Raw genomic sequence first — 57,671 nt, forward strand, 5'->3', positions numbered from 1 at the left:
GCTGACCGGCGACAAGGTCAGCCGCGAACTGTGGGACACCCTGTGGGACGACCTCGTCGTGCTGATGAAGGACGGCGTGAAGGTCGGCCAGATCAACACCGTGCGTCCCGAACACCTGCCCAAGGCGATGGGTCGTGCTCCGCGCGTGGATCGGCACGGCGGTGAGGTGTACGTCTACCGCCGTGCCGGTCAGCCGTGCCTGGTCTGCGGAACCGAGGTCCTGACCACGGAACTGGCGGCGCGCAACCTCTTCTGGTGCCCTGCCTGCCAGCCCTAGAAAATTCTTGGTCGGTCGGGTTTTGGGTGCGGCCAGAAAGTGCTCAATCGATGAGCACTTTCAGAAGTCGAACCCGCCCATGTCACCGAAGTCGAAGCCACCGGCGTCGCCCGCATCAGCGGCACCACCCATGTCGCCCATGTCCCCCATGCCCATGTCGCCCATGCCGTAGTCACCGATGCCGTGCATGCCCGAGAACATGGCGTCCATCAGCAGGAACGTGCCCACACCCCACGCACCGGCCACGAGCGCGGGCTTCCACCACGGCTCGGAGTACCAGCCACGCGGCACCGGACGGCCGGCGACCATGCCACCGGGGTAGTAGTAGGGCGTGCCGGAACCGGAGTGCGGCGACGCGGCGTACTGGTGGCCCTCGAGGGTGACCTGGCGGTCCTCGCTGACGGCACCCGCCTGCTTCTGGCCGGCGATCTCGGGCAGCGCGGGACCGGGATCCATGCCCATGGCTTCACGCGCGGCGCGTACGTAGTGCAGACCCTCCATCGCGGTCTGCGTGACCAGCCGCGCCTGCGGGATCGTGCGGGCCTGCTCCATCTGCGACCCGGCCGCGGTGAAGCGCTCGGACGCGTCGGCCAGTGCCTGCGTGGACGCGGCGTTCGAGCCCGTGAGGCTCATCACCTGACCGCCCAGCCGCTCGACCCACCGGCGGGCCTCCGCCTTGGCGTCGTCGAGCTCACGCGCCTTGCGCGCGTTGCTCTGGCTGACCAGGTAGAACGCCCCTGCGACAAGCAGTACCAGCACTACAACCCACACGATGGTGCCCACGGCTTACCTCCCACACCAGGTAAACCGTCAACGCGTGAACGCCAGCCGTAGTTCCGTCAGAAGACCTCAGGGCAATGAGGCTCATCGGTGCCGAGGAACGCCATCGTCAACGCGTCCACATGACCAGGCGTGTGCTCAACCACGCGGTGTGCGCGCCTCAGCACGGAAAGCCGTACGCCGCCGAGGTACACGCTGCCGAGCGCGGCGACGTCGAGCGACACGTCCGCGGCGTCCTCGGTGCGCGTCACCACCGCTTCACCACGCTTGACGGTGAACCGCCACCGGCCGGAGTTCCACGGGCAGAGGGAGTCCTCGACCTCGAGCACACTGTCCACATCGGACTGGTAGCGCCGCAGCGGCAGCGCCCGGTCCACGTCGACGATCCGCAGCCACAGCGCGTCGCTCAGCTCGCGCCGCACCTTCCGCGGGTTGTCGACCATGTGCAAGATCGGGTCGTCCGTGGCCGTGTAGAAGGAGATTCCGCTCGCCAGATCGAGGTCGAGCAGGAACCGGTACAGGTCCACGTACGCCTGCTCGGTCTCGCACACCAGCTCACGCACGTGCAACTCGTTCTGCGGCCCGCTGTTGTTCGACTCGTGCTTCACGCGGAAGACCACGTATCCCTGCGGGTGCAGGCAGTAGCGGTAGGCGGAGAGGCCGTCGCGGTTGGACTCGGCGTCGCCGAGGTGGACGTCCCAGGTCTTCTCCACCCGGCTCAGCCAGCCGGTCCGCGTGCGGCGCACCCGGTCGTGCACCTCGCGCATGAACGGCATCGCTTCCTCGCGCGTCACCTGACGGATCCGCGCGTCGCTCACGGACACGCCGGGGTGGAACGGCATCCGCGTCGGCATCGTCATCATCGACAGGCTCGACGCGTGCTCTCCGTAGCCGAACCGCCGGTAGATCGACCCCTCCGACGCCCAGAGGATCGCGATCGGGTCGCCCGTCTCGTGCATGCCGTGCAGCTGCGTCTTCATCAGCAGCGACGCGACGCCGCGGCGGCGATGGCCCGGTTTCACACCCACGACGGTCACCGCGCCGGCGGGTGCGAGAACCCCACCGGGAACGGTGAGCTCACGGCTGAGCACACCACCGGTGCCCACCATCTCGTCGCCGTCGAACACGGCGTGCGTCCGGTCCAGCTCCAGCACCTTCATCCAGCGGTGCTCGCCGCCGGCCGGGGGTTCGTCGAGAAACGACCAGGCGAACACCCTCTGGAACTCGGGGAGGTCCGCGCTTCCGATGGTCCTGATGCTCAGCGCCGAGTCAGCCATAGCGGCAGTGATACGCCGCTACAGCCGCGCTCGCAGCTCAATTACCGCTGAATCGACTTGATCTCGCAGAACTCGTCCAGGCCGAACCTGCCGAACTCACGGCCGTTGCCCGACTGCCGATAGCCACCGAACGGCGCGCTGGTGTTGAACGCGGCACCGTTGATGTCGACCTGCCCGGTGCGCAGCCGCTTGGCGACCTTGAGCGCACGGTCGGTGTCCACGGAGAACACGGCACCCGCCAGGCCGTAGATGGTGGAGTTCGCGATGCGCACCGCGTCGTCCTCGTCCGCGTACGGCATGACCGACAGAACCGGCCCGAAGATCTCCTCCTGCGCGATCGTCATCTCCGGCGTCACACCACCGAACACCGTCGGCGCCACGTAGAAGCCTTGCGGCAACGGCGCTTCCGGCCCACCGGCGGCCAGCTGGGCGCCTTCCTCGACGCCCTTGCGGATGTAGCCCACCACCCGGTCGCGCTGCGCCTTCGACACCGCGGGCCCGATGCGCGTCGCCGGATCGGCCGGGTCGGCCGGGGCGTACTTCCGCGCAGCGGCAGCGGCCAGCTCGACGGCCTCGTCGTGCCGGTCCGCGGGCACCAGCAACCGCGTCCAGGCGCTGCACGCCTGGCCGTTGTTCATGAACGAGTTGGCGACCGCGATCTTCACCGCGCGCCCGAAGTCCGCGTCGTCGAGCACGATGCACGCCGACTTGCCGCCCAGCTCCAGCGCGACCCGCTTGACCGTCTCGGACGCCACCGCCGACACCCGCCGCCCAGCGCGCGTGGACCCGGTGAACGACACCATGTCCACGTCCGGGTGCGCCGCCAGCGCCTCACCGACGACGGACCCGGTGCCGTGCACCAGCCCGAACACGCCCTCCGGCACGACCGCCGTGATGATCTCGGCGAGCAGGTCCGCGGTCTTCGGCGCGAGCTCACTCGGCTTGAGCACAACGGTGTTGCCCGCGGCGAGGGCCGGCACGACCTTCGCGACCATCTGCTGCAGCGGGAAGTTCCACGGCGTGATGGCCGCCACGACCCCGATCGGCTCGCGGAAGATCAGCGAGTTGCCGATCTCCTCCGGTTCGAAGTAGCCGCGCTCCAGCACGTCCGCGACACCCTTCGCGATGGCGACGGGGTTCGCGACCTGGACCTTCTGGCTGAACGTGATGGGCGTGCCCATCTCGCGCGTCATGGTCTGCGCGAGCTCGGCGCCACGCTCCTCGAGGCCGTCGATGATCGCCCGGACCGCCTTCGCCCGCTCCTCCACGGAGGTCTCCGACCACGCCGGGAACGCGGCCTTCGCGGCGGCCACGGCCGTGTCGACGTCGGCCGGCGTGCCCTCGGCGAGCGTGCCGACGACTTCCTCGGTGGCGGGGTTGACGACCTCGATCACGAGAGCCCTCCAAGGCGGATGTGACACCAATGCGCTGACAACGGTTCAGCCTGTCACATCGCCCGCGCAGGAGCCATCGCACCTCCGATCCGCCGCTCGCGCAGCGCCCGGAGATGCACCGCCGCCCACGTCCGGTACGGCCGCCACGTCCCGGACACCTCCACTCCGGCTTGCGACCCGGCAGGTCCAGGTCGAGCCCACGCAACACCGCCGGCGCCGGGAACAACGCCATCCCCGGCCAGCGACGCCTTCAGCGCAGCCGCCTGCGAGACCCGGACCCGCTGCGACAGCACCGACCCCGCCGTGGCCTCGTACGGCGAGTAGAACCCGCACGGCCGTAAACCGGGCAACGACGCCTGCGCGGCGGCGATCACCGGATCCCGCGCACCGACGCCGGGCCACGCCCGCCCGTCGACGTCCAGCGCCAGGAGCCGGCACACCTGAGCCGCCGCCAGGTCGGGATCGCCCTCGCCGGCCAGCTCCAGCACGGCAGTGGCGCCGCGCTGGGTCACGGAGACCGAAGCACGGCGCCACTCACCCTCGACCAGGAACGCCGACTGCAGCGCCTCGCCCTTGCGCGCAGGCGGCGCGGACGGGGTGAAGCCCTCCCAGGAGGCCCGGGACGTAGCCAGTGACCAGGGCCCCTGAACTGCGACCTCGACGCAGTGGTGTGCCATGTCCGAGGACGTTGGCGAGCACCACCGACAAAAACTCAGCTGAAGTCGAGGTCGCCCGTGCGCGTCCGCTTCAGCTCGAAGAAGTACGGGAAGCCGGCGAGCATCCGGGCGCCGTCGAAGATCGTGCCCGCCTCCTCGCCCCGCGGGATCTTGGTCAGCACCGGGCCGAAGAACGCGACGCCGTCGATGTGGATCGTGGGCGTGCCGACGTCCATGCCGACCGGGTCCATGCCGCGGTGGTGACTCGCCTTCAGCTCCTCGTCGAACTCGGTCGAGGTCGCGGCCTCTGCGAGCTCCGCGGGGAGCCCGGCGTCGGCCAGTGACAGCTTGATGACCTCGTCGAAGTCCTTGTTGCCCTCGTTGTGGATCCGGGTGCCCATCGCGGTGTACAGCGCCGGCAGCGCCTCGTTGCCGAACTTCTGCTCAGCCGCGATGGCGACGCGGACCGGACCCCAGCCCTTGGTCATGAGCTCCTTGTACTGCTCCGGCAGGTCCCGCCCCTCGTTCAGCACGGAAAGACTCATCACGTGGAAGCTCAGGTCGATGTCGCGGACCTTCTCCACCTCGAGGATCCACCGGGAGGTGATCCAGGCGAACGGACAAAGAGGGTCGAAGTAGAAGTCGACCTTCGCCTTGTCGGCCATGCGTGCCCCTTCAGTGACGGTGAGTGGGGTTATCGCCCCATCAGCCCAACGAGATCACCCTGTCATCTCTTCCCGTACGCCGGTTCCGTGATTGGATGCGGGAGTCATAACCATTCCCGACGACGTCAGCGCGTAACCACACGCGCGGCAGACGAGGTGACCAGTGGCCGCGCCCAACCTCACCCGCGACCAGGCTCAGGAACGTGCTGAGCTGCTGGAAGTGGAGTCCTACCGGATCGAGCTGGACCTGACCGACGGCGGCGGAAAGCCGGGTTCGGACACGTTCCGCTCCACCACCACCGTGGTGTTCCGCAGCCGGACTCCGGGTGCTTCCTCGTGGATCGACATCGTGGCGGCGACCGTGCACCGCGCTGTGCTGAACGGCAGCGAGCTCGACGTCTCCGAGTACCGCGAGGAGGACGGCGTCAAGCTGCCGGACCTCGCGGAGACCAACGAGCTCACCATCGAGGCCGACTGCCGGTACATGAACACCGGAGAGGGCCTGCACCGGTTCGTCGACCCGGTCGACGGCGGCGTGTACCTGTACTCGCAGTTCGAGACCGCGGACGCCAAGCGCATGTTCGCGTGCTTCGACCAGCCGGACCTGAAGTCCGTCTACTCCATGAAGGTGACGGCGCCCGCGGACTGGAAGGTGATCTCGAACAGCGAGATCATCGCCACCGAGGACGGCGAGGGCGGCTCGGACGTGCACACGTTCGCCACCACCAAGCCGATGTCGACCTACATCGTGGCGCTGGTCGCCGGTCCGTACGCGGAGTGGCGCGACGAGTTCGTCGAGGGCGACTTCAGGATCCCGCTCGGCATCTACTGCCGTGCCTCGCTCGCTCCGCACATGGACCACGAGCGGCTCTTCACCGAGACCAAGCAGGGCTTCGGGTTCTTCCACAAGGCCTTCGGGGTGCAGTACCCGTTCGGCAAGTACGACCAGTGCTTCGTGCCGGAGTTCAACGCGGGCGCGATGGAGAACGCGGGCTGCGTCACGTTCCTGGAGGACTACGTCTTCCGCAGCCGGGTCACCCGCTACCTCTACGAGCGGCGCGCGGAGACCGTGCTGCACGAGATGGCTCACATGTGGTTCGGCGACCTCGTGACCATGCGCTGGTGGGACGACCTGTGGCTGAACGAGTCGTTCGCCACCTGGGCGTCCGTGCTCGCGCAGGCGGAGGCCACCGAGTACCGCCAGGCGTGGACGACGTTCGCGAAGATCGAGAAGTCGTGGGCGTACCGGCAAGACCAGCTGCCCTCGACGCACCCGGTCGCCGCGGACATCTCCGACGTGCAGGCGGTCGAGGTCAACTTCGACGGCATCACCTACGCCAAGGGCGCTTCCGTGCTGAAGCAGCTCGTCGCGTACGTCGGGCTGGAGAACTTCCTGGCGGGCCTGCGGGTCTACTTCGCCAAGCACGCCTGGGGCAACGCGACGCTCGCGGACCTGCTGGGCGCGCTGGAGGAGGCGTCCGGCCGCGACCTGTCGTGGTGGAGCGCGCAGTGGCTGGAGACGACCGGCCTGAACCTGTTGCGCCCCAAGTTCACCGTTGACGCACAGGGCCGGTTCACCGAGTTCGCCGTGCTGCAGGGCGGCGCGCGTCCGGGTGCCGGGGAACTGCGCACGCACCGCATCGCGATCGGTGTCTACGACGACGACGGCTCCGGCAAGCTGGTCCGCACGCACCGCCACGAGCTGGACGTGACGGGTGACCGCACCGAGGTGCCCGAGCTCGTCGGCGTCCACCGCGGCAAGATCGTGCTGGTCAACGACGACGACCTCACGTACTGCACCATGCGCCTCGACCCGGACTCGCTGGCCGCGCTGATCGACCACATCTCCGACATCGCCGAGCCGCTGCCGCGCACGCTGTGCTGGTCGGCCGCGTGGGAGATGACCCGCGAAGCCGAGCTGAAGGCCCGCGACTTCGTGAACCTGGTGCTCGGCGGTCTGCACGCCGAGTCCGAGGTCGGTGTGGTGCAACGGCTTCTGCTGCAGGCCCAGACGTCGCTGTCGTCCTACGCGGACGACTCGTGGCGCGGCGAGGGCTGGCGCCGGTTCGTGGCCAGGACGCTGGAGCTGGCCCAGGCCGCCGAGCCGGGTTCCGACCACCAGCTGGCGTTCGTGAACGCGCTGGCGTCGTCCGTGCTGGACGAGTCCACTTTGGACGTGCTGCGCGGCTGGTACGACGGAAGCGCCGTGCTCGAGGGCCTGGACGTCGACACCGACCTGCGCTGGCGCCTGCTGCAGGCCCTGGTGGCACACGGCAAGGCGGACCTGCCGGAGATCAACGCCGAGGAGGAGCGCGACCCGACCGCCACCGGCCACCGCCGCGCGCAGCAGGCCCGTGCGCTGCGCCCGACGATCGAGGCCAAGGACGAGGCCTGGGACCGCGCGGTGAACGACGACGACCTGCCCAACGCGGTCAGCGAGGCGATCATCGCCGGTATCTCCCACCCCGGCCAGAAGGAGCTGCTCGCGCCGTACGTCGAGCGTTACTTCGCCGACGTGAAGGGCGTGTGGGACCGCCGCACCTCCGAGCGCGCGCAGTCCATGGTGGTCGGCATGTTCCCGGCCTGGTCGATCGCGAAGTCCACTGTGGAGGCCGCGGACGCGTGGCTCGCGGGCGACCACCCGCCTGCCCTGCGCCGCCTGGTCTCCGAGGGCCGCGCGGGCATCGTGCGTGCCCTGGCGGCGCAGGAGTTCGACCGCTCCTGAAATTCGCTGTGCGACGAAGGCCCCGTGACGCTTTGATGGCGGCACGGGGTCTTCCCGTTTCTTGGGGGTGTTTTGTTCCGCTACGAGGTCGTGCACTGGTACGAGGACGACCACGACGAGATCGTGGAAGTGCTGGCCCGCGCCGTCGACACCGACGGGTTGTTCGCCAGGCCGCGACCGGGCGACCGGGAACGCGTGGTGCTGCGCGGCTGCCCGCCGAGCTTCGCCGGCCTCACGGGCAACTGCATGCTCGAAATCGGCACCGACGATGAATGGCAGTGGTGGAGCCTTGAGGACCTGGTGGTCCACGGCACCGTGCCGGACGGCGATCTGATCGACGTGGTGGCCAGCGCGGAGGTGCGCCTGGTCGACGACGGCCCTGGGCTCGGACCGTGCTGCAACCTCTCCACAGCTGGTGCCCGCGTGGGCGGATGCCGTGGGGTGGACGGGTTTCCGCGGCAGTGGGAAGGACTCGACTGGCCACCGGTGGCGTTGATCGGCGTCGACCACCCGGAACGCATCCGGCCACTGGACCGCCGCAAGCACAGCTGGGCGGGTGGCGAGCGACTGCACGCCCTGGACAGGCACGGCCACGTCATGGCGAAGGTGCCGATCGACCTGGACGTCGCTTCGGTGACGCCCTCCGCGCTGGGCGACGGGCTCTTCGACGTCGTGCTCGATCAGTCGGACTCGGAGGAACGGCCAGATCCGTCGCACGGGCGGTGTGGGACCTGTGGCGCGAAGGCGTTCCGGCGGAACGCAACCTGTGGGCGCCTTTCGACACGGCCGGCCGCCGGGCGTGGAGCAGGCTCACCCTCCAGAGGCTCGAGAAGTCCGCCGCAGACCAGGTCGGCGGCGTCTACCACCTCGACGGTCGCCACGTCACCGACGAACCGGGCCTGCACCTTGCGATGAGCGAGGCGTTGCTCGGCCCCGGCCACTACTTCGGCTGGGGCTACGACGCGCTCGCCGACTGCCTCTGCGGTGGCTTCGGCGTGCGACCGCCGTTCACGCTGGTCTGGAACGACGCGCAGGTGGCCCACGGCGCGATCCGCGACCACTTCCTGCTGGTCCTCGAGCTGATGCGACGCTCCGGCATCACGGTCGAGCTGAAGTCTCCCTCCACTTTGGACGGCGTGACCGGACTGGACCGGCGTCTGGCGTTCGGCGCACTCGTGACCAGCTGGGTCGCCGGTTACACCAAAGCCGCCGACCTGTCCGCGGAGCCGTTCGCCGACTCGTGGATCGTGCGCGGCGATCAACAGGACAGGCAGGTCGAGCGCGTTGTCACCGACGAGGCCGGCACCGACTGGCATGTCGGGAAGATGTGGAAGGGCGACTGGATCACCGTGCCGACGACCGCACCGGACGAGATGACCGCGCGCCTCATGGACGCGGGCCTGGAGATGCGTCCGCGTGAGACGTTCATGCGACGGTCTCTCACCGACCACCCGGCGCCGGAACCACCCGCCGGCTACACGATCGAGGTGAGTCGCGAGGACGTCGTCATCGACGTCCGGCTGCTCTTCGAGGGCACCGAAGCCGCGAGTGGACGAATGGCCGTGGTGGACTCGGATGCCGTACCGCACCGCGTTTTCACGACACCAGCGCACCGGCGTCAGGGGCTCGGTAGCGTCGTGATGGGTGTGCTCGCACGGGAAGCAGCGGCGGCTGGAGCGGTGGACGGGCTGCTGTTCGCGACCGCGGACGGGCTGCCGCTGTACCGGAAACTCGGCTGGGAAATCGTTTCCGACGTCGTGATCGCGTCGAACACCAAGGGGAAGCATGATCGGTGAACTGGTGGAGCGCTGGCACCACGGCTGGATCACGGCCGACGGCCTGACGTCCGAGTACCGCGACGGCTACCTGGTCGTCCACGTGAACCGGCCGCGCAGGAAGTACGAGTGGATTGCCACGGACGACGCGGAAACCGCGGCCATGGCCGCGATCGTCGCCGCGACAGCGGAGCCGAACTGGTTGAGCGTGCCGACGAACGCGCCGCAGAAGACGACCGCGGCGATCGAAGCCGCCGGGCTGGTCGTGGCCCGGCCGGACGAGACGTTCATGCGGTGCTCGCTCGCCGGACACCCGCGGTTCGACCCGCCGGCGGGCTATGCCGTGGAGGTGAGGAGGAATCCGGTCATCGGGGTGCGGGTGCTGACCCCGGACGGCGAGGAAGCGGCGAGCGGGCTGATGGCCGTCGTCGGGGAAGACGCTGTCGCGCACCGCATCGAGACCGCGGAGGCACACCGGCGGCGAGGGCTCGGCAGCGTCGTCATGGGCACGCTGGTGCGGGAAGCGCTGAAGGACGGGGCGGCGAACGGGTTGCTGTTCTCCTCGACCGACGGCGTGCACCTCTACCGCAGGCTCGGCTGGGAGAAGATCTCCGGCCTCGTGGTGGCGCGCAACGAGGTCAGCCCGTAGAAAGGCCCCCGGCGCGATCGCCGGGGGCCTTCTCGGTGCAGATCAGGAACGCGGTGCGTTGCCCGCCTGGTCGGTCAGCATGCGCAGGCCAGACACGAGGCCGCCCGCGAGGTCGCCCTCCTTGAAGGACGCCACCATGCTCATCACCGCGAGCTTGGCGCCGCGGTCGGCGATGCGGCGGTGCGACTCCTCGCCCGTCACGATCTCGACGACGCGCTCGCCCGGCGACACGGCCACGAGGACGTGGTGCGACGGACGGTCGGTGGAGGCGTGCAGCTCTTCGGCGCGCTCACGCGAGGACGAGCCGAGCTCGCCCAGGTAAACGCTGAAGTCCAGGCCCGTGGTGCGGCTGGAGAGCGTCAGCGCCTCGTCCAGCTGCGCGAGCTGGGCCGGCGTGAACGGCAGCTCCGGCGCGTGCGGCTCGTACATCTTCGCGACGGAGACACGGCCGCTGTTCGTCACGACCGCGCCGAGGGGCAGCGTCGACGGGTCGACGGCCTCGATCGCCTTACCAGTTGCCACGGGCGCCTCCCTTGGCGGTCGAGCCCGACGTGGCGGGCTCGGCGGTGCTGTGGTGGTGCACGCTCAGCCCCGCGGGGTTCGCGCTCCACCACACCGGGGCGTAGCCCCACTCCTGGCCGGGCCGGTACCGGGGAATCCGGGTGGCCTTTGGCCTCACCGTCAGCAGCGCGATCACGCCGTACAGAGCCAGCGGGATCAGCGCGAAGACGAGGACGGTCTCCACGATGGTCACGGCGGGTACGGTAGCCGAACTCAGCCGCGCGTGAGCGGCCGGGCCAGCGTGATCGCGGTCAATCCCACGATCGTGCCCGCCACGACGTAGACGGCCCCCAGCGACGTCCACGACGCCAGCGGTCCGGCGAGGCCCGCGCCCAGCGGCGACAGACCCCACGCCAGCACGCGGTACGCGCTCGTCACGCGGCCCATCATCGGGCCTGGTGTGAGCCGTTGGCGGCGGGTCGCGGACAGCACGTTCCAGCCCGCGGACGCGACGCCGAAGAGCACGCACGCGAGCACGGCCACCACCAGCCACGGCACGAGGCCGAACAACGCGAACGCGGCACCCAGCAGCGCCAGGAACCCGACCATCACCCGCCCGGCACCCCACCGGGACGCGAGCCGCGGGGAGACCCAGGCGCCTAGCAGAGCACCGGCCGCCATGCACACGACCAGGCCGGGAACCACCGGTTCGGCGAGGCGGAGCACCTGGATGGAGTAGAGCGCCAGCATGGCGTTGACAGCCGCTGCACAGAGAGCTGTGATTGCGACCGCAACTACCAGTGACCGCAGACCAGGGGTCCGCAGCAGGAACCGCGCGCCCTCCACCAGCTGCCCGCGAAGATCGCCCCCAGATCGCTCTGGAGCGACGTCTGGCACGCGGGACACCAGCAGGGCGGCGACGACGAAGGAGGCGGCGTCCAGCGCGAAACAGGCGGCCGGCGCCCACCAGAACAGGACCGCGGCGGCCAGCGGACCGGCGAGGTCCATGCCGACCGTCTCGACCGCGACGAACCTGCCGTTCGCCGCCTCCAGGTCGTCCGGCCCCGCCAGTTCGACGAGGAGGACCTGTGACGCCGAGTCCGCGAACGTCTCGGCGGAGGTCAGCACGAAAGCTGTGGCGCACAGGACGAGGACCGTCGCGTGTCCGGTGTGGACCGCCAGCGCGAGCAGTCCGGTCACCCCGGCGCGCAGCCAATGTGCCACCACGACAACGGTTCGGGGCCGCCAGCGGTCCACGAGCACCCCGGCGGGCAGCGCGATGAGCAACCACGGCAGCGTCGTGGCGACGGCCACCGCGGACACGGCGAGCGGGCTGCGGGTGCTCGCGGCGGTGAACAAGGGCAGCGCGACGATGCGCACGCCGTCCCCGACGAGCGACACCGCCCAGGCGCCCGTGAGCGCTCGGAAACCACGTCCGTGCAGGCCATTCGCGGTATGACGCACGTCACGTTCCATCAGTTTGAACGCTACAGAGCGTGTCCATACCGGCCAGTAGAGGCAATGAGTGCTCTCGTGCGGCGCAGCGGTTACACCCGGTCAGGCCTCACCCGGTCGGATGCGAACGGGTGCCGGTTTGGGGTCTTGTTCCCGGAACACCCACCTCTTAGCTTTTCACCTATACGGGTCTTGCGCACCCGCCCCGAGAGTCCTGGAGGACACAAAATGTTCACGATGACCCGCCCCCAGGCCCTGTCCATCACTCTTCCGAGCTACAAGGACGATTCAGTGCGTATCACGGCAAGTGACTCCGTTCGCATCACGGCGAGCGACTCCGTTCGGATCACTGCGGCCGATTCGGTGCGCATCACTGCCGCAGACTCGGTGCGGATCACGATGGCAGACTCGGTCCGCATCACGGCGAGCGATTCGGTCAGGATCACGATGTCCGATTCGGTGCGAATCACTGCGCGTGAGGACTCCGTTCGGATCACCGCGCGGCAGGACTCGGTCAGGATCACGGCGCGTGAGGACTCGGTTCGCATCACGGCGAGCGACTCCGTCCGGATCACGATGGACGACTCGGTCCGGATCACGGCCCAGGACTCGGTGCGCATCACCATGGACGACTCGGTCCGGATCACGGCTCAGGACTCGGTGCGCATCACCATGGACGACTCGGTCCGGATCACGGCCCAGGACTCGGTGCGCATCACCATGGACGACTCCGTGCGCATCACCGCGCACGACGACAGCGTCCGCATCACGGCCCAGGACAGCGTCCGCATCACGATGGACGACTCCGTGCGCATCACGGCACACGACGACAGCGTCCGCATCACGGCACTCGACGACTCGGTGCGCATCACGGCGCGCCAGGACGACTTCTCCCTCGCGGCCTGACCCGACCAGGCAGATCAGGCCGCGGGTTCACCCAGGTACGGCAACCACTGCGGATCAGCCTCGGCCACGCCGGCGAGCAACCGCCAGTGCGGGCCACGTGGCGCCGCGGGCACGACGCGCAGCCGCCACCCCAGTTCGGACAGCAGTTTGTCCGCCTTGCGGTGGTTGCACTTCGCGCAGCAGGCGACGCAGTTGGTCCAGGTGTGAGGTCCGCCACGCGAGCGCGGCACGACGTGGTCGATCGTCTCGGCCCGCCCGCCGCAGTAGGCGCAGCGATAACGGTCGCGGTGCATGAGCCCGGCACGGGTCATCGGCACGCGACCGCGATAGGGAACGCGAACGTACGTGCTCAGCCGGATCACGGACGGCACGAGCACCTCGGACTTCGACGAGTGCAGCACCAGCCCTGAGGCGTCTCCGTGCACGACCTCGGCTTTGCCGCACACCACCAGCACGACCGCCCGGCGCAGTGACAACGCCGTGAGCGGCTCGAACGTGGCGTTCAGCAGCAGGACCTTGCGTCTTCCCCAGGGGAAAACCGCCGGCGTCTGACCGGAACCTTCCCCGTCTCGATCCCCATCGGGCACTGCCCGCAGCTCGGCCTGTTTTCGGCATGGGGGGACCGTCGACGCCATCTCGCCTGGTGGCGAGGCGCCGATAGGGGTCGGTTGTCGGTCTGGCACGCGACCACCTCCACCGGTTCAGCCATAGGAGACCACACTTACCAGCAAAAAATCACGTGTGATAAGTGACGCGTCATGGATGTGTGATCGAACTGAAGGTGAACCAGCTCCCTATCGGAGATGGTTTTCATCACCCGCTACTCTTGACAAGGTGACAGAGGCACCCTCCACCCCCTTGCCTGCGACGGTCTCCTACCCGGTCGCGGAGCGGCTAAACCTCGTCGAGCAGATCCACGGTCGTGACGTGGCCGACCCGTACCGCTGGCTCGAGGACACGAGCGACCCGCGCACGGAGGCGTGGTCGCAGGCGCAGGACGTGCTCGCACGCTCCTGGTTGGACGCGATGCCCGGCCGTGCGCGCCTGGACGACCGGCTGAAGGAGCTGATGCGCACGGGGTCGGTGTCCATCCCGGCCTGGCGCGCGGGCAGGGCGTTCTTCACCCGCCGCGGCCCCGAGCAGGACCACCCCGTCGTCATGGTGCGCGAGACCGACGGCACCGAACGCGTGCTGGTCGACGTGAGCGCGCTCGACCCGTCCGGCAAGACCACGCTGGACGGTTGGTCGCCCAGCCTCGAGGGCACGCGCCTCGCGTACCAGGTGTCGATCGGCGGCAACGAGCACTCGCTGCTGCACGTCGTCGACGTCGAGTCCGGCGAGCTCATCGAGGGGCCGATCGACCGGTGCCGCTACTCCGCCATCGGCTGGCTGCCCGGTGGCGAGGAGTTCTACTACGTGCGCCAGCTCGACCCGGCGCTGCTGCCCGAGGACGAGAAGCTCTTCCACCGCCGCGTGTGGCGCCACCGCGTGGGCGCCGACCCCGCCACGGACCTCAACGTGCACGGTGACGGCCTCGGCCACACCTACTACTACGGCCTCAACCTGTCGCAGGACGGCCGCTGGCTCGTCGTCAACGGCGCCCCCACCACGATGCGGCACGACTCGGTGTGGATCGCCGACCTGCACGGCGACGGCGAGCTCAGGCCGATCATCCTGTCCGAGGCCGGTGAGCGCTGCGAGGCGTTCGTCGCGCGTGACGGCAAGCTCTACCTGCATACCTCGCTGAACGCACCGCGGCTGCGCCTGTGCGTGGCGGACCCGGCCAACCCCACCGAGTGGACCGAGCTCATCAGCGAGGAAAAGGACTCCGTGCTGGACGGTGTGCGCTGGCTGAACGGCGACCTCGTCGTCCTGCGCACCCGGCACGCGGTGTCCGAACTGCACCTGCACGACGCCGCGACCGGCGCGCACAAGCAGGTGATTCCGCTGCCCGGAACGGGTTCGGTGCACGGCATGTCCGTTGTGGACGCCGCCACCGGCCACGACCAGGACACGGTGTGGTTCGGGTGGACCGACTTCGTGACACCGCAGTCGGTGTACCGGTTCTCCGCGTCCACCGGCGAAACCGTGCTGCACGAGGCTGCTCCCGGCCGGGTCGAGCTGCCGTCCGTGACGACGCAGCAGATCGCGTACACGTCCAAGGACGGCACGACGGTCCGCATGTTCGTCGTGAGCGGTGAGCAGAAGCCCGACCTGCCCCGTCCCGCGCTGGTCACCGGCTACGGCGGCTTCGCGATCGGCCGCGGCCCCGGCTACGGCGCGACCACGCTGGCCTGGGTGGAAGCGGGCGGCGTGTGGGTGCACGTGTCGTTGCGCGGCGGCGACGAGGAAGGCGAGGAGTGGCACGTCGCCGGCATGCGTGCCAACAAGCAGAACGTGTTCGACGACTTCCACGCCGCCGCCGAGCGGTTGATCAGGGACGGCTGGACCACACCGCAGCAGCTCGCCATCATGGGCGGCTCCAACGGCGGTCTGCTCGTCGGCGCCGCCCTCACCCAGCGTCCCGAGCTCTACGCGGCCGTGGTGTGCTCAGCGCCACTGCTCGACATGGTGCGCTACGAGAAGTTCCTGCTCGGACGGTTGTGGGCCGAGGAATACGGCAGCGCGAGCGTTTCCGAGGAGCTCGACTGGCTGTTGTCCTACTCTCCGTACCACCGCGTGGAAGCCGATGTTGAGTACCCTTCGGTGCTGTTCACGGTGTTCGAGTCGGATTCTCGTGTGGACCCCAACCACGCCAGGAAGATGTGCGCGGCACTGCAGCACGCTTCGACAAGCGATCCGGCCAAGCACCCGGTGCTGATCCGCCGCGAGACCGAGGTCGGTCACGCGGGCAGGTCGGTCAGCCGGACCGTCGCTCTCGCCGTGGACCAGTTGACGTTCCTGGCCAATGCCACGGGCATGGAGTTGTAGGAGGCACGACCACGTGACGAGTCCAGTGGATGACGTCGCGAACAAGACCGCGCAGGCGGTCGGGTTCTTCGAGAAGTACGGCCCGATGATCCTGACGGGCGCGATCAAGATCGTCGTGATCCTGATCGTCGCCATGGTGCTCAGGGCCATGCTTCGCAAGGTCATCGACCGGATCACCACCCCCGGCAAGGAAGGCAAGAAGCCGGGGCTGCTCAAGCCGTTGCGCGAGAGGGCGCCCCAGGCGCTCGGAAACCTGATCTCCGAGCGCAGGGAGCAGCGCGCCAAGACGATCGGCTCGGTGCTGAAGTCCGTCGTCACGATCATGATCTTCGGAATAGCGTTCCTGGAGATCATGATCGTGGTCGGCATGGACATCACGCCGATCCTGACCTCGGCGGGCATCCTGGGCGTCGCGCTCGGCTTCGGCGCCCAGAACCTGGTCAAGGACTTCCTGTCCGGCATGTTCATGCTGTTGGAGGACCAGTACGGCGTCGGCGACGTCGTGGACCTGGGCCCTGCGACCGGCACCGTCGAGGCCGTCGCGCTGCGCACCACGACGATCCGGGACACGAGCGGCACCGTCTGGTACGTCCGCAACGGCGAGATCCTGCGCGTCGGCAACTCGTCGCAGGGCTTCGCGGTCGCCGTCGTCGACCTGCCGCTGAGCTACGGCGCGAACCTCGCGGAGGCCACCCAGGTGCTCGAGCGCAAGGTCGCCGAGGTGGCGGAGAAGGATCCGGTCAAGTCGGACATCACGGCCAAGCCCGACGTCCTCGGTGTCGAGAAGTTCACGCCGGACGGCATCACGTTGCGCGTGACCGTGAAGACGCGGCCCGGCCGGCAGTGGGCGGTCCAGCGTAACCTGCGCGCGCAGCTGATGCCCGCGCTGGAGGAGGCCGGCTTCACCGCCAAGTAAGACGCACGCGGCGCCGGGTGAGTTAGAACACCCATTCGAGACGATGATCACTCGGCGTCCTGCCAGCTCACGCCTGTGTGGCGGAACCAATAGCCGGGGCGGCCTGCGGGCGGTGGCTCGCGTGAGTCAGGATGGTTGTGTGGGCAACCCGGTGAGCTTCTTCGAACAGGTCGGTGGCGAGGAGACGTTCCACCGCATCGTGGCGCGCTTCTACAAAGAGGTGAAGGCCGACGACGTCCTGCTGCCCCTGTACCCGGAAGAGGACCTCGGACCTGCGGAGGAGCGCCTGCGGCTGTTCCTCATGCAGTACTGGGGCGGCCCCCACACCTACTCGGAGAACCGGGGCCACCCGAGGCTGCGGATGCGTCACGCGCCGTTCAAGATCGGACCGATCGAACGCGACGCGTGGCTGCGCTGCATGCGGATCGCCGTCGACGAGGCAGGGCTCGACGAGGCCCACCGCAAGCAGCTCTGGGACTACCTGGAGATGGCCGCGAACAGCCTGATGAACAGCTGGTCTTGATCGCCCGTCACCCGATCGGTCCCTTTCGCAGCGAGACGAATGGCAGGATGACTCCCCGTGCGACGATCCTCCGACCTCACTCCCGAGATCGCCGAAGAGTCCGCCTGGTGGCGTGACGCCGTCTTCTACCAGGTGTACGTGCGTTCCTTCGCCGACTCCAACGGCGACGGCGTGGGCGACCTCGACGGCATCCGGTCCCGCCTCGGCTACCTGGAACTGCTCGGTGTCGACGCCCTGTGGCTCACCCCGTTCTACCGCTCGCCCATGGCCGACCACGGCTACGACGTCGCGGACCCGCGCGACGTGGACCCGCTGTTCGGCGACCTGGCCGCGTTCGACCGGCTGGTCGCGGACGCGCACGAGCACAACATCCGCGTGACCGTCGACCTGGTCCCGAACCACACGAGCGACCTGCACGAGTGGTTCCAGGAGGCGCTGCAGGCCGGCCCCGGCAGCATGGAGCGTTCGCGCTACATCTTCCGCGAGGGCCGCGGCTTCGACGGCTCCCAGCCGCCGAACAACTGGGTCTCCGTCTTCGGCGGCCCCGCCTGGACCCGCGTGCCCGACGGCCAGTGGTACCTGCACCTCTTCGCGCCCGAGCAGCCCGACCTCAACTGGGACCACCCGGAGGTCCGCGCCGACCTGGAGCACACGCTGCGCTTCTGGCTGGACCGCGGCGTCGACGGCTTCCGCATCGACGTGGCGCACGGCATGGCCAAGCCGGAAGGCCTGCCGGACATGGAGATCCGGGTGCAGGTTCCCGGCGTGCTGTCCGACGACGTCCACGACCCGCGCTTCGACAACGACGGCGTGCACGAGATCCACCGCATGATCCGCAAGGTCATGGACGGCTATCCCGGCACCATGGCGGTCGGCGAGATCTGGGTGAAGGACGACGAGCGCTTCGCCGCCTACGTCCGTCCCGACGAGCTGCACCTGGGCTTCAACTTCCGCCTGGTCGAGGCGGGCTTCGACGCCGACGCGGTCCGTTCCGCGATCGAGCACTCGCTGGGCGCGGTGGCCCTCGCCGGTACGCCCGCCACGTGGACGCTGTCCAACCACGACGTCGTGCGCCACGTGACGCGCTACGGCGGTGGCGCCCTGGGCGAGCAGCGGGCCCGTGCGATGACGCTGGTCGAGCTCGCGCTGCCGGGCGTGATCTACCTCTACAACGGCGAAGAGCTCGGCCTGCCGAACGTGGAGCTGCCGGACTGGGCCCTGCAGGACCCGACCTGGGAGCGTTCCGGCCGCACCGAGCGCGGCCGTGACGGCTGCCGCGTGCCGATCCCGTGGGAGGGCACCACGCCGCCGTTCGGGTTCTCCACGGCCGTCAACACCTGGCTGCCCCAGCCGAACGAGTGGGACCACCTCACGGCGGAAGCTCAGCTGGAGGACCCCGGTTCGATGCTGTCGCTGTACCGCCAGGCGCTCGAGCACCGGAAGTCCAACGCGGCTTTCGCGGGCGACGAGCTGGAGTGGTACGGCGCCCCGGCGGGCTGCTTCGCGTTCCGGCGCAAGGGTGGCGGCCTGATCTGCGCGCTGAACACGTCCGGTGCGTCGGTGCCGCTGCCGCCCGGTCAGGTGCTGCTGTCGTCCGGTCCGATGGACGGCGACCAGCTGCCTCCGGACACGGCGGTCTGGCTGGTCTGAGGCTGACGCCTCGGGTGTGGTCTCACGCCCGAGGCTTGTCCTCCGCCGCCAGCAGGACGCCGAACACCAGCACGAGGGTCGCGACCTGCGCGATGGCCAGCCACAGCCCGACCGGCACGGTGGCGAGCGCGGCGATGGCAGCGATGATCCGGAAGCGGTTGGCTCCGATCTTCAGCCGCCACCGGAAGTAGATCTGCCCGGCGAGGAAGAGCGCGGCTCCACCGCCGAGCGCCAGGGCTCCGCTGAGGTGCTCGGTGGCGTGCCCGATGGTCTCTTCACCCCGACGCACACGACGACCATGCCGAGCAGGAGCGGCGCATGCGCCCAGCCGAACGCCGACAGGGCCGCGCGGGCCCGGTCGGACGGCGCCATCGCCGCGAGGCTGTGCTCGGCGCGCAGGTCCTGCTCGCCGCCGAAGTGGCACCACCACAGCTGGTAGGCCAGCGCGAGACCCAGCAACGCCGCCACCACGAGCTACAGGTTGAGCGGTAGCCCAGCCGCGCCGATGCCGATCGCGATGATCACCACCAGTCCGTGCCGCTCGACGAAGTGGGCCGGCCTGATCCGGAACTCCCCGTGCCGCCGGTTGACGTACGGCGACACGATCATGAGCACGACCGCCGCCGACCAGGCGACCGCTCGCCAGGTGCTGGGCAGGAACCCGCCAGCGAACACCAGGCCCGCGGACCCGAGGTTGAACGGCGCCAGCCGCGCCATGGCCGCTGCCGAGCCCGGCCCGCCCGCCGAGATGAACAACCCGGAGTGCACCAGGTTCACGATCAGGTAGCCGACGCCGAAAGCGATCCCGGCCGCACCGAAGGCGTTCGGAATCGCCAGCGCGATGACCAGGAACCCGCCCATACCCGCGATGAGCAGCAGCCGTCGCACCGTGGTGTTCGGCGTGACGGCGTTCGTGAGCCAGACGTAGCCGAAGTACATCCAGAGGATCACGAACAGCATGATCACGACCTGCGCGAAGCCGAGCGGCGACGTGTCGTCGGCCAGGTCTTGGTCAGCTGCGTGATCGTGAAGACGAAGACCAGGTCGAAGAAGAGCTCCAGCGTCGAGACCTTGTACTCGCGTGCGGTTCGGCGGACACGCGCGACATCGTGCCGCGATCATCCGCTCCGAATCAGACGATCAACGGCAGCATCGAGTGCCGGCGCCGGACCACCGCGCCGTACCTGGCGTCGATCCGCAGCCACGAGTCGGTCGCGGTGACCCGCACGTCGCCCTCCTCGCCGAGAAAACCCATGCCGGACAACGCGAACAGGCACCGCAGCGGAATCTTCACGTCCAACCCGGACCCGCTGACCGTCAGCACCGTCTGGTCCAGCAACGAGGCCGGCGGCGTGCCCTGCGGACCGGTGTTCTCCCGTGCCACGGCAACGCCCTCGTCCGCGAGCTTCGACACGACCTCGACCGGCAGCCGATCGACCATGAGCCAGCCCTCCGCGGGCGGCAGGGCCGAGCGCCACATCAGGTCCTTGGCGGGGCCGGGATCGATGCGCTCGTCGCGCATGACCGCGAGGCCCGTCAGCAGCTCCGATCCCGACACCGTGACGTCGGCCGGATTCGCCTGTCCCGCAACGGTTCGCGTGGCAAGCGTGTCGAACGGCGTGGCTACCCACGCGTCGAGCAGTTCTTCGTTGCGGTTGCGCAGCCGCACCACGGTCTGCCCGTCCAACCGCACGGCACGCGCCGCGAACGCTCCGAGATCGTCTCTCTCGGCCGCGTCGGCCAGCACCAGCTCAGGCACCATTACCCCCTGCTCGCCATCCGGCGAGGAAGTCGCGCTCGGCGTCGGTGAGACGACGCGGCCGCGCGGTGGTCACGTTGTAGGGCACCATGAGCGTCTCCGCCTTGGTGACCACGGGACTGTTCGCCTCCCGGCTGCCGCGCACCACGTAGTCGAGGGTGAACGACGCCGACTTCAGGTCCCGCACGGACATCTCGACCACGATGTCCTCGCCGGTGAAGACGATCGGCGCGAGGTAGTCGACGAAGAGCTTCGCCACGACCATCCCCTCCGCCATCTCCTTCACCCCGTGGCGGGCCGCCTCGGTGAACAGCAGCTCGATCCGGGCCTCTTCCAGCAACGTCACGGTGTTCGCGTGGTTGACGTGGCCGAACGCATCCATGTCCGACCAACGCGGTCGCACACCAGTGACGAAGACACCCATGCAGGGACCCTACCCAGCACCACGCCCACGTCACGAGCCGCCTCCTCGGCGGGCTGTTCGCACGGTGTTCGAGTCCGTGGTGCTCTGATACGCGTCGGGGCGCCGCGGAGGGATCTCCGCAGCGCCCCGTTCCGGCGTCTCTACCTGACCATGCTCCGCACCTGACGTGCGGCGACGGACAGGGTGGCCAGGTCCAGCTGGCGGACCCGGTTGATCTCTTCCAGCGCCCCGCGCGAGCGAGCCAGGCGGGAGGCGTTGGCCTGCTCCCACTTGGCGATCTTCTCGCTCGCCGTGTCGCCCAGGTCGCTCGCCCTCAGCACGTCGAGGGTGATGGCCCGCAGCGACGAGTAGAAGTCGTCGCGGAGAGCCAGGCGGGCCAGGGCGTGCCAGCGGTTGCCGCGCTCCAGGCTCGTCACCGAGTCCAGCATGTGGTCGATGTCGAGGTGGTCGGACAGCGCGAAGTACAGCTCGGCGGTCTCCCGGTGCGAGCGCTCCGGGCCCATGCCGGCGGACGGGCCGATCTCGCGTTCGGCCAGCTCGGCGATCTCGGTGACGTCGAGCAGGCCGTACATGTAGAGCAGCGCGGCGACCTTGCGGGCGAGCTCGGCAGGGACGCCCTGCTCGACGAACCCGTCCGCCTTGCCCGCGACCACGTCGTACTCCTTGCCCTGCAACAGGTCCAGGGCGGAGGGGCTGAGCTCGGAGACCACGCCGCGGAAGCGGTTGATCGTCGAGCCCACCGCGAGCGGCTGCGGGCGGTTGGAGAGCAGCCAGCGGGACGCGCGGTCCAGCAGGCGACGCGTCTCCAGCACCATGTTGTCCTGCACGGCCGTCGGCACCACGTTGTCCAGCGCCTGGATCTCACGCCAGATCGCGGGCAGGTCGAAGACCTCGGTGACCACGGCGTAGGCGCGGACCGCGTCGGTCGCCGACGCGCTCATCTCCTCGGCCAGGCGGAACGCGTAGGACACGCCGCCGCCGTCGACCACCTCGTTGACGACCACCGTCGTGATGATCTGCCTCGCCAGCGGGTGGTTCGGGATCGCCGCGCCGAAACGCTCGCGCAGCAGGGTCGGGAAGTAGTCCGGCAGCTTGTTCTTGAACGTGTCGATCGTCGGAATGTCGCTCTGGAGCAGCTCTTCCTTCAGGGTGAGCTTGGTGAACGCGAGCAGCGTCGCGAGCTCCGGCGAGGTGAGGCCGTCGCCGTTCTTCTCCAGCGCCTTGAACTCCGCCACGCTCGGCAGCGCCTCCAGCTCGCGGTTGAGCGCGCCGCGCGCCTCGAGGTCGGCCGTGAGCCGCGCGTGCACCGACAGCATCGGTGCGGCGTGCGCCCGGCTGACGCCGAGAACGTTGTTCTGCGAGTAGTTGTCGGCCAGCACGAGCTCGCCGACCTCGTCGGTCATCTCGCCGAGAACCTGGTTGCGCTGCTGCTGCTCCAGCGATCCCTCCCGGACCAGGTGGTCCAGCAGGATCTTGATGTTGACCTCGTGGTCGGAGCAGTCGACGCCGGCGGAGTTGTCGAGCGCGTCGGTGTTGACCTTGCCGCCGGTGCGCGCGAACTCGATGCGGCCGCGCTGGGTCAGGCCCAGGTTGCCGCCCTCGCCGATGACCTTGACCCGCAGGTCGGCGCCGTTGACGCGGATCGCGTCGTTGGCCTTGTCGCCGACGTCGGCGTGCGACTCGGTCGACGCCTTGACGTACGTGCCGATGCCGCCGTTCCAGAGCAGGTCGACCGGCGCGAGCAGGATCGCCTTCTTCAGCTCCGGCGGGGACAGCTTCACCACGCCTTCCGGCAGTCCCAGCGCGACGCGGGCCTGCTCGGAGATCGGGATCGACTTCGCCGACAGCGGGAAGATGCCGCCGCCCTCGCTGATCAGCGAGCGGTCGTAGTCGTCCCACGACGAACGCGGCACGTTGAACAACCGCACGCGCTCGGCGAACGACGTGGCGGCGACCGGGTTCGGGTCGATGAAGATGTGCCGGTGGTCGAACGCGGCCACGAGCCGGATGTGCTCGGACAGCATCATGCCGTTGCCGAAAACGTCACCGGACATGTCGCCGATGCCGACGACGGTGAACTCCTCGGTCTGCGTGTCCACACCGAGCTCGCGGAACGAGCGCTTCACGCTCTCCCACGCGCCCTTGGCCGTGATGCCCATGGCCTTGTGGTCGTAGCCGATCGAGCCACCGGAGGCGAACGCGTCGCCCAGCCAGAAGCCGTAGCTCTGGCTCACGCCGTTGGCGATGTCGGAGAACGTCGCGGTGCCCTTGTCCGCGGCCACCACCAGGTACGTGTCGTCGCCGTCGTAGCGCACGACCTGCGGCGCGGGCACGACCTCGTTGTTGATCAGATTGTCGGTGAGGTCGAGCAGTCCGGAGATGAACATCTTGTAGCAGGCGACGCCCTCGGACATGAAGTTCTCGCGGTCGATGCCGGGGTCGCCCGTCGCCGGGATCGGGCGCTTGACGACGAAGCCGCCCTTCGCGCCGACCGGCACGATCACCGCGTTCTTCACGGCCTGCGCCTTGACCAGGCCGAGGATCTCGGTGCGGAAGTCCTCGCGGCGGTCGGACCAGCGCAGACCACCACGCGCGACGCTGCCGAAGCGCAGGTGCACGCCCTCGATCCGCGGCGAGTACACGAAGATCTCGAACTTCGGCCGCGGCGCCGGCAGGTCCGGGATCGCCTGCGGGTCGAGCTTGACCGACAGGTACGGGCGGCCGTTGCCCTCCGCGTCGCGGAAGAAGTAGTTCGTCCGCAGCGTGGCGTTGATCAGCGTGAGCAGGCTGCGCAGGATCCGGTCCGCGTCGAGGCTCGTCACGTCGTCGATCAGCTTGCCGGTCTCGACGACCATCGTCTCGGTGCGGTCGGCGCGCGTGGCGTCGTCGAGCCGCGGGTCGAACCGGGCCTCGAACAACGCGACCAGCGCGATCGCCACGCTCGTGTGGCTGAGCACCGCGTCCTCGATGTAGTCCTGCGAGTACGGCGTGCCGGCCTGGCGCAGGTACTTCGCGTAGGCGCGGAGCATCGCGGCCTGCTGCCAGGTGAGCCCGGCCTGCAGCACCAGCGAGTTGAACCTGTCGACCTCGGCCTCACCGCGCCACACGGCGGCGAACGCGTTCTGGAACCGCTCGCGCACGTTCTCGAGGTCGGCCTCGGACAGCTGGGCCAGCGCGGCCTCGTTGATGCGCAGGCCGAAGTCGTAGATCCAGCACTGCACGCCGTCCTCGCGCGCGATCTCGTACGGCCGCTCGTCGACGACGATCACGCCCATGCGCTGCAGCATCGGCAGCACGTCGGACAGCGTGATGCCCTCACCGGTGACGAACAGCTTGAAGCGCCGCTCCCCCGGCTCGGCGTCCTCGGGCACGTAGAAGACCATGTCGAGGTCGCCCTCGGCGAGCGCCTCGATGCGCCGGTAGTCCTCAAGCCCGGTGCTCGCCGGGAAGTCCTCCTTGTAGGCCTCCGGGAACACCGAGGCGAACCGCTGCCCCTGCTCGGTGGCCGACTCGGCACCGACGCCGTCGTCACCGACGACGGCCTCGACCATGCGGTCGTCCCAGCTGCGCACGGCCTCGGCGAGCTTGTTCTGGATCGCCTGGGTGTCCGGCTCCAGCACGCGGGCCGGATCCGTGTGCACCATGAAGTGCACGCGGGCGAGAGCGGACTCGCCAATGCGCGCGCTGTACTCCAGGTTCAGGCCACCGAGCTCGGCGAGCAGCACCTCCTGCATCGCGAGGCGGCTCGTCGTCGTGTAGCGGTCGCGCGGCAGGTAGACCAGGCACGAGAAGAAGCGCCCGTACGGGTCACGCCGCAGGAACAGCCGCAGCCGCCGCCGTTCCGCGAGCGCGATGACGCCCGTCGTCGTCTGGTAGAGCGTGTCGGCGTCCACCGAGAACAGCTCGGTGCGCGGGTAGTTCTGGATCACCTCGAGCATCCGCTGCCCCGAGTAGGACTGCAGCGGGAAGCCGGCGCGGTGGATCACGTCGCGCACCCGGCGCTCGATCACGGGGATGTCGAGCACGTCCTCGTGCAGCGCCGTGGTGCTGAAGACACCGAGGAACCGGTGCTCACCGGAGACGTTGCCCTCGGCGTCGAACGTCTTCACGCCCACGTAGTAGGGGTAGACGCTGCGGTGCACGCTGCTCTGCGCACTCGCCTGGGTCAGCACCAGCAGCTCGGGGCTGAGCGCCTGCGCGCCGTTGTCCGGCCCTGCGGTGAGGCTGCGCGCCGCGAGGCTGTCCTGCCGCAGCACACCGAGCCCGCTCGCGAGCACGGCCCGCAGCGCGGGTTCGCCGTCCTCCCGCACCAGCTCGTACTGCCGGTAGCCCATGAAGGTGAAATGCCCGTCCGCGAGCCACTTGAGCAGCTTCGCGCCGTCCGTGGTGGCCTCGGACGAGTCCTTCTCGAGCTCGTCGGCCAGCTGCAACGCCGTCGACACCATGCGGTCGGTGTCCTCGACGACCTCGCGGACGTCGTTCAGCACCGTCAGCAGCCGGGTCTCCAGCTCACGCGCCCGATCGGGGTCGGTGATGAGGTCGACCTCGATGTTCATCCACGACTCGGCCAGCGCGTCGGCGGGCGGGTCGGACGGATCGGCGGTCGGCAGCACCTCGGTGCGCTCACCCGTCACCGGGTCACGCCGCACGACGACGATGGGGTGCACGACACGCTGCACCTGCACACCACCACGCGTGAGCTCGGACGCGACCGAGTCCACGAGGTAGGGCATGTCGTCGGTCACGACCTGAACCACGGTGACCGGGCACTGCCACCCGTCGGTGGCCCGTGTCGGGTTCAGAATGCGCACCACGGCGCGTCCGGGAACGCGGCTCTCAGCGAGCTGGTAGTTCGATCGCACCGCTCCGACCAGGTCCACCGGGTCGTCGTCGATGACTTCCTCGGCGGGCACGTGCCGGTAGAAGAGGCGGATCAGATCAGCGAGTTCGGGGGCATTGGCGGCGGCCCGTTCGATCAGCTCGTCACGGACCTGCTCAGGACTGGCCGGTCGACTCCCGCCATCCGCGGCGGTTACCGCGGAGACGTCGTCGGTTCGGGTCGGGGCTCCAGTCGAGGTCATCTTCAGGCGACTCCACGCTATCCGGCACCTCTGTGTGCCGGGTCCGCCCCCACCCTAGATGGGACTGGGGCCGTCACCGGCAACGGGAGGGGCACTGACGGACCACTGAATCGTGGGCTGAATCGAGTCACATCATCAGTGGCGACAAGGCGTTCCGCATGCTGGACCACCCGTCCACGGCGACGGCGGCGGGCGGCCCACGTCGATCCTCCGGATCATGGGCCCGGCGGCCTCTTCCTGGCCGCCGGACCGAAAAACTCACACGCCCGGCCGCACCCGGCCACCCGACCAGCGGGTGGGCCCCGGCACTCCGGGTGCACATGTCCCGGCTCCGGCATCACGTGCCTGCCGGCATCACACGTCCGGCTGGAAATGTGCTTCCGCTTCCGGCCGCGCCCGTTCCAGCAGATCTCGGAAACTCGACGACCGAATGCGGATCACATACCTGGCAGGGTCCACCCCGCGGGCCCGTCCGGCCGGACGGGACGGATGGGACCGGTGCTCTCGTTGTCCGGCGTGGCACCCACGGGGACGATCGGACCGGTCTTCTCCTGCTCTGATTCCGGCCGCTCAGCACCGAAGGGTGTCTCCGGGCCGGGCTGGGCAGCGGGTTCCGCCGAGGGCTGCTGCGTAAGGAAGTACGCCGGGGCGTCCGCAGGTTGTAAGACGGGCTGCTGCGACGCCCCTGGCCGGAACACGGAGTCGCTGGGCTGCGCCGCGCCGAACTGGCCAGGGCTGTAGAGCGAGTCCGCACCGGGCTGCTCGGCTTCGGGCCGTTGTGCCGAGTAAGGCTGGTCCGGCACGTCGGATTGCCCGGCGTCCGACCACTTCGAGGCGCTCAGGTCGGAGGCATCGAGCTGCTCCTCGTCGGAGCGGCGGCCGGTTTCGTAGGCGACGAGCGCTTCGGCGAGCAGGTCGGCGAGGCTGAGGTCGCTCGGCTTGCGGCGACTGCTGGGGCGGCCCGATCGGGTGCCGGACTCGTCCATCTCCGTGGCCGGCTCGCCGTCGGCCGGCGTGGTGAGGCCGGACTCGGCTGCCGCCTCGCTGTGCGTGGCGGTGCCGGGCTCGGTGGTGCCGAACTGTGGGGTGGAGTCCGGTTGGGTGGCCGGCTCGGACTCCGTGGAGAAGAAGTTGTACTCCGGAGGCGAGCCGGGCTGGGTGGGTGAGCCGAATCCGGTGCTGGAGGCCGGAGGTGCCGGATCGAAGCTGAGGCCGGTGGGAGAGCCCGCGTCCGAGCCGAACCCGGCACCCACGCCAGGATCGCCGGACACCCCCGAACCGAACCCGGCACCGGTCGCGGAGTCGGCAGACGCGGCTGATCCGACCCCGGTGCTTGCGGCGGGATCCGCGGACCTCGCGGCCGGATCGAAGCCGGTGTCCACGTCCGAGTTCCCGAAGCCGGTCGGGTCCGATGGGGTCGGCCGGCTCGCGCCGGTGGGGATGTTGGGTTGGGTGGCCGGCTCAGAACCGGCGCCGGTTCCCGGACCCGTGAACATCACCAGGTTGGAGCTGACGTCGTAGTCGGGCGCGATGTCGAAGTTGGCCCAAGCACCCGGATCTGGCTGGGGGCCCTGGTCGGTGGCGTCGGGCTGGGGGATTCGGCTGAACCCGGCGCCGGTGGGATCAGACTGCGCGGAAGGGCCGGGCTGGGCAGGCGTGGCCGGGTCGGGCTGGCCGACATGAGCCGACTGCGTGCCGAAAGTGGATTGCGGCCCGAAGTTCGTCTGCGCGCCGAACGTGGGCTGCGCGCCGAAGCTGGTCTGAGTCCCGAAGGTCTGTTGCGTGCTGAACCCGGTCTGCGTACCGAAGCTCGGCTGACCACCAGGGCTGGGCTGAGTGCCGAAGCCGGACTCCGCGCCGAACCCCGGCTGGGTGCCCTGGCCGGGCTGGGTGCCGTAGGCCTGATCTGAGGTGAGGTTCGTGCGGACCGGGGTGGTCGGGAGGGCGGAGGTGTCGTCCTCCCGCTCCACGTCCGCGGAGCTCAGGAACGTGCTGGAGAGCAGGTCCGGCTCCGGGGAGGGCGGGATCTCGTCCGGGGTGGGCACCGGCGGGATCGGGTCCGGGATAGGCGGGAACGGCTTGCGCTCCGGGTTCGGGGTGGGGTCCGGCGTCGGCTGGGCCGGGTCGGGGGGTTCCGCGGGGTCTGGGGACGGGATTGATGCCGTTGACCACTGCGGGGTGCTGAAGTCGAAGCTCGTGTAGTCCGGGGTGGGGAGCTTGCGCTCGTCCTGATCCGGCGGGGAGGTCGGGAAGCCGGCGGCCGGGGTGTGCAGCGGGTACGCCGGATCGTCGGTGTGGGGACCGAAGTCCGGGGCCGCTGGAGGGCGCGAGAACGCCGCGGCCAGGCCCGAGCGGGACGGTGTGTCCGCGGTGCTCGGGTCGGCGAAGTAGTCCGGGCCGGTTGAGGTCTCCGGCGCGGAGTGGGCGCCGGGGTCGGCGAAGTAGCTGGGCGACTGGTCGTCCTGGCGCAGGCGGGACGGTGGTTCGACTCGCCACGACGGGGTTTCCGGCTGGGCTTCGGTGTCCGGGGCTCGGCGTCGGCCGCCTGCTCGCAGGCCCTGGGCCTTGAGCATGTCCATGACGCTCTCCGGCTGGGCTCTGGAGGCCTCCTGGCGGGCCGCGGCCTGGCGGGCGGCCTCTTCGGCTGCCTCGCGTTCCATCCTGGCTTGGCGGGCGGCCGCTTCGGCTGCCTCGCGTTCTGCCGCGGCTCGTAGTTCGGCGCGGGCCTGGCGCTCTGCCTCGATCTGGCGGCGGGCCTCGCGCTGCAGCTCCATGAGCTGTTGCTCGACCTTGCGCTTGCGTTCCTGTTCCGGCGTCAGCGCAGGGGTTTCGGCAGGCGCGGGTGGTGGTGGTGGTGGTGTCGGGGCGGTGGCAGGGGTGGACGGCTGGTCGTCGTCGATCTCGCCCGCGGCCACTCGGGCGGCGCGGCGGCGGCCGCTCACCATGGCGCCCGCGGAGGCGATCAAGCCGGAGGCCGGGACTGTGCGGTCTGATGAGGATGCTGCTGGAGGTTGGGGTTCCACTGGGTCCGGAGTCTTGTCGTCGGGTTCGCCGAACGGCTGGACCATGCGCCACCGGTCGGCGGCGTGCTGGCGTGCCGCGGACAAACCCTCCACGGTCATGTCTTCGGCAGCTCTGCGGGCGCGCTTGACCTTCAGTCCGTCGCCCTTGCGGACCTGGACCGGGCGCCACTGGCGGAGCTGTTGTTTCAGTGCGGCGGACAGGATGCCGTCGGAGACCATCTGCATGCCGTCGATCGGGCGGAGCAGGCTCGCCAGCTGCTGGTGCAGGTCGGCCGGCTGGCGGTGGACGCCGGAGAACTCCGCGGCGAGGCGTGCGCGCACCGCGTAGACGGCGCGGGCCCGGCGGCGTTCGGCGGCGTGGGCGGAGCGCAGGTTCGTGAGCGCGTCGGCCAGGTCGCCGGACACCTCGTGCACGTGGGCCAGCGCCAGCAGGCTTTCCGCGAGGAGCGTGTCGAGCTGGTGGCGTTCTGCGCTCGCGGCGGCTTCGCGAAGCATTTCGCGGGCCAGCGCCACGCGCCCCGCCGGCAGGTGGACACGTGTGGCGAGAGCCAGGCGGAGCCAGCCCGTCGTCGACGCCGACGGTGCGCGCACCGGGCGGTCGAGCATCGGGGTGCCGACCTCGCTCGCGTCGAGGAGGCGGTTCGCGTCCATCAGCGCGAGCACCAGCTCCAGCGTGAGGCGGCCCATGCCCTGGCCGCTGTCCGCCGACGGGTCGGCGAACCGGCTGAGCAGGTCGAGGCCTTCGCGGGCGGCGCCGATGGCGGCGGCGATGTCGCCCCACCGGCGGTGCTGGGCCGCCTGCACCGCGCGGATCAGGCCGCGAAGCAGCAGGCGGGTGTCGTCGTCGAGCGTCGCGTCGGCGACGTAGAGCTGGTCCGCCTCCGCCAGCGCCTGCGTGGGTTCGTCGCCGCGGCCGACCGTGACGAGGCATTCGCTGGCCTGCACCAGCGCCGAGGCCCGCAGTTCCGCGGGCACGTCCGGCGCTTCCAGCACGGGCGTCACCGCGGCGAAACCCGTCAGCGGTGCTCCCACGGACCGCGCGCACGCCGCGAGTTCCACCCGCAGCAGCCACGCGGTCTCGTGTTCACCGGCGGTCTCGGCCGCCTTCAGCGCGTCGATCGCCCGGTCGGCGATGCGGACGCCGCGGCCGACGCGGTTGCCCGCGAAGACCACGACCGACTCCGCGCGGAGCCGATCGGCTTCGTCGTGACGGGCGGAGGCGAGCGCGAGTGCGCGCTCACCCAGCACCAGAGCGAGCTCCGGTGCCCGCCAACGCAGCCGCCAGGCGGGCACGACCAGCGTGCTCACCTCGACGTTCGCCTGCGTCTCGCCCCTCGCCGCCACGACGTCGCCGTTGCCCTCTCAGTCCCGTGTCAGCTTGCGGTACGTAACACGGTGCGGACGGGCCGCTTCGGCACCCAGGCGCTCGATCTTGTTCTTCTCGTAACCTTCGAAGTTGCCCTCGAACCAGTACCACTGCGACGGGTTCTCGTCCGTGCCCTCCCACGCGAGGATGTGCGTGGCGACGCGGTCGAGGAACCACCGGTCGTGGGAGATCACGACGGCGCAGCCGGGGAACTGCTCGAGAGCGTTCTCCAGCGAGCCCAGGGTCTCGACGTCGAGGTCGTTCGTCGGCTCGTCCAGCAGGATCAGGTTGCCGCCGATCTTGAGCGTGAGCGCGAGGTTCAGGCGGTTGCGCTCACCGCCGGACAGCACGCCCGCGGGCTTCTGCTGGTCCGGGCCCTTGAAGCCGAACGCGCTGACGTACGCGCGGGACGGCATCTCGACGTTGCCGACGTGGATGTAGTCGAGTCCGCCGGACACGACCTCCCACACGTTCTTCTTCGGGTCGATGCCACCGCGGTTCTGGTCGACGTACGACAGCAGGACCGTGTCTCCGACCTTCACGCTGCCGGCATCCGGCTCCTCGAGGCCGACGATGGTCTTGAACAGCGTGGTCTTGCCGACGCCGTTCGGGCCGATGACGCCCACGATGCCGTTGCGCGGCAACGTGAACGACAGTCCGTCGATCAGGACCCGGTCGCCGAAGCCCTTCTTCAGCTTGTCGACCTCGACCACGACGTTGCCCAGACGCGGGCCCGGCGGGATCTGGATCTCCTCGAAGTCGAGCTTGCGGGTCTTCTCCGCCTCGGCCGCCATCTCCTCGTAGCGGTCGAGACGCGCCTTGGACTTGGCCTGGCGGGCCTTGGCGCCGGAGCGCACCCACTCCAGCTCGTCCTTGAGGCGCTTCTGCAGCTTCTGGTCCTTCTTGCCCTGGACCGCGAGACGCTCGGCCTTCTTCTCCAGGTAGGTGGAGTAGTTGCCCTCGTAGGGAATGGCCCGGCCGCGGTCGAGCTCGAGGATCCACTCGGCCAGGTTGTCCAGGAAGTACCGGTCGTGGGTGACGGCGAGGACGGCACCGGGGTACTGCGCGAGGTGCTGCTCCAGCCACAGGACGCTCTCCGCGTCCAGGTGGTTGGTGGGCTCGTCGAGCAGCAGCAGGTCGGGCTTGCTCAGCAGCAGCTTGCACAGCGCGACACGGCGGCGCTCACCACCGGAGAGCTTGGTGACGTCGGCGTCCGGCGGCGGGCAGCGCAGGGCGTCCATCGCCTGCTCCAGCTGGGAGTCGAGGTCCCACGCGTTGGCGTGGTCGAGCTCCTCCTGGAGCTTGCCCATCTCCTCCATCAGCTCGTCGGAGTAGTCGGTCGCCATCAGCTCGGCGATCTCGTTGAAGCGGTCGAGCTTCACCTTGATCTCGCCCAGGCCCTCCTGGACGTTGCCGAGAACGGTCTTCTCCTCGTTGAGCGGCGGCTCCTGCTGCAGGATGCCCACGGTGTAACCGGGGGACAGGTAGGCCTCACCGTTGCCGGGTGTGTCCAACCCCGCCATGATCTTGAGCACGCTCGACTTGCCGGCGCCGTTGGGACCGACCACACCGATCTTCGCGCCGGGGTAGAACATGATCGTGACGTCATCGAGGATGACCTTGTCACCGTGCGCCTTGCGCACCTTTTTCATGGTGTAGATGAACTCGGCCATGGCGGCGATCGTAGAGCGGTGTCCGGAGGCCACTGACCTCGGTCGCCGACAAGCAGCCGTTCAGCCCCGGATCGAGCGCCACGCGAGTCGGTGACCAGCCCGTTCCATTCGAACATGAACAACTGTCGGCGATCGGTCCTCGTCGGCTCCGATCTACGAGCTTCCCTCCTTCTCGGATCGCGGTGCGTACATCTTGTCCGGCGGCGCTGCCGGATCGGGTGGGATCGGGGAACTCCCGTGTGCGGTTGCCCCGAAGGGCGCAAGATCAAAACGGCACGGGTTCCTCGGCGAGATCATCGCTCACCCGCGGTTCAACGACGGGAGCGGAGCCGAGTGACTGCACCCGGCTCAGATCCAGCCCGACGTGGAGCGCGTCCAGGTTGACGGCCGTCCGTTTCACGTCGTCCTTCTCGTAGTGACGCATGCGCAGCTTGCCCTGGACGATCACGGGATCCCCCTTGGACAGCGCGGTCTTCACGCTGTCGGCGAGCTTGCGCCAGCACGACACGCCGAGCCAGAGCGACTCCCCGTCCTCCCAGTCGCCGATCGAGGTGTTGTACCGGCGCTCGGTCGACTGGATGCGGAAGTACGCGTTGGTCTTGCCGTCCTCGCCGTACTTGTACGAGATCTCGCTCGCCACCTGACCAACGACGGTGACCAGCGTGGAATTCCAGGACATCGGGTTCTTGCCTCCAGGGTCGCGGGGTTGCTGCTCCAGGTTGCTCCGGGAGGGGTGGAGGCGAGTGGGGTGGACGGGGGATCTGTGGATTACTCGCGGGTTGTGGACAGGTCGGGATCTTCGACGGCCAGGAACCGCGGAATTGTCGGACCTGTGTGCTAGAGCGGCGCTGGAGCGCGCGAGTGAGTGAGCGCCCACTCATTGACATGAGTGAGTACTCACTCATACAGTGGTGGCGTGTCAGAGGAACCACGCCGCCGCCGCGCCCCCGCGATGAGCCCGGAAGATCGCCGCGAAGCGATCCTCCAGGCCACGTTGCCGCTCGTCCTGAAGGCCGGCGCGAACGTCACCACCAGCCAGATCGCCGCCGCGGCCGGTATCGCGGAAGGCACGGTGTTCCGCGTCTTCAAGGACAAGGCGGAACTGCTCGACGCGTGCATCCAGCGCGCGCTGCACTCTGACGAAGAGGTCGCCCGCCTCGCGGCGATCCCGGCGGACGTGCCGTTGGAGCAACGGCTGACTGCGGGTGTCGCGACGTTCAGCGGCTACCTCGACCGCATGTGGGGCGTCATCGGCGCGTTGCGCGAGTCCGGCTACCAACCGCGCGACGAGGACCACAAGAAGCACAAGGGACCGCCGATCGGCATGCAGCAACTGACCGAAGCGGTCGCCGGCCTGTTCGGCGACGCGGACCTGCGCGTCGGCCCCGATCTCGCCGCGCGGATGCTGCTCGGCGCCGTCTTCACGAACCGCATGGGCGCGGGCTTCGGTCAGATCGCCGCCGAACCCGCCGACATCGTCGAACTTTTCCTGCACGGCGCACTCAAGGGGGAAACAAATGAGTGAGCTCATGATCGAAGCCACGGACGTGAGCAAGCGATTCGGTGACGTGCACGCACTCGACGGCGTGAGCGTCACCGCGAAGAAGGGCACCGTTCTCGGGCTCCTCGGCCACAACGGCGCCGGCAAGACCACGCTGGTCAACATCCTCACGACGATGCTGCCGCTGTCCGGCGGCAGCGCGCGCGTCGCGGGGTTCGACGTCGTGGGACAAGGCCACGAGGTCCGCAGCCGCATCGGCCTGACCGGCCAGTTCGCCGCCGTCGACGAGCAGCTCAGCGGCCACGACAACCTGGTGCTGATCGCCCGTCTGCTCGGGGCCGGCCGCAAGCAGGCCCACCAGCGCGCGGACGACCTGCTGGAGCAGTTCGACCTCACCGACGCCGCCAAGCGCAACGCCAAGACGTACTCCGGCGGCATGCGGCGGCGTCTCGACCTGGCCGCGTCCCTGGTCGGCAGGCCAGAGGTCCTGTTCCTCGACGAGCCGACCACCGGCCTCGACCCCGCGAGCCGCCTGGCGATGTGGGAGATCGTCGAGAAGCTCGTCGCGGACGGCACCACCGTGCTGCTCACGACGCAGTACCTCGACGAGGCCGACCGCCTCGCCGACACGATCACCGTGCTGTCCCACGGCAAGGTCGTCGCGTCCGGCACCAGCGCCGAGCTCAAGGCCCAGGTCGGCCAGCGCACGGTGACCGTCGCCCTCGACTCGGCGTCCGATGTGGACACCGCGCTGAAGGCGATCAACGCGGTCGGGCTCCACCCCGTCGCAGAGGGCCTCACCCTCACCACGCCCGTGAGCGCGTCACGAGATCTCGCGACGGTCGTGCGCGCGTTGGACGACAACGGCTTGGAGGCCCACGAAATCGGCCTCGCAGAGCCGACCCTGGACGACGTCTACCTCACTCTCGCCGCGAACTAGGGGGAATCATGGCGACCTTGACCTGGCACGGCAGCAGCTATCCGACACAGGTTCTGGTGCTGACTGGCCGTTCTCTGCGCGCACTCCTGCGCACGCCCGCACTCGTGTTCTTCAGCGTGTTGCAGCCGTTGATCATGCTGACGCTGTTCAGCCAGATCTTCAGCAGCATCACGTCCACGGCGAACTTCCCGCCGGGCATGACCTACATCAACTTCCTGCTGCCCGCGATCCTCGTGAACACCGCGATGCAGTCCTCTCTCGCGTCCGGCATCGGACTCGTGCAGGACATGTCGAACGGTGTGCTCGCGCGATTCCGTTCGCTGCCCATCAGACCGAGCACGGTTCTGCTGGCCCGCAACCTGTCCGACGCGGTCAGGACGGCGTTCCAGCTCGTGCTGATGATCGCGTTCGGCGTGCTGGTGTTCGGCTTCCGGCCGGACGGCGGCATGCTCGGCACGCTCGCCGCCCTGGGCCTCGCACTGGTCGTGGGATGGGCGCTGAGCTGGGTGTTCATCGCGATCGCCGCGTGGGTGCGCAAGGCGGAGCTGATGCAGACCGTCGGCTTCCTGGCGATGTTCCCGCTGATGTTCGCGTCCAGCGCGTTCGTGCCGATCAACGGCCTGCCCGGCTGGCTGCAGGCGATCGCGAAGGTCAACCCGCTGACCTACGCGGTCGACGCCGCCCGCAGCCTGGCGCTGGCCCACCCGATCACCGGGGTGGCCGGAGCGCTGGTCACGAGCGGCGCGATCGCGGCGATCGGAGCGTTCTTCGCGGTCCGCGGCTTCCGCAGGCCCCTGTCCATCTAGTCCTTGCCCGCCATCTTGCGGAGCATCGCGTTGTAGGCCTCGAGGTCGGCGTCGCCATCGGCGTCGGCCTTGCGGTCCAGCCTCTTCGCCTCACGGGAGTCCTGCCGCGCCCACTGCGTGAGCAGGGCGACCATCACCACCAGCAACGGGATCTCCCCCGCCGCCCAGGCGATGCCGCCGCCGAGTCGCTGGTCCTCCAGCAGGTTCTGCACCCACGGCAACGACAGGTTGCGGTAGAACTGCTCGCCGATGACGTTCGCGGAGCTCATCAGCACGACGCCGAAGAACGCGTGGAACGGGATCGACGCGAACAACAGCCCCAACCGGCCGAGCGGCGGCAGCTTGTTCGGCGACGGGTCCACGCCGATCACGGGCCAGTAGAAGACGTAGCCCGCGAGGATGAAGTGGGCGTTCATCGCGAGGTGCGCCCAGTGGAACGGCAGCGCAGCCTCGAACAGCCCCGAGAAGTACAGGGCGTAGAAGGAACCGACGAACAACGCCAGCGCCACGAAGGGGTTCGTCAGCACCCGCGCGACCGGTGAGTGCACGAAGGCCAGCAACCACTCTCGCGGCCCCGGCACCTCTTTGTTGACCGGCAACGCGCGCAACGCCAGCGTCACCGGCCCGCCCAGGACGAACAGGATCGGCGTCAGCATGGACAGCACCATGTGCGCTTCCATGTGCACGCTGAACATCGCCGGCGAGTACCGGCCCATCCCCGACGACGTGGCGAACAAGAGAGAGAAACACCCGCACAGCCACGCAACGGTCCGCCCGATCGGCCATTTGTCGCCGCGCTTGCTGAGCCGGCGCACGCCCAGCACGTACAGCAGCGCGAGAACCAGCGCCGCCGTGCCGTAGATCAGGTCGAAGCGCCAGTCGAAGAGGATGCGCGCCAGCGTCGGCGGCCCGTCGAGGTCGTAACCGATGGCGATCTCCGTGCGGCTGGGCAGTTCGACGCTGCCGCCGGGAGGAGGCGTGCGGGCCAGCGCCACGGCCAGGCCGATCGTGAACATCATCAGCAGAACTTCGAGACCGGCGAGCTTGAGCAACGCGTGGGGCTTCCCGTCGACCACGCCCTTCACGCCGCGTTCGCGCTGGAAGTAGCCGAACACGCCGAGCAGCAGCAGGCAGGCCACCTTGCCGAGCGTCAGCCAGCCGTACGTCGAGGTCACGAGGTCGACCGGTGTGATGCGCACGAGCGCGTTCACCACACCCGAGACGGCCATGACGATCCAGCAGACCAGTGCCAGCTTCGAGAACCTCGTGGCGGCGAGGGGAAGGTGCGCCCCGCCACGCCTGCCGTGCGCGAGCAACGCGATGAGGCCGCCCACCCACAACACCGCGGCGACGAGGTGGAACAACAGGCTGTTCGTCGCCATGTCGTGCGAGCCGCCCGACGACGAGTGGCCGGTGACCGCGACCGGCACCAGCGCGAAGATCGCCAGGAACAGCAGCACCGTCGCCCACGCCCACGACAGCACCAAGCGGCAGCCCAGTGCGATCAAGCTCACGATGATCGCCGTCAGCAGCCACGCCTTCGACTGCTCCAGCAGCATCGCAGTCGCGATCATCTGACTGAACGTGAAGTCACCGACCGGCCGGTCGATCGCGGCCGCCGTGTTGAACGGCACCGACAACACAGCGCCGACCAGCCACACGAGCGCGAACCACCCAGCCGTGCGCATCGCGGCGTAGCCGTCAGCTGCGAGAGTGCCGGACTTCTGCGGTGGGACGAGGAACGCCGCCAGCAGCAACGAGCCGATGGTCACCACGGCGCCGGTCTCGGTCAGCACGCGCACGACGAGCAACCCTGTCGGAGGGTTGGGCGAGAGCGCGCTCAACGCAACGGCGACGAGTGCCGCCACCGCGAAGCCGATGACGACGAGGGGCACCAATCCCGTTCTGGTGGAGCGTTCGATTGCCACGTCCAGGAGCCTACGACCCTCTAGTGTTGCGCCGTGTGAGCCGTTCTCTCCTCCTCCTTCTCGCCCTGTTGGCTGTTGCCGGTTGCTCCTATCGCATCCAGGGCGAACCCGTCGCGGCTCCGCTTCCGCCGCTCGCGATCGCGACGCCGCGCAAGACGGCGGGCATCGACCCGTGCGGGCTCGTCACGGAGAAGGACCTCAAGCCGATCGGGACGCTGCAGTTCAGGCCGGCCCCGCGCGCCGAGATGCCGAACTCGTGCCTCTTCACGCTGAAGGAGAACGCGTACGTGGTGGTGGCGGTCCCCTACCGCTCGTTCGACGAGTCGAAGAACACCCAGAAGAAGGGCCGCGAGGTCCAGACCGCCAAGCACGCCACGTGGCTCAGCTGCGGCCAGCAGGAGAAGGACATGGTGTGCACGGCGACCATCGCCGTGACGCGCAACGAGTCGCTGTTGGTCGCCGTTGGCATGAACGGCGCCACTGAGACCAAGGCCCGCGACCTGCTGGAGCCGATCGGCCAGGAAGCACTCAGACGGATGCCGGCTGCCTAGCGGCCCGCCTGGCGAGCCACGTCGCCGGGATGATCAGCGCGGTGACCAGCGCCACGAACCCGAGCGACACCACGAGAGAGCTGACGTGCGCGAGCCCGCCCACGATCGGCGGCCCGGCGAGGAACCCGGTGTAGGCGATCGTCGTGACGAGGCCGAGCTCGCGTTCGCCGCCGCTGCCGTCGGCGCGTTTGCCGGTTTCGCTCGCGAGGTCCATGACCACGGGGAACGAGAACGCGAGCCCCAGCCCTGCCAGGCCGAACCCGAGGTACCCGGCTGCGGGAACCGGCACCGTGGCGGTGACCGCCAGCCCCGTCGCGGCGAGCCCACCGCCCGCGGCGAGGAGTCGGTGGGGCCCAAGCGTGCGTTGGATCGGTTCCCCGAACCACCGTGCGAGCGCCATCGTGATGGAGAAGCCCGCATAGGCGTATGCACCCGCCGCGTCGCCCATGCCGCGCTCACGAACCATGAACAACGCCGACCAGTCTGCCGCCGCCCCTTCCGCGATGGCACTGCACAGCGCAACGCTCGCCAACAACCAGAGAACCGGGCTCTTGAGCACGTTGCTACGTTCAGTGGCTTCTTCCCTATGGCGCTCCCCCACTCCTCCGGGAATCTTCTTCGCGATGAGCGCCGTGATGATGAGCCCGACCACTGCGGCCATGAGGAAGTGCTTCATGGGTGTCCAGTGCGCCTGAGCGGCGGCGGCGCTGCCCAACGAGCCGATGAGGCCGCCGAAGCTGAAGCCCGCGTGGAACTGCGGCATCAACGGCCGTTGCAGGTCACGGACGACGACGACCGCAGCGACGTTCATCGACACGTCCATCGCCGCGACGCTCGCACCAAGCGCGATGAGAGTCAGCCCGAACTGCACCGTTGACTGCGATAGCGCAAGCACGGGCAAAAGGAGCGGACTGAGGAGGCTGCTCGCTATCAGAACCCCGCGCGACCCGTGAACCGCGCAGATCCGTGCGGCGACCGGTGCCGTGACGGCCAGGCCGACACTCGCCCCGAGCAGCGCCAGGCCGAGGCTGCCCACCTCCGCGCCGACCTGCTCGGCGAGCGCGGGCACGCGAGAGGCCCAGGTGCCGAAGACGGCGCCGTTCAACAGGAAGACGACGAAGGTGGCCAGGCGTGGGGACATGCGTTCCAGCATGACTGAAGCGCTTCAGAGTCGCCAGGTAATTCGGTGCGATCTCTCGCATACGATGCTTTCCGTGGAGTCCGATCGCCGACGCAGGCCGACGCTGGACACCGTCGCCGCAGCGGTCGGGGTTTCCAGGGCAACGGTGTCGAACGCGTACAACCGGCCCGACCAGCTCTCGTCGTCGTTGCGCGAACGCATCCTGGAGACGGCGCGCTCTCTGGGCTATGCGGGCCCTGATCCCGTTGCACGCTCTCTGGCCACACGGTCGTCAGCAGCCGTGGGTTTCATGCTGCCGCAGGGCCTGTCCGGCGCGTTCTCGGATCCGGCGCTGTCCATCGTGCTCGACGGCCTGGCCTCGACCGTCGACGGCCACGACCACAGCCTCGTCCTGATGCCCGGCGACTCCACGGGAGGCCCACGTCCCTCGATCGTGTCACGCGCACAGGCGGACGTGATGGTGGCGTACTCGCTCCCGGACTCCGCACCGGCGTTGGACGCGGTGGCCGCCCGCGGGCTTCCGCTGGTGGTGATCGACCAACCGGTGCTGCCGGGCTCGGCACGGGTCGAGGTGCAGGACCACCTGGGCGCGTCGCTCGCGGCGTCGTTCCTGCTCGAGCTCGGTCACTCCTCGTTCGGCATCCTGACGTTCTCGCTACACCCGGACGGCGTATCCGGCCCCGTTTCCCACGAGCGCCGTTCGGCCGTGCCGTTCCGCGTGAGCCGCGACCGCCTGGGCGGCTACCTCGACACTTTGGCAAAAGGCGGGGTCCAACCGGACAATGTTCCGGTGTGGGAGGCGCGCGGCAGTGATCGCGAGCTCGGACGTCTCGGCGCGCGGTGGTTGCTCACCCGCACGCCACGCCCGAGCGCTCTGCTGTGCGCGTCGGACCAGCTGGCCTTCGGCGCCCTCCAAGCCGCCCGCGACCTGGCCTTGACCGTCCCGCGAGACGTTTCCGTCGTCGGCTTCGACGACGTCCCCGAAGCGACCTACAGCGATCCGCCACTGACTACCGTGCGTCAACCCCTGGCCGAGAAGGGCCGCAGAGCGGGCGAGCTGGCGCTGAAATTACTGGCCGGCGGCAGACCGCCGCGGCCCACGAGGCTCGACGTTTCACTCGTGCAGAGAGCCTCGACGGCCCCACGGACGTGATACGCGTCACGTTTGGAGCGTTTTCGTCACCCATTTGGACGTAGGGCGGAAACAGTCGATCGACTTCGGACGATGTGTCCGTTGGGGGCAGCGGCGACCACAGTTCGTGGCCGCTTCGGTCTCCTCAAGCCTCCGTAGCTCAGTGGAGAGAGCGAGGGACTTCTAATCCCGAGGTCGCAGGTTCGAATCCTGCCGGGGGCGCCCAGATGGAATAGGGCCTCTGACCTGCAAGAACAGGTCAGAGGCCCTCCTCCTTGCTCCAGGCTTTGTTGATCTTCAGGGCTGTTCGTGGTGCCGTGCGTGGTGCGAACGGGCTACCGTCGCACCATGACGAAGCGCAAAGCAGGCCCCAAGAGCCGCAAGCGCGGCCGGATCGAGACCCTCCCCAGCGGCGCGCTGAGGGTCAGTGTCTACGCGGGCATCGACCCGCTGACGAAGCTCCGGCACTACCTCAAAGAGACCATTCCGGCCGACCACCCCGAACTGTGGGACGAAGCCGAGCGAGTACGGACACGCCTGCTCAACCAAGTTGACGAGCAGCACAATCCCCGCACAAAGGCGACGGTCAATCAGCTCATGGACGAGTACCTGGCGAAGGTGGACGTCGATACGAGCACGAAGATCGGTTACGAGCGGGCAGCCCGGAACCACATTCGCCCGCTCTTGGGTCGCTTGCAGGTGGGCAAGCTGGACGGCCACACGCTCGACTCGTTCTACTCGACATTGCGCACGTGCCGTGCCCATTGCGGTGGCAAGGGCAAGTTCATCGAGCATCGAAAGAAGCCGCACGACAAGAGCGAGTGCGATGACCGATGCAAGCCACACGCGTGCAAGGGCTTGGCTGACTCCACGATCCGGCAGATCCACTCAATCCTCAGCGGCGCGCTTGAGCGCGCGATTCGGTGGGGCTGGATCACCGTCAACCCGATCGAGCAAGCCGAACCGCCGAAGACTCCGACTCCAAACCCGCATCCGCCCGAGCCTGAGGAAGCGGCCTCCATCGTGAATGAGGCCTTCAAGGACTTCGCCTGGGGTGTGCTGGTGTGGCTCGCCATCATTACTGGCGCACGACGCGGCGAGCTGTGCGCACTCCGATGGGACTGGCTCGACCTCAACAAAGCGGTATTGAGGATTCGCACCAGCATCGGCCAAGAGGGCGCGAAGACGTGGGAGAAGGACACGAAGACTCACCAGCAACGCCGGATCGCCCTTGACCAGGAAACCGTTGACCTCCTGCGCGCGTACCGTCAGCATTGCGAAGAACTCGCCAAAGAGATGGGACAGAAGATCGCACGTGACGGCCGGATCTTCTCCACATCGACCGACCACAGCACGTGGCTGAAGCCTGACTCCGTCTCGCAGAGGTTCTCCCGGATGTGCGACAAGCTGGAGATCGAGACCAGCTTGCACGCACTGAGGCACTACTCGGCAACCGAACTCATCGCGGCGGGTGTCGACCCGCGCACTGTGGCGGGACGCCTCGGCCACGGTGGAGGCGGCGCGACAACGCTTCGCGTGTACTCAGCCTGGGTGTCGGAGGCTGATCAGCGCGCGGCAGGGAACCTGAGCGGAAGGATGCCCAGCGCGCCGATCTCCTTCGATGCGGACGGCAGCGCCACCATTACCGTCACGCCTGAGATTCGCGGCCCGTACCAGCAAATCGCCGCTGACCTACGTGGCGCCATCGTGTGCGGCGCATTGAAGCCGGGCGACACCCTTCCGACCGTGGTCGAACTCTGCCAGCGCTACAACGTGGCCGCGGGAACCGCGAATCGCGCGGTAGCCGAACTGAAGGCCGATGGACTGGTGACAGCGAGCCGAGGAAAGCGCGCGGTAGTCGCCCCGCTGAGTGAGTCGAGCTTCGCGAACGTCGTCAGTCTGAGGAGCAAGCGCGCGGGCGAGTAAGGCTGCTAGGGCGTGTCCGCCGGAACGCTGATCGTGGGGTTTGATCAAATTGCGTTGTGGCGCGTGGTGATCTGACGGATGCGGAGTGGGCGATCCTGGAGCCGTTGCTGCCGGCTCCGAAGCCGGGTCGTGGCGGCCGGTGGGGTGATCGTCGTCGGGTGATCAACGGAATCCTGTGGCGCATGCGGACAGGCGCTCCGTGGCGGGATGTGCCGGAACGGTACGGGCCGTGGAAAACCTGTTATGAGCGTTATCGCCGGTGGGCGGCGGACGGGACGTGGGCGCGGCTCAAGCGGCAGGTCCAGGGCCGGGCCGAGGCCGAAGGGGACATCGACTGGAACGCCCAGGTCGATTCCACGATCGTGCGCGCCCACCAGCATGCGGCGGGTGCTCGTAAAGGGGGCTGAGCCCGGAGGAATCGCGGGCAGCCCGGGGCCTTGGCGGTCACGGGGTGGTTTGACGTCCAAGATCCACACTATCGGCGAAGGACGCGGAAGATCGCTGGCGACCCGGGTCACTCCTGGTCAGGCCGCTGATACCAAGCAGCTGGAGTCGTTGCTGGAGGACATCGCCGTGCCCCGGCCCGGCAAGGCCGGTCGTCCGCGCAAGCGTCCGGACTCGCTGACCGGGGACAAGGCCTACGGCAGCAAGGCCAATCGCGCCCTGCTGCGGAGCAAGAAGATCAAGGCGGTGATCCCCGAACGCCGGGATCAGGTCAGCAACCGGCTACGCAAGGGATCCAACGGTGGACGGCCGCCATCGTTCGACAGCACCCGGTACAGGCAGCGCAACCAGGTCGAGCGAGGGTTCAACCGCCGCAAGCAGTTCCGCGCAGTGGCCACCCGCTACGACAAGCTGGGCAGCCACTGGCAAGCCACCAACGACCTGATCGAGATCATCGACTGGATCCGCGCTACACCAGACAAAACCCGGTCATGACCCGGCGGACACGCCCTAAAGGTCCAACGCCTTCAGCACCGGCCGGTAGATGCGGTCGGCCGGGATGAGACCGACCAAGCGCGACTTGTCCACCCACATCACGTCCGCGTTCTCGAACGCGTCGATGTTCTTCGCCACGCCGGCGACGTAGTCACAAAGCACGTAGTCGCAGAGAACCCGCGTCGCGGGATGCAGTCGCGTCCCGAGTCCCCCACGCACGACGCAGTGAACATCCGTCTCGCTGAGCGTTTCACGGACGGCGATCGTCTCTGGTGCCGCACCAGGCTTGACCATTCCGGCTGGAAACTGCCATCCAGCCGAACCGTCGTCACCACGGCGACGCACGATCAACACCTCTGATCCCCTCAACACGACCGCTATTGCCACGCGCAACGGGTGGGCGGCGGAGTGCGTGTCTGGCCGTCGAGGCGGCGACAGCAGTTCAGCAATCGGCATACCGAAGATGCGTTCGAGCAACCGGGCGTTGGCAGGACGCACCGGCCCCAGCGGCGTTCCGTCTTTCCGAACTCCGGCGACCAGCCGTAGAAGATGCCGCACGCTCAGCGTGCCCGGCTCGTTGTGTTCGCGAGCGAAGTCCATCGCGAACTCCACGAACTCCTCATAGGTCAACTGTCGCGCCTTGATCTGCTCTTCGAGCACGGTGCGGGCAGGTGTCGCCGTCAACGTCGTCCCGGTCATCCCCGACCTCCCCACCAGTGGCGCTCAAACGGCGCACTCATGGCATCCGTATGTCATGTTCATCAGCCTGGGTCAACGTCAGGCTTGATTTCAGTCTGGCACAGACCCTCTCCAAGAGGGTCTTTCGAGTGCCTCGTTCACGCGGACAGAGGCGGGTGGATGACGGTGTGGAGCGAACTGGCAAAGGACTCGGGCGGAATCGCACTCTTCGTGATCTGGCTCGTGCTGCCGCTCGTGTACGTGATTGCGCTCGGCCGCAGGTACGTCCGGCAAGCCCGAGAGGCGGCCCAGGAAGCGACATGGGCGAACGAGGAGGTTCAGGCCGTCTTGGAAGACCTCCAAGACGCCATAGAGCCTGATGAGAGCGATCAGCCCACTGTGCCGACAGCCCGCGCGGAAGACACCTGGGAACTTCCTCGGGTCGAACGACCCGAGCGCGTCGGGAAGCACCGGCTCGACCGTTCAGAGGTGGCGTCGTGCCTGAAGTGACTCCCGCTGCCCTTCTCGTACGCCTTCGCCGTGGCGTCGTTGGCGAGAGGGAACGAACTTGTCACGTTGTTCCCGTGCCGTCCGGCGACACGATGCCGACTTCACTCGTGGCGTACTGCGGTCTGGTGATCCTGCCCGGCACGGTGGAGCTGCTGAGCGCGCCTGAAGGGATGCCGTGCGTTGACTGCCTGTTCCGCAGTCCACTTCCTCCCGCTCCGATCAGGGAGATGCAGTGATCATCGAGCGACGCTTCCAACTCGCGCCACTGACCGACGAGATGCTGACGCGCGTTCAGCAGTACGCAAACCTCTCGCCGGATGAGGCCCTGTCGGTTCTGGTGCGGTACGGCTTCGTCGCCTACCGCATGACCGTGCTGCATCAGTTCGGCATGGACCCGAGCACCGGTTCTCTCCTCGACCTCCCGGAACGCCCGGACCAGGACCACCAGCCTGAATGAGGCTGGTGCGGGAGTCGACGCGGCGCGCGCAGCCGCGTCGGCTCCCTCTTCATCGCGTCACCACGGAGTTAGCCGAACGATGCCCAAAGGGTTCAAGTCCAACCTTCAGAACCGCGAGGTCGCGCGTGCACTTGCCTTGTGGCGTAAGGAAAGCGGCTTGAGTCTGGCCGAGGTGACCAAGCGCGTGCACTGGTCATCGGCCAAGACGTCGATGCTGCAGAACGGCCTGGTCCCGATCACCGATGCCGATGTCATGGCGCTTGCCCTGGTCTATGAGATCGACGACGTACGGCGGGAACCGGTGTTCTGGGGTGCGCAGCGGGCACGTGATCCCCGGATGTTCGACCTCGTGACCGGCGGCACGGCGTCATGCGTCCAGTGGACCTACTCCGAGGTAGAAGCCGAGGCGAACTATGTACGGACAGTGGCGCTGGACGTGTTGCCGCCGTTGGTCTGGACGCCCGAGTACTCGGCTGCGATCAGGGGCGTACAGGTCGAAGCCGTCTCCGAGCAGGGGCACCGCTTCTACCCCAACAGACACCGCGAACAGGTGGTGGAGCAACTGAGCGACGGTCCGTCACTCCGGATGGATCTCGTTCTGGGCGAGGCGGCATTGCGACGTCCGGTCGGCGGTGCGCTGGTGATGGCGGACCAGTTGTTCCAGCTCGCGTCGTTCGCTCAACTCGCCGGCGTGCGGGTGTTCCTCGTGCCAGACAGGGTTGGTGAGCTTGCGCCGATGGCCTCGTTCGCGGTGCTGTCGTTCCGAGAGGCGCAGTTTGACGACGTGGTGCACTTCGACTGCCCGCACGGCGAAACGTGGCTGGAGAACGAAGCTGAGCGGGGGCCGTACCTGGACACGTTCAAGCGGCTGATGTTGGCAGCGCTCCCGGCCGCCGTGACGACGGGAGCGATCGTGAAGGCCGCACAGCACTTCAAGGACATCGCACACTGACCGGCCGTCGCCAAAGATTCGTGACTAGTTTCGTGACACGACCGGCTACGCTCGCCGTGCGTCACGAAACTAGTCACGAATTGGGTGGTGTGTCGTGAAGTGCACGGGATGCGGACAACCGTTGGCGACAGGGTCGAAGCGCGGGCGACCGGCCCGCTATCACAACGCAGCATGTCGGCAGCGTGCCCGACGCGCCCGTGTCGCCGCCCGTCACGGGGACGTCTTGGCGGCCGTGGCCGCTGTCGAGGCTGCGGCTGCCGAGGTGCGTCACGCGGTACTGACAGACGGCGACGCGGACCAGGTCGCCCGTCAGCTCACGCGTGCCGCTGCTGAACTCGCCCGGCTCGTGACACCGACTCCCGCTGTCGAGCCGGTCGAACCGCCCGCACCCGCTGTCACGAAACCTGCCACGGAAGCGAAGCCGCGAACGAGCCGCTCCGCGCGATCGACGCGACCTGCTCCGCTGGACCTGGACACGGTGCGGCTCGAACGCTCGTCGGACCCGACGCGGACAGGTTGGCGAGTCTTGGCCGGGAAGACAGACGCGCCGGTCCTGGTGGGGTTCTTGGAACCGGTGTTGTCGGTGACAGGGCGACGTAGTAGCCGCTGGGCAGCGCAGACCGCAAGCATGACTCGCGTGCACGGTGGACCGTGGCGCAACCGGATGGACGCTCTGGCGCGTCTGGTGGACGACTACCAGCGTGCCACGGCGCGACCACGGCGACACACGATCACATAAACCGTGTGTCGCAGGTTCGAATCCTGCCTGGGCACCACCTTTCGTCGGGTGAAATCAAGCTCTGACCAGCGGCAACGCGGTCAAAGCTTGATCTTTTTAGGCAGTCACCGTCAGCGGGAATCTGCCCCGTTTGCCGCCGTCTACGGACTCACCACGGACTGGCGTTCCCGACGAGACCCACCCTTGCAACTCCGCACCCGCCGCCGGATCGCCCAAGCGACGACTTGGCTCCTCAGTGACATCTGCTGCGCCAACTCGACCGCCGATCTTGGTCAGCGGATGCCCAGGCGGAATCCTGAAGCACAAACGCGCAGGAACACCTAGAATCGCTCGGATGACGTCGTCGCCAGCGCTAGTAAATCTCCCGCCCCAAGCTTTCAACATGCTAGTCATGTCATGGGTCCAAGCTCTCGCCACCAAAGAACTAGAAGTAGAAAACGGCGAGCAGTCAGGAACAATATCACCTTCTACCGGCGTTTCGAGTCAATGGACATTCACCCGAGCCGATGGAGTTGGATTTAAGGTCCAGCGGTCAGCGGACGATTCAACGTGGATCATCGTCGCCGACACCGACCTGAATCGATCCAAAGTTGGTTCGATTATCGAGCGCGCCGTCAACGCTGCCTCCAGACAGGAATTCGGGGAAGTGCAGTGCTATAGAGCGGAACTCACATCCGACATACCAGGAGTTAGAGAGCTACTGACATCGCAGTTTATGCGACTAATGAGCGAAAAGGTCTACATCGAAGGAAGGAGAAGACTTGGCGACATCGCAATTCTTACCTTCAAGCCAGAAGGGCCAGCCGATGACAATCCCTTCCATGTTCCAAGAACGACAATTTCGGTCCACATGTTCGTGCCAGCACCTTGTGTCAGCCCATTCAGCGACAAGATCGCCACAGATCTGATCGAGACGATCAGATTGATCAGCACTTTTGCCATGGGACGTCCAGTAGATTGGTCTACTGCGGTTTCTGTTCCCGCAACAGAAGACGAGGCCAGAGACGCCACCGAAGTCCGATTCGATCCAGCCGTACTAACCCTCGCGCGAAACGGCGTACCTCTCGACATCTTCGGACTCACCGGCACAGCGAGTCCAGAGGTGATGCAAAAAGTACGAAGCTCTCTAATCTCTTACGATGCCGCAATCCGACAGACAAACCCTGACGTGGCGACCATACTATTTGTCGCCGGCATGGAGGCGCTCACTATTCCAGCAACCGAATGGCGCCGACAACGGCCGGTTGCCCGATTCGTTCAGGCGGTGAACGAGCTATGCCCAAACGTCATCGACGCAATCATTGCTCACCTGAACTTCGGCACCGCTTTTGGTATAACCCTACGGGGAGGCGCCCAGAAGAAGCGCAAGGCGTTCCTCGACAAGGTATACGATCTTCGATCAACTCCAGTGCACTCGGGACCAAGTCTGTTCTCAAATCCGATGATGGCGGGAGCACAGCCAGGAACGCAACGAGTGGCGCTACTCTCAGAGCTGCACTACCAGCACGTGTTGGCATATATCTCATCACCTCGATCATCCCTGATCGGCCATCCGGAGATTGCCCCTGGAACCGCCCCCGGCTTGAAGCAATAAGGATTAGAACCCGAGCAACCCTTCAATCGTTCGCGTGGTTCACCTCGCAAACGGTTCACCGAGTGGCCAAGGGCTAGGAAGACCCAGTGACAAACGCGCAGGCTCGGTAGCCTCATTGAGCGCTACCACACCGTTCAAAAAACTGACATTCCTCCAACAATTCGGCACCGGAATGGACTCGAGGGCGAATGGATTGCCCCAATAGGTTGGAGTGCGGTCCGCCCAATTCCATGGATGGCAGGCGTGAACGGCCAGAACTCCAACAACGCCGGTGTATCTAGGGTTCAGAGGTCCACCCCAAAATCCGTCTTCCTCTCTCACCTCCCACGAGCGCCAAACCTTATTTTCGTCAAATTCACCCGCCTCACGCATAGTGCCATACAAGGCGTGCTCCATATCCTCCTCACTATATGACCAGCTGTCAGTCCCCACCGCTATAAGGTAAGGCCGGTCGAACTTGCCATAGGCAGAGCCCTTCCCTTTCAGCGCAACCAAGATCGGCCTGACGTCATCAGAGATCCTGAAGCCTTCCATGATCACACCAAGCGTTCTACCGCTTGCCCTCTCACGACTTTTCTGACTTCTTGGAAGCACATGAATATAGACGACCCAGTCGTCACGCCTCCACACCATCGACGGAGACCTCCTCCCGTCATTGCCACCGATCTTGTACGCATTGATCTCGTCGACATCCAATCCCGTAACCCAGGTAAGGATGTCTCGCTTCATCACTCGAACAGGGGGAGCACCTGAGCCAACCCTCTCGATATTGACCGCAAGAAAAATCTCAGAAACGCCCAGATTGTTGATCGCGTCCAGCACGACGCCTTTAGCATTTCTTACCGGAGTACCCGCATCACGGTCAAAAACCCTACATGCTTCTACGTAGAACGAGTGACCGTTCCCCACCGCCAGAAAGTCTGGCTTTCTAGACGTCCCCGCGACACTCGGATGACATTCGACCTCATAATCCAAGCCGAGGAGCATCTCGTGGAGGTACAGCTCCCACAGCGCGGCATGAACATTGCGATCGGTATTTTTGTCGCGAATACGGGACCGAAGGTCTTTTTGGCCTCCGGCAGGAAACCGTAGTAGCCAGCGCTCTATAACCTCCCTGACCTGGTCCCAATACTCTCCTTTAACACGGTTCAAGAACACCGCAAACGACTCAGAGTTGCCCTGCTCGCTGGCATCGTGGCGAACGATCTCGTCAAAGACCTTCATCCAGCCATTATGGGGGGAGCTGTCGGCGTTGCGGCAGGAGTTTACCGATGGCTGCTCAAGCGGGCGGATGCGTTGTTCGAGCTGACCGCGTTGCGCGTGATGCTGAGGCGCAACGTCACCAATCAGGCCAAGAGCGCATTCGACAAGCACTCGATCTTGGCGTTGATCATCTCACGTTGACCGTCGATGCGTTTCGCAATGGATGATCGTGTGGTGACAGGTCCGGCCGTGTGCCGCGCCCACGTCGAGATGGCGCGGCATACGGCCGTTTTCCCGTCGTTGTGACGGGTCACCCGTCACGCGTCACACCCGTCACGGCGGCCCGTTTCCGCTGGTGAGCATCGGTTTGGCACCCGTCACGGGGCGTGTGACGGGTGACGGGTCCGGTGGGACGGGTTGTGACGGGTCAGCGATCATCGTCGATCACCTCCGCCTCGATCACTGCGGCGTCGCGAGCACGCTGGATCGCCGCGCGGATATCGGCGACCGCGTAGCCGCGCACCTGCTTCACGCCGTCCTCTGTGGGCACGCGGCCACGGGTGGGACTACAGCCGAACGCGGCCATGTCGAGCCCGAACGCCTTGGGCTCGACTCCCAACGCGTCCACGAGTTCGGCGGTGGGTACGAAGTCCCGTCCGTCGTCGCTGCCGAGATCGTCGGCCAGGTAGTCCACAACGGACACCAGTGGTTCCGGTAGCTCGATCTCGTCCACGCGTTTGGCGGCGGCGGGTGCGGGTGCACCACCACCAATGGCCTTCGCCACGGCCGCGTGGTCGAACACCGGTTGCGATGCCTGCCCCGCCGCGTGCCCGGTGAGCGTGCCCTCCGCCTCGCGCAACGCTCGCCCGCGTTGGCAGATCTCCCGCCAGTCCTCGTTGGCCATGTAGAACGTGCGCACGGTCAGCGCGAGTAAATCGGCGCCTGCTTGGGTCTCGCCGTCCGGCCGCAGGATGCCCACGCCCTTGTGGGAGGGCAGGAGACGACTGGAGTCGTACCCGCGCGTGTTCATCTGCTCGCCCAGGATGATGTTGCTGTCGCGCCAGTCCATCACCCGCAACGCGAACCGCGACCCGAGCACCGCGCGCAAGTTGGACGGGATGGTCTTGCTGTCCGGCCGCTGCGTCGCGAGCACGAGGATCACACCGGCCGCCGGCGCCTTCTTCGCCAACCAGGTCAGCAACTCGCCGATGTACTCGCCAGCGGTGAGCTTCTTCCCTTGCACCTCAACGGGAGTACGGTCCTCTAGCGGAATCTGCACCTCGTCCACGACCAGGGCCGTGATCGGCATGTCCAGGGCTGGATCACGCGACATGTCCGGCGTCACCTTCGACTCAGGACACGTCAGGTCATCGAGATCCTGCATCCTGCGGTACCGGCCCTGGACGTCCGCGACCAGTTCCACGAGCCAATCCAGAAACGCCAACACGTGCTCGCTGTCGTCGCCGGACATGAACCGGTGCGCCACCTGCTCGGCAGCCTTCCAATCCTTGCCGTTCTTGAAGTCCGCCACGTACAGGCGCGTGTGCGGGTCCAAGATCAAGCCCGCGGCCGCCAGCCGTTCGGCCATTGTCTTGCCCTGCCTGGGAATCGCGCCGATGAGCACAGACGTCCACACCAACGGCAGGTCGATCCGGCGGCCGCGTGCGTCGGTGCCGAACGGCACCGGCCGCCACGCATCCCACCGGTGCACCCCGAGCAATGGCGTCCGGATGGGCGGCTTCGCGTACGGGTCCTCATCAGCCACCCACATCGCTACCCGCCCGGCATGCCCGCCGTTGCCGCGCACCCGCTCCACGCTGAGCTGGATCTCATCCACCGCCAGGGCGGACGCGAGTGCTTCACGATGCTTCACGACATCGGCCGCCTTACGGGTCGCGGGCAGATCGACCGTGACCGCCCATCCCTCACCCCTGCGCGTGGCCCGGTCGACCAGGCGCAGGGTCTCGTCCTTCCCGATGAGCTTGGCGTCCCGGAACGCGTCCACGAGTACCTGAGGGTCCATCGTCCAAGTGAGCGTGCGAGGACCCGCGAGCACTGCCTTGCGTCCGGGACTGCCGTCCTTGCGCCTGCCGAGGATCGCCAGCGCCACCGACGCGCTACCGCCGGCGATCCACAGCACCCGGTGCCCGTACACGAGATCGAGCACCGCGACCACGACCGCCACCGTGGCCACGGTCGCCCCGGTGACCTTCCACCGGAACAGCGTCAGCTCTCGGATGTCGGTGAACTTGTCCGCGAGCTTCTCCGACTGCTCGGCTGCCTCCCGGTAGTCCCGCACGGTCACCCATGAACGCCACCACCGGACCGCGACCACCAGGCCGCGCACGACCGCGCCCATGAGCCGGAACGGTGAACGCAGCACGGCCACCACGAGATCCTTCACGGCCTGCACCGCGTGAACGCGATCCTTCGCCCACAACGGCACACGCGGTGAACGCCGCCACCAGTTCACGACTCGCCGACGCCACGACGTCTGCTCGACTGGCGGGACGTCGTTCACGAACTCGCCTTCGAGCACCGCACGCGCAGGCAGGGAGGAGTCCACGCCAGCCAGTTCCCGACCGTCGTTCGTCATCGCACGCCACCTCCGTCCGATGGGGGTGTGTCGGTCAGCTCGGCCGCGAGCGTTGCGGCGAGCCGAGACGACAGGCCACGCGAGCACCTGGTGACCTCACGGACCCACGCCGGACTCACCACGACACCAGGCGACCACGCTTCACGCGCAACCGTCAGGTAGTCCGCGAAGGACACTCGGCCGTTGCTGCGCTTGTTGTTGCGCTGCTTAGGTTTCACCGATTCATGAACGGCCTTTGTGGGCAAATCCGCGGTGACTGGTGAGACGCGTGCGGACGCTTCCGTGAACGCCGCCGAGACAGCCTCGGTGAGCTTGTCCCGCAGGTCCGTCACTGCCTCTGCGGCGACGAACACCACGAGCGGCGGAACCGAGTGCAACACGACTCCGGACACCGAACCGGCCGCCCACGAGTGCCAGGTATTCATGACGTACGTGGCCGCGAGCGTGAACCACTTCGCCCGCCGCGTCCACGCACCCGTACGCACCTGATACCGCGCGGTCACCTGCTCGGCCCGCAGGATCGCCAGCAACACCAGCGACACCGTGGGATCAAGCAACCACGCCGCCAGCCACGGCAACGACCACGCCGGCGTACCTGCCGCCGCGAACGACTGCACGTTGGTCATGGTGAACCCGAGACCCAACACGATCCCCGCCCAACACAAGCGGTCCACCTGAGCGCGCACGCGCTCCACCCGCAACGCGATCACGTCCGGGTGCGTGGCGTACGCACGCAGTTCCGCCGCCTCCGCCGCATCGGCCGCGAGTCGCTCGGCCGCCGGGGCGGCGGGTGGCCGCCCGAAGGCGGCCACCCCTTCCCTGACCCTTGTGAGCGTGTTCATCGCCGACCACCCCGCCGGGGCGAGTCGTCCCACGCCGTGATCGTGAGAGCACGGGTCAGCGTGTACGCGGCAAACAGTGCGGGCAGGCCCAGCACCACGAGCAACAACACCGTGTCGCCCCGATGCGTGATCACCACCCACTGCACACCCACGATGACCCCAGCCATCAGCAGCACGCGCCCGGTCAGTGAGAGCAGTCGGGCACCCTTGCGGGCTGCGTCGGCGGCTGCCTTCGCCCGGCGGGAACTCGCCCGCCAGACCCACAGCACCAGCAACATCACGCCCAGAGCGGCGAGCAGCTGCGTCAGTGTCACGTTAATCGTCACGATTACTGCCCTCCGTCCCGGTCCTCGTTCATCCGGTCGCGGCGGGCACGCCACACCCGGTAGAGCGCACGGCGGTCCTCTCCTGTCAGTCCGCCGCACACGCCGAACTGGTACTCACCAGCAAGGCGCAACTCCCACTCCAGGCAGAGCCTCCGCACCGGGCACGGCTCGCACAGACGAGCCGCCAACTCCCGATCGGTGATCTCCTCGGCCTGCCACTCCGGCTGTTCCTCGGTGGACCACAACCACATGCACGTGCCGTCACGCGTGACGATCTCCATCAGGACCGCGTCGGGCACCTTGGCGTAGCGGTCGAGCTCGGCCGCGATCACCTCGTAGTAGTTCTCCGGGTTCACCACGCACCCCCGGTCTTCCGCTCGAACTCGCGAGCCTCGCGGCGCTCGGCAGCGATGCGCGCGGGATCGACGAGACCACCGGTCTCCGTGGCCTGGGCGAGCAACTGATCAAGCGCCACGGCGGGCACCACGTAGCGGGTGCGCAGTTGGACAGCGGGGAAGTCCCCTTCCCTGATCACTCGGTAGAGCGTTGAGGGTGCGACGCGCAGAATCCGCGCCGCCTCCCGAACTGTGTAGAACGCCGGACGGGCGTTCTCGGGCTTGCCATTCATGACGTTGGTTCCCTTTCGGGCAAGGCTGGATAATTTAAGACGAAGATTCAGGATGATTTCATCCCACCCAGATGCAAAGGGAGCCAAAACCGCGGGCACCAAGCCGTTATGCGGCCCGCGGAATTGCCTCCGCGCTACGCTCGGCAGTGAGGCGGAGCGCGGAGGAATACGTGACGGAAGACTGGGGCGCAGTCGCAAGAGCGATCAACCAGCGCATGTCCGAGCTGGGCATGAATCAGCGCGAACTCACGGAACGCTCGCAAGTCTCGAAGGCGATCGTTGGCGAACTTCAGAACAACAAGGTTCAGCGCCGCCGCAGTGAACGCACGCTCGAAGCGCTCTCCGTCGCGCTCGACTTGCATCCCAACCACCTGCACGCCGTGCTGTCCGGCCGCCGGCCACCGCAGGCGGGAGAGCCTGCCGCACGGGATGACGACATCCCCGGTCGTCTCTCCGTGATCGAGCACCAGTTGCGCGAAATCCTGGATCGACTCGGCGGAATCGACGCTCTGACTGATCAGGTAAAGGAGATCAGCGCGAATGTCGAAACCGTCGTCGAGCGGCTGGATATCAACCGCAAACGGCCCGATCGGTGAGGTGTTCAGATGGCTGTTTCTCATGCCAATGAGTCAACGCCGAATGCGCTGCGCCAACCATGCACGAGCAGTACATCTCCAGTGCACGAGGCTTACATCGAGACTACATTTGCCGACGTGAGGCAGGTCTAGGCCGTGGATTTGGTGCGCGAGTGGACTGGCCGCAAGGCGTGCGCGCTCCAGGCTGCGTTACGCGAGACAAACGACTCGTTCGCCGCGCGTCTCGGCATTCCGGCCCGCACCGTGGTGAGCTGGCACCAGAAACCAGACCTCAAGCCGAGAACGGCCCAACAGCAACTTCTTGACGTTCTCTTGGAGCGTGCCTCGCCCAACGAGCGCGCGAGGTTCGCGGCAGAGCTGGCCGACGACTCCTCGAATGATCAACTCGACGACCCGACAGGAAGCGGTCACGCTCTCAGAGTCGCCGTTGCGGTCGTGGTTGACGATACAAATGTCCTTGTGGTTCAACGGCGCGACGACAGCGGAAATATGTCCTGGCAGTTCCCCGCCGGAATGATCAAACCAGGCGTATCGCCTGAAACTGTCGCCGTGCGCGAAACACTGGGCGAGACGGCCGTTCATTGCAGGGTCGTCCGACACCTTGGCGGCCGCTTGCACCCTGTGACCAACGTGTACTGTGTGTACCTTCTCTGCGAATACCTAGGCGGAGAGGCGCAGAATATGGATGTTGCGGAGAACGTCGGCGTGACCTGGACACCTAGCAACAGGCTGACCCGGTTCATCCCTGCGGAAACAATCTTTCCACCGATCTTGGAAGCATTGGAGGTGCTAGACAGTGAGTGAACAGACACCTGACGACGAGCGACCGCCGATCGCCGCCGCTGTTATTACACAGGACGGCGGGGTCTTGCTCGTCAGGCGTCGTGTCAAAGAGGGAAGTCTCTCTTGGCAGTTCCCCGCCGGCGAGGTCGAATCCGGCGAATCACCCGAATCTGCGGCTGCACGCGAAGCCAACGAGGAGACCGGTATCACGGTAAGCAACGGAAAGTTGCTCGGTGAACGCGTGCACCCCAACACCGGGCGCACAATGATTTACGTTGCGTTCGACTCCGCCGAAGGCGAAGCAAGCGTCGTGGACGACGACGAACTTGATTCGCTCGCATGGGTGAAGCACAGCGAGCTGACAACCTACGTTCCGTATCCGTTCTTCGGTCCTGTACAAGCACACCTTGACGAAGTCCTGTCCAACAACTGATGTGAACAGAGAAGGTCCCGGCGTTGCGCGCACGCCGGGACCTTCGACTATTCGTCTGTCGCTACCTTCTACTCCCTGACCTGTTGATCACCGACAAGTGGTTCTTCGACACTGTCGTTCTGTGAATGACCTATCGACATACCTGCGCGCAACAACAGCGGAATCGCAACCAGTCCCACCGCCAAGGTTCCAGCGCCCGCCAGCTGCAATGCATGTCCGCCGCCGAACGCAGAGGACAACGGACCACCCAATCCCGTGCCAATGATGTGTGCACTGTTAAGCATTGCTCCAGACGATGCGAATGCACGACCACGCATGTGCGATGGCACCTCGGCGTGTACGAGGTTGCGAATCGCTAGCCCCTGCACGGTGTTGCAGACACCGGTCAGCAGGAAGCTCGCAAAGGCCAAGACGTACGAGCCGAACGATCCTGCTGCGAGGAGAGCTGCTCCCATAGCTACGCTAGCCGTTACGAGCGCTGTCGTTTGCTTGGCAATCGGGATGCGTGGTGCGACAAACGCCGCAGCGATCGTCATTCCAGCAAGGTGCGCCGCTACCAGTAGGCCATAACCGAGATCGCCTGCCCGCAACTGTTCCTGACTGAAATATACCCGCGCGACGGTCAAGACAGCAGTAAACACGATCGCAGTAGCAAGTGTCGGCACAGCCACACGAAGGACCGCATTCTTACGGATGAGGCCACTACCCTGGCGAACCTGATCGCGCCATTTGAGATGCTTCTGCGAGGCGTCCGGGAACCGCCGGACTTTCAAGGTTGCTATCAGGACTGCCATAACAACAAATGAGAGAGCATCACACAGAAGGACGGCCCGCTCCCCAACAAACGCAATCAACACGCCCGCAAGTGCTGGTCCTCCGATCGTGCCAGTGGTGCGGAAGAGTTCGAGCCGCGCATAACCGGCCGGAACCCTGTCTTCGCCGACAACAGCAGGCACCAACAAGGCCAGCGCCGGCGACACCAACGCCAAACCGACCCCGATGAGCGCGACCAACAGCAGAGTGATCCCGAGCCCATCAACGAACGCGAGTGCCGCCACAAGGATGGCCTGCAGGCTCAGCACCACAGCGATGAGCCTGGTGCTCTCGAATCGGTCCACCACCGTCCCGACCACAGGAGCCAGCAACACCATCGGCAGCACGCCCGCGATCACCAGCGCAGAGATCGCGACACCCGGTCTGCCCTCCCCGTACAAGCGGAGCGTGAGCACTACAAGGAGCATCTCGTCGCCCATGGCCGACAAGCCGTATCCGGAGGCGATCAAGGTCAGAGTCATGCGGGAGCTATTGGGCACGATCAAGTATCGTGCCAGAAACCGAAGTTTTCCGGTACACAGGGAATAAAGCTCGTGGTGGCGCAGATCTTACAGAAATCGAAGATCGCCACACTAAACGCTCACTAAACTCTATCGGGCCAATTGACACCACATGGCGACCGTGGCAGAGTTGAACACCGTCAAGAGCTGGGGGGCGATTTGATAGTTCTTAGGCACTCGAATTCCCACGCCCGCCGGCTTCCCTTGCACGGAGATAAGTGGGGTATTAAATGACTGCCACCCTTGACACCGAAGGCATTGTCCGAGAACTGATCCTCTGGGGCGAGGAAGCCCCTGGCCGCCGAGGCGACCGTACGGTTGTCGCCCAGTCCTACTGTGACTTCACGTTGGAAGACGATGCGGCAGTGGACCGCTGCATCACCGCGCTCCGCGCGTCCGACGAGAAGCTCGCCAAGAACCCCGGCACGATGTACAACTGGCAGCGCACGTGGCTCCAGCGGCACGAGGGCGGGGGCGGCACGGTCAGCTTCGGTGTGGCCTGGTACGACGAGGAGTTCTTCAACGACAAGAAGAACGTCTTCATGGAGCGGATGCACGACGCGATCTTCAGCAAGATCGGCATCTCCGCCGACGCGGTCCACGTCTCACATTGGCGGGTCGTCGCCAACTAAGGCACGCCGCTGATCAAGTAACCGAAGGTCGGCACGTGGTTCAGTTGAGCCACGTGCCGATCTCACAGCCGCACCAAACCCGCTCTTAAATCAGCACA

54 protein-coding genes, 1 tRNA gene and 1 pseudogene (2 of these 56 cut by a window edge) are annotated in these 57,671 nt (G+C 67.4%); 28 read left to right on the plus strand and 28 right to left on the minus strand.

Annotation, left to right across the window (positions count from 1 at the left end; translation table 11 throughout):
• Positions 1–277: the end of an Fpg/Nei family DNA glycosylase gene (locus C8D87_RS23120; protein WP_109640801.1), read on the plus strand. 524 nt of this gene lie to the left of the window's left edge; the window shows 277 of its 801 coding nt (coding positions 525–801); its start codon lies beyond the left edge, outside the window; its stop codon occupies positions 275–277.
• Between the two features lie 60 nt (positions 278–337).
• Here the strand turns inward: C8D87_RS23120 and C8D87_RS23125 are convergent, their stop codons facing one another.
• The 5 genes from C8D87_RS23125 to C8D87_RS23145 are packed head-to-tail and all read right to left on the minus strand — an operon-like array spanning position 338 to position 5,049.
• Positions 338–1,060, minus strand: coding sequence for a hypothetical protein (locus C8D87_RS23125; RefSeq protein WP_109640800.1), 723 nt, complete (start codon positions 1,058–1,060; stop codon positions 338–340).
• Between the two features lie 56 nt (positions 1,061–1,116).
• On the minus strand, positions 1,117–2,334 hold the full coding sequence (locus tag C8D87_RS23130; RefSeq protein ID WP_112228344.1) for a GNAT family N-acetyltransferase: 1,218 nt from the start codon (positions 2,332–2,334) through the stop codon (positions 1,117–1,119).
• Positions 2,335–2,375: 41 nt separating this feature from the next.
• Positions 2,376–3,728, minus strand: a complete 1,353-nt coding sequence (locus C8D87_RS23135) for an aldehyde dehydrogenase family protein (protein WP_112228345.1) — start codon at positions 3,726–3,728, stop codon at positions 2,376–2,378.
• Positions 3,729–3,781: 53 nt separating this feature from the next.
• Positions 3,782–4,405: a DNA glycosylase family protein gene (locus C8D87_RS23140; RefSeq protein ID WP_112228346.1), complete on the minus strand. Its 624-nt coding sequence runs from the start codon at positions 4,403–4,405 to the stop codon at positions 3,782–3,784.
• A gap of 35 nt (positions 4,406–4,440) precedes the next feature.
• Entirely contained in the window at positions 4,441–5,049 is a 609-nt protein-coding gene (locus C8D87_RS23145; RefSeq protein ID WP_109640796.1) for a mycothiol-dependent nitroreductase Rv2466c family protein, read from the minus strand.
• A 163-nt stretch (positions 5,050–5,212) separates the two neighbouring features.
• Between C8D87_RS23145 and pepN the strand changes: the two genes are divergently transcribed.
• From pepN to C8D87_RS23160, 4 genes are all read left to right on the plus strand, one after another.
• On the plus strand, positions 5,213–7,774 hold the full coding sequence (gene pepN, locus C8D87_RS23150; protein ID WP_112228347.1) for an aminopeptidase N: 2,562 nt from the start codon (positions 5,213–5,215) through the stop codon (positions 7,772–7,774).
• A 72-nt stretch (positions 7,775–7,846) separates the two neighbouring features.
• The gene (locus C8D87_RS47885; protein ID WP_233442244.1) at positions 7,847–8,689 is read left to right on the plus strand and encodes a hypothetical protein; all 843 of its coding nucleotides are present in this window, start codon (positions 7,847–7,849) and stop codon (positions 8,687–8,689) included.
• Positions 8,686–9,570, plus strand: a complete 885-nt coding sequence (locus C8D87_RS23155; protein ID WP_233442245.1) for a barstar family protein — start codon at positions 8,686–8,688, stop codon at positions 9,568–9,570. The genes C8D87_RS47885 and C8D87_RS23155 overlap by 4 nt, the downstream gene beginning before the upstream one ends.
• Positions 9,560–10,198: a GNAT family N-acetyltransferase gene (locus tag C8D87_RS23160; RefSeq protein ID WP_211337659.1), complete on the plus strand. Its 639-nt coding sequence runs from the start codon at positions 9,560–9,562 to the stop codon at positions 10,196–10,198. Before C8D87_RS23155 ends, C8D87_RS23160 begins: the two co-directional genes overlap by 11 nt.
• Before the next feature lie 42 nt (positions 10,199–10,240).
• On the opposite strand, the gene C8D87_RS23165 is transcribed toward C8D87_RS23160, so the two are convergent.
• The 3 genes from C8D87_RS23165 to C8D87_RS23175 are packed head-to-tail and all read right to left on the minus strand — an operon-like array spanning position 10,241 to position 12,175.
• Entirely contained in the window at positions 10,241–10,720 is a 480-nt protein-coding gene (locus C8D87_RS23165) for a DUF5130 family protein (protein ID WP_109640793.1), read from the minus strand.
• Positions 10,707–10,952: an aa3-type cytochrome oxidase subunit CtaJ gene (gene ctaJ, locus C8D87_RS23170; RefSeq protein WP_109640792.1), complete on the minus strand. Its 246-nt coding sequence runs from the start codon at positions 10,950–10,952 to the stop codon at positions 10,707–10,709. The genes C8D87_RS23165 and ctaJ overlap by 14 nt, the downstream gene beginning before the upstream one ends.
• 20 nt (positions 10,953–10,972) lie before the next feature.
• Positions 10,973–12,175, minus strand: coding sequence for an MFS transporter (locus C8D87_RS23175; RefSeq protein ID WP_112228349.1), 1,203 nt, complete (start codon positions 12,173–12,175; stop codon positions 10,973–10,975).
• 216 nt (positions 12,176–12,391) lie between these two features.
• Between C8D87_RS23175 and C8D87_RS23180 the strand changes: the two genes are divergently transcribed.
• Positions 12,392–13,060, plus strand: coding sequence for a DUF2345 domain-containing protein (locus C8D87_RS23180; protein WP_233442246.1), 669 nt, complete (start codon positions 12,392–12,394; stop codon positions 13,058–13,060).
• A 14-nt stretch (positions 13,061–13,074) separates the two neighbouring features.
• Here C8D87_RS23180 and C8D87_RS23185 read toward each other — a convergent pair whose 3' ends face one another.
• Entirely contained in the window at positions 13,075–13,743 is a 669-nt protein-coding gene (locus C8D87_RS23185) for an HNH endonuclease (RefSeq protein WP_233442247.1), read from the minus strand.
• A 151-nt stretch (positions 13,744–13,894) separates the two neighbouring features.
• Here C8D87_RS23185 and C8D87_RS23190 point away from each other — a divergent pair, with 151 nt between their 5' ends.
• The 4 genes from C8D87_RS23190 to C8D87_RS23205 all read left to right on the plus strand — a co-directional run bounded on the left by C8D87_RS23190 (position 13,895) and on the right by C8D87_RS23205 (position 19,080).
• Positions 13,895–15,991, plus strand: a complete 2,097-nt coding sequence (locus C8D87_RS23190) for a prolyl oligopeptidase family serine peptidase (protein ID WP_233440134.1) — start codon at positions 13,895–13,897, stop codon at positions 15,989–15,991.
• Between the two features lie 85 nt (positions 15,992–16,076).
• Positions 16,077–16,907, plus strand: coding sequence for a mechanosensitive ion channel family protein (locus C8D87_RS23195; RefSeq protein ID WP_233440141.1), 831 nt, complete (start codon positions 16,077–16,079; stop codon positions 16,905–16,907).
• Between the two features lie 139 nt (positions 16,908–17,046).
• The gene (locus C8D87_RS23200; protein ID WP_233440133.1) at positions 17,047–17,430 is read left to right on the plus strand and encodes a globin; all 384 of its coding nucleotides are present in this window, start codon (positions 17,047–17,049) and stop codon (positions 17,428–17,430) included.
• Between the two features lie 57 nt (positions 17,431–17,487).
• A complete protein-coding gene (locus C8D87_RS23205) occupies positions 17,488–19,080 on the plus strand; it encodes a glycoside hydrolase family 13 protein (protein WP_109640785.1) in 1,593 nt (530 codons plus the stop codon).
• A gap of 22 nt (positions 19,081–19,102) precedes the next feature.
• On the opposite strand, the gene C8D87_RS47025 is transcribed toward C8D87_RS23205, so the two are convergent.
• The 8 genes and pseudogenes from C8D87_RS47025 to ssb form a co-directional block, all read right to left on the minus strand.
• The gene (locus C8D87_RS47025) at positions 19,103–19,369 is read right to left on the minus strand and encodes a hypothetical protein (RefSeq protein WP_215732487.1); all 267 of its coding nucleotides are present in this window, start codon (positions 19,367–19,369) and stop codon (positions 19,103–19,105) included.
• Positions 19,252–20,141, minus strand: a pseudogene (locus C8D87_RS47890) (low temperature requirement protein A). Before C8D87_RS47890 ends, C8D87_RS47025 begins: the two are co-directional and overlap by 118 nt.
• 71 nt (positions 20,142–20,212) lie before the next feature.
• Positions 20,213–20,839, minus strand: a complete 627-nt coding sequence (locus tag C8D87_RS23215) for a hypothetical protein (RefSeq protein WP_109640878.1) — start codon at positions 20,837–20,839, stop codon at positions 20,213–20,215.
• Positions 20,832–21,263: an acyl-CoA thioesterase gene (locus tag C8D87_RS23220; RefSeq protein ID WP_109640782.1), complete on the minus strand. Its 432-nt coding sequence runs from the start codon at positions 21,261–21,263 to the stop codon at positions 20,832–20,834. The genes C8D87_RS23215 and C8D87_RS23220 overlap by 8 nt, the downstream gene beginning before the upstream one ends.
• Before the next feature lie 140 nt (positions 21,264–21,403).
• Positions 21,404–26,344, minus strand: coding sequence for an NAD-glutamate dehydrogenase (locus C8D87_RS23225; RefSeq protein WP_112228351.1), 4,941 nt, complete (start codon positions 26,342–26,344; stop codon positions 21,404–21,406).
• A 437-nt stretch (positions 26,345–26,781) separates the two neighbouring features.
• A complete protein-coding gene (locus C8D87_RS23230; protein ID WP_112228352.1) occupies positions 26,782–30,711 on the minus strand; it encodes a hypothetical protein in 3,930 nt (1,309 codons plus the stop codon).
• A gap of 18 nt (positions 30,712–30,729) precedes the next feature.
• Positions 30,730–32,406 (minus strand): energy-dependent translational throttle protein EttA, encoded by a 1,677-nt coding sequence (gene ettA / locus C8D87_RS23235; protein ID WP_109640779.1) that lies wholly within the window; start codon positions 32,404–32,406, stop codon positions 30,730–30,732.
• Positions 32,407–32,671: 265 nt separating this feature from the next.
• A complete protein-coding gene (gene ssb / locus C8D87_RS23240; protein WP_112228353.1) occupies positions 32,672–33,085 on the minus strand; it encodes a single-stranded DNA-binding protein in 414 nt (137 codons plus the stop codon).
• A 237-nt stretch (positions 33,086–33,322) separates the two neighbouring features.
• On the opposite strand from ssb, the gene C8D87_RS23245 reads away from it, so the two are divergent.
• From C8D87_RS23245 to C8D87_RS23255, 3 genes are read left to right on the plus strand one after another with little or no spacing between them, the layout of a single operon-like run.
• The gene (locus C8D87_RS23245; protein WP_109640877.1) at positions 33,323–33,931 is read left to right on the plus strand and encodes a TetR/AcrR family transcriptional regulator; all 609 of its coding nucleotides are present in this window, start codon (positions 33,323–33,325) and stop codon (positions 33,929–33,931) included.
• The gene (locus tag C8D87_RS23250; protein ID WP_112228354.1) at positions 33,924–34,847 is read left to right on the plus strand and encodes an ATP-binding cassette domain-containing protein; all 924 of its coding nucleotides are present in this window, start codon (positions 33,924–33,926) and stop codon (positions 34,845–34,847) included. The genes C8D87_RS23245 and C8D87_RS23250 overlap by 8 nt, the downstream gene beginning before the upstream one ends.
• 8 nt (positions 34,848–34,855) lie before the next feature.
• Positions 34,856–35,653 (plus strand): ABC transporter permease, encoded by a 798-nt coding sequence (locus C8D87_RS23255; protein WP_112228355.1) that lies wholly within the window; start codon positions 34,856–34,858, stop codon positions 35,651–35,653.
• On the opposite strand, the gene C8D87_RS23260 is transcribed toward C8D87_RS23255, so the two are convergent.
• A complete protein-coding gene (locus C8D87_RS23260; RefSeq protein ID WP_233442248.1) occupies positions 35,650–37,581 on the minus strand; it encodes a cytochrome c oxidase assembly protein in 1,932 nt (643 codons plus the stop codon). The genes C8D87_RS23255 and C8D87_RS23260 overlap by 4 nt on opposite strands.
• Before the next feature lie 35 nt (positions 37,582–37,616).
• Between C8D87_RS23260 and C8D87_RS23265 the strand changes: the two genes are divergently transcribed.
• Entirely contained in the window at positions 37,617–38,132 is a 516-nt protein-coding gene (locus C8D87_RS23265) for a hypothetical protein (protein WP_112228357.1), read from the plus strand.
• Here C8D87_RS23265 and C8D87_RS23270 read toward each other — a convergent pair.
• Positions 38,110–39,273: an MFS transporter gene (locus C8D87_RS23270; protein WP_112228664.1), complete on the minus strand. Its 1,164-nt coding sequence runs from the start codon at positions 39,271–39,273 to the stop codon at positions 38,110–38,112. The two genes, C8D87_RS23265 and C8D87_RS23270, sit on opposite strands and share 23 nt — an antisense overlap.
• A 64-nt stretch (positions 39,274–39,337) precedes the next feature.
• Between C8D87_RS23270 and C8D87_RS23275 the strand changes: the two genes are divergently transcribed.
• From C8D87_RS23275 to C8D87_RS23290, 4 genes are all read left to right on the plus strand, one after another.
• On the plus strand, positions 39,338–40,426 hold the full coding sequence (locus C8D87_RS23275; protein ID WP_411711422.1) for a LacI family DNA-binding transcriptional regulator: 1,089 nt from the start codon (positions 39,338–39,340) through the stop codon (positions 40,424–40,426).
• A 128-nt stretch (positions 40,427–40,554) separates the two neighbouring features.
• Positions 40,555–40,627: transfer RNA gene (locus tag C8D87_RS23280), tRNA-Arg, on the plus strand.
• A 126-nt stretch (positions 40,628–40,753) separates the two neighbouring features.
• Positions 40,754–42,331, plus strand: coding sequence for a tyrosine-type recombinase/integrase (locus C8D87_RS23285; RefSeq protein ID WP_112228665.1), 1,578 nt, complete (start codon positions 40,754–40,756; stop codon positions 42,329–42,331).
• Between the two features lie 56 nt (positions 42,332–42,387).
• A protein-coding gene (locus C8D87_RS23290) for an IS5 family transposase (protein ID WP_411711423.1) occupies positions 42,388–43,270 on the plus strand; the annotation gives its coding sequence in 2 pieces (ribosomal slippage) (positions 42,388–42,731 and positions 42,730–43,270; 885 coding nt in all).
• A 15-nt stretch (positions 43,271–43,285) separates the two neighbouring features.
• Here the strand turns inward: C8D87_RS23290 and C8D87_RS47040 are convergent.
• The gene (locus C8D87_RS47040; protein WP_215732446.1) at positions 43,286–43,969 is read right to left on the minus strand and encodes an NUDIX hydrolase; all 684 of its coding nucleotides are present in this window, start codon (positions 43,967–43,969) and stop codon (positions 43,286–43,288) included.
• A gap of 159 nt (positions 43,970–44,128) precedes the next feature.
• Here C8D87_RS47040 and C8D87_RS23300 point away from each other — a divergent pair, with 159 nt between their 5' ends.
• From C8D87_RS23300 to C8D87_RS45250, 5 genes are all read left to right on the plus strand, one after another.
• Positions 44,129–44,458, plus strand: coding sequence for a hypothetical protein (locus C8D87_RS23300; RefSeq protein ID WP_112228358.1), 330 nt, complete (start codon positions 44,129–44,131; stop codon positions 44,456–44,458).
• Positions 44,459–44,532: 74 nt separating this feature from the next.
• Entirely contained in the window at positions 44,533–44,694 is a 162-nt protein-coding gene (locus C8D87_RS23305; protein ID WP_325049701.1) for a hypothetical protein, read from the plus strand.
• Positions 44,691–44,915 (plus strand): hypothetical protein, encoded by a 225-nt coding sequence (locus C8D87_RS23310; protein ID WP_112228360.1) that lies wholly within the window; start codon positions 44,691–44,693, stop codon positions 44,913–44,915. Before C8D87_RS23305 ends, C8D87_RS23310 begins: the two co-directional genes overlap by 4 nt.
• Positions 44,916–44,994: 79 nt before the next feature.
• Entirely contained in the window at positions 44,995–45,867 is an 873-nt protein-coding gene (locus tag C8D87_RS23315) for a helix-turn-helix domain-containing protein (RefSeq protein ID WP_112228361.1), read from the plus strand.
• A 1,130-nt stretch (positions 45,868–46,997) separates the two neighbouring features.
• The gene (locus C8D87_RS45250) at positions 46,998–48,200 is read left to right on the plus strand and encodes a hypothetical protein (protein ID WP_146771838.1); all 1,203 of its coding nucleotides are present in this window, start codon (positions 46,998–47,000) and stop codon (positions 48,198–48,200) included.
• Between the two features lie 39 nt (positions 48,201–48,239).
• Here the strand turns inward: C8D87_RS45250 and C8D87_RS45255 are convergent, their stop codons facing one another.
• Entirely contained in the window at positions 48,240–49,424 is a 1,185-nt protein-coding gene (locus tag C8D87_RS45255; protein WP_146771839.1) for a hypothetical protein, read from the minus strand.
• Here C8D87_RS45255 and C8D87_RS45260 point away from each other — a divergent pair.
• The gene (locus tag C8D87_RS45260; RefSeq protein WP_146771840.1) at positions 49,395–49,604 is read left to right on the plus strand and encodes a hypothetical protein; all 210 of its coding nucleotides are present in this window, start codon (positions 49,395–49,397) and stop codon (positions 49,602–49,604) included. The genes C8D87_RS45255 and C8D87_RS45260 overlap by 30 nt on opposite strands.
• Positions 49,605–49,830: 226 nt before the next feature.
• On the opposite strand, the gene C8D87_RS23320 is transcribed toward C8D87_RS45260, so the two are convergent.
• Genes C8D87_RS23320 through C8D87_RS23340 form a run of 5 tightly spaced genes read right to left on the minus strand, consistent with a single transcriptional unit; the run spans position 49,831 to position 53,795 of the window.
• A complete protein-coding gene (locus C8D87_RS23320) occupies positions 49,831–51,999 on the minus strand; it encodes an FtsK/SpoIIIE domain-containing protein (RefSeq protein WP_112228362.1) in 2,169 nt (722 codons plus the stop codon).
• Positions 51,996–52,841: a hypothetical protein gene (locus C8D87_RS23325; RefSeq protein ID WP_112228363.1), complete on the minus strand. Its 846-nt coding sequence runs from the start codon at positions 52,839–52,841 to the stop codon at positions 51,996–51,998. Before C8D87_RS23325 ends, C8D87_RS23320 begins: the two co-directional genes overlap by 4 nt.
• The gene (locus tag C8D87_RS23330) at positions 52,838–53,167 is read right to left on the minus strand and encodes a hypothetical protein (protein WP_411711425.1); all 330 of its coding nucleotides are present in this window, start codon (positions 53,165–53,167) and stop codon (positions 52,838–52,840) included. The genes C8D87_RS23325 and C8D87_RS23330 overlap by 4 nt, the downstream gene beginning before the upstream one ends.
• A 2-nt stretch (positions 53,168–53,169) precedes the next feature.
• On the minus strand, positions 53,170–53,523 hold the full coding sequence (locus C8D87_RS23335; RefSeq protein ID WP_325049702.1) for a WhiB family transcriptional regulator: 354 nt from the start codon (positions 53,521–53,523) through the stop codon (positions 53,170–53,172).
• Positions 53,520–53,795 (minus strand): helix-turn-helix domain-containing protein, encoded by a 276-nt coding sequence (locus C8D87_RS23340; RefSeq protein ID WP_112228364.1) that lies wholly within the window; start codon positions 53,793–53,795, stop codon positions 53,520–53,522. The genes C8D87_RS23335 and C8D87_RS23340 overlap by 4 nt, the downstream gene beginning before the upstream one ends.
• Before the next feature lie 170 nt (positions 53,796–53,965).
• On the opposite strand from C8D87_RS23340, the gene C8D87_RS23345 reads away from it, so the two are divergent.
• The 3 genes from C8D87_RS23345 (at position 53,966) to C8D87_RS23355 (ending at position 55,607) form a co-directional block, all read left to right on the plus strand.
• Positions 53,966–54,391 (plus strand): helix-turn-helix domain-containing protein, encoded by a 426-nt coding sequence (locus C8D87_RS23345; RefSeq protein ID WP_112228365.1) that lies wholly within the window; start codon positions 53,966–53,968, stop codon positions 54,389–54,391.
• Between the two features lie 135 nt (positions 54,392–54,526).
• Positions 54,527–55,195 carry an NUDIX hydrolase gene (locus C8D87_RS23350; RefSeq protein ID WP_112228366.1) on the plus strand — a complete coding sequence of 223 codons (669 nt, stop codon included), beginning with the start codon at positions 54,527–54,529 and terminating at the stop codon, positions 55,193–55,195.
• The gene (locus tag C8D87_RS23355) at positions 55,188–55,607 is read left to right on the plus strand and encodes an NUDIX hydrolase (RefSeq protein ID WP_112228367.1); all 420 of its coding nucleotides are present in this window, start codon (positions 55,188–55,190) and stop codon (positions 55,605–55,607) included. Before C8D87_RS23350 ends, C8D87_RS23355 begins: the two co-directional genes overlap by 8 nt.
• A gap of 68 nt (positions 55,608–55,675) precedes the next feature.
• Here C8D87_RS23355 and C8D87_RS23360 read toward each other — a convergent pair whose 3' ends face one another.
• Positions 55,676–56,902 (minus strand): MFS transporter, encoded by a 1,227-nt coding sequence (locus tag C8D87_RS23360; RefSeq protein WP_112228368.1) that lies wholly within the window; start codon positions 56,900–56,902, stop codon positions 55,676–55,678.
• 404 nt (positions 56,903–57,306) lie between these two features.
• Between C8D87_RS23360 and C8D87_RS23365 the strand changes: the two genes are divergently transcribed.
• Positions 57,307–57,573, plus strand: a complete 267-nt coding sequence (locus tag C8D87_RS23365) for a hypothetical protein (RefSeq protein ID WP_112228369.1) — start codon at positions 57,307–57,309, stop codon at positions 57,571–57,573.
• Between the two features lie 85 nt (positions 57,574–57,658).
• On the opposite strand, the gene C8D87_RS23370 is transcribed toward C8D87_RS23365, so the two are convergent.
• A protein-coding gene (locus C8D87_RS23370) for a hypothetical protein (RefSeq protein WP_215732448.1) crosses the window boundary here: on the minus strand, positions 57,659–57,671 show its 3' end. The gene runs 287 nt beyond the window's last position; only the last 13 of its 300 coding nucleotides appear in the window; its start codon lies off the right edge, out of view; its stop codon occupies positions 57,659–57,661.

It is taken from the genome of Lentzea atacamensis, from assembly GCF_003269295.1.
GTDB lineage: Bacteria > Actinomycetota > Actinomycetes > Mycobacteriales > Pseudonocardiaceae > Lentzea > Lentzea atacamensis.

What these genes read in the sequence shown, in the direction of transcription:
- C8D87_RS23155 (WP_233442245.1), top strand. Translation starts at nt 8,686, where the DNA reads ATGAGCGAGGCGTTGCTCGGCCCCGGCCACTACTTCGGCTGGGGCTAC.
- C8D87_RS23315 (WP_112228361.1), top strand. Translation starts at nt 44,995, where the DNA reads ATGCCCAAAGGGTTCAAGTCCAACCTTCAGAACCGCGAGGTCGCGCGT.
- C8D87_RS23180 (WP_233442246.1), top strand. Translation starts at nt 12,392, where the DNA reads ATGACCCGCCCCCAGGCCCTGTCCATCACTCTTCCGAGCTACAAGGAC.
- C8D87_RS23320 (WP_112228362.1), bottom strand. Translation starts at nt 51,999, where the DNA reads ATGACGAACGACGGTCGGGAACTGGCTGGCGTGGACTCCTCCCTGCCT.
- ssb (WP_112228353.1), bottom strand. Translation starts at nt 33,085, where the DNA reads ATGTCCTGGAATTCCACGCTGGTCACCGTCGTTGGTCAGGTGGCGAGC.
- C8D87_RS23285 (WP_112228665.1), top strand. Translation starts at nt 40,754, where the DNA reads ATGACGAAGCGCAAAGCAGGCCCCAAGAGCCGCAAGCGCGGCCGGATC.
- C8D87_RS47040 (WP_215732446.1), bottom strand. Translation starts at nt 43,969, where the DNA reads ATGACCGGGACGACGTTGACGGCGACACCTGCCCGCACCGTGCTCGAA.
- C8D87_RS23270 (WP_112228664.1), bottom strand. Translation starts at nt 39,273, where the DNA reads ATGTCCCCACGCCTGGCCACCTTCGTCGTCTTCCTGTTGAACGGCGCC.
- C8D87_RS23220 (WP_109640782.1), bottom strand. Translation starts at nt 21,263, where the DNA reads ATGGGTGTCTTCGTCACTGGTGTGCGACCGCGTTGGTCGGACATGGAT.
- C8D87_RS23325 (WP_112228363.1), bottom strand. Translation starts at nt 52,841, where the DNA reads ATGAACACGCTCACAAGGGTCAGGGAAGGGGTGGCCGCCTTCGGGCGG.
- C8D87_RS23160 (WP_211337659.1), top strand. Translation starts at nt 9,560, where the DNA reads ATGATCGGTGAACTGGTGGAGCGCTGGCACCACGGCTGGATCACGGCC.
- C8D87_RS23340 (WP_112228364.1), bottom strand. Translation starts at nt 53,795, where the DNA reads ATGAATGGCAAGCCCGAGAACGCCCGTCCGGCGTTCTACACAGTTCGG.
- C8D87_RS23360 (WP_112228368.1), bottom strand. Translation starts at nt 56,902, where the DNA reads ATGACTCTGACCTTGATCGCCTCCGGATACGGCTTGTCGGCCATGGGC.
- C8D87_RS23275 (WP_411711422.1), top strand. Translation starts at nt 39,338, where the DNA reads ATGCTTTCCGTGGAGTCCGATCGCCGACGCAGGCCGACGCTGGACACC.
- ettA (WP_109640779.1), bottom strand. Translation starts at nt 32,406, where the DNA reads ATGGCCGAGTTCATCTACACCATGAAAAAGGTGCGCAAGGCGCACGGT.
- C8D87_RS23225 (WP_112228351.1), bottom strand. Translation starts at nt 26,344, where the DNA reads ATGACCTCGACTGGAGCCCCGACCCGAACCGACGACGTCTCCGCGGTA.
- C8D87_RS23255 (WP_112228355.1), top strand. Translation starts at nt 34,856, where the DNA reads ATGGCGACCTTGACCTGGCACGGCAGCAGCTATCCGACACAGGTTCTG.
- C8D87_RS23130 (WP_112228344.1), bottom strand. Translation starts at nt 2,334, where the DNA reads ATGGCTGACTCGGCGCTGAGCATCAGGACCATCGGAAGCGCGGACCTC.
- C8D87_RS45255 (WP_146771839.1), bottom strand. Translation starts at nt 49,424, where the DNA reads ATGAAGGTCTTTGACGAGATCGTTCGCCACGATGCCAGCGAGCAGGGC.
- C8D87_RS23195 (WP_233440141.1), top strand. Translation starts at nt 16,077, where the DNA reads ATGATCCTGACGGGCGCGATCAAGATCGTCGTGATCCTGATCGTCGCC.
- C8D87_RS23300 (WP_112228358.1), top strand. Translation starts at nt 44,129, where the DNA reads ATGACGGTGTGGAGCGAACTGGCAAAGGACTCGGGCGGAATCGCACTC.
- C8D87_RS23250 (WP_112228354.1), top strand. Translation starts at nt 33,924, where the DNA reads ATGAGTGAGCTCATGATCGAAGCCACGGACGTGAGCAAGCGATTCGGT.
- C8D87_RS23145 (WP_109640796.1), bottom strand. Translation starts at nt 5,049, where the DNA reads ATGGCCGACAAGGCGAAGGTCGACTTCTACTTCGACCCTCTTTGTCCG.
- C8D87_RS23140 (WP_112228346.1), bottom strand. Translation starts at nt 4,405, where the DNA reads ATGGCACACCACTGCGTCGAGGTCGCAGTTCAGGGGCCCTGGTCACTG.
- C8D87_RS45250 (WP_146771838.1), top strand. Translation starts at nt 46,998, where the DNA reads ATGTCATGGGTCCAAGCTCTCGCCACCAAAGAACTAGAAGTAGAAAAC.
- C8D87_RS23175 (WP_112228349.1), bottom strand. Translation starts at nt 12,175, where the DNA reads ATGGAACGTGACGTGCGTCATACCGCGAATGGCCTGCACGGACGTGGT.